This window comes from Aerococcus sp. UBA6277, from assembly GCF_002440555.1.
In the GTDB taxonomy this organism is placed as follows: Bacteria; Bacillota; Bacilli; order Lactobacillales; family Aerococcaceae; genus Aerococcus.
In genome coordinates, this window is record NZ_DJUR01000017.1 from 1 (window position 1) to 57,647 (window position 57,647).

Annotated in this window: 54 protein-coding genes and 1 pseudogene; 16 read left to right on the plus strand and 39 right to left on the minus strand. The window is 39.9% G+C overall.

Annotation, left to right across the window (positions count from 1 at the left end):
- The first annotated feature begins 75 nt into the window (after positions 1-75).
- Positions 76-498 carry an IS200/IS605 family transposase gene (gene tnpA / locus B2V22_RS02810; RefSeq protein WP_111857575.1) on the plus strand — a complete coding sequence of 141 codons (423 nt, stop codon included), beginning with the start codon at positions 76-78 and terminating at the stop codon, positions 496-498.
- A 17-nt stretch (positions 499-515) separates the two neighbouring features.
- Here the strand turns inward: tnpA and B2V22_RS02815 are convergent, their stop codons facing one another.
- The 3 genes from B2V22_RS02815 to B2V22_RS02825 form a co-directional block, all read right to left on the minus strand.
- Positions 516-797, minus strand: coding sequence for a hypothetical protein (locus B2V22_RS02815; RefSeq protein ID WP_048727162.1), 282 nt, complete (start codon positions 795-797; stop codon positions 516-518).
- Positions 794-1,165 (minus strand): SIS domain-containing protein, encoded by a 372-nt coding sequence (locus B2V22_RS02820; RefSeq protein WP_225968923.1) that lies wholly within the window; start codon positions 1,163-1,165, stop codon positions 794-796. Before B2V22_RS02820 ends, B2V22_RS02815 begins: the two co-directional genes overlap by 4 nt.
- 578 nt (positions 1,166-1,743) lie before the next feature.
- Entirely contained in the window at positions 1,744-2,664 is a 921-nt protein-coding gene (locus tag B2V22_RS02825) for a tRNA dihydrouridine synthase (protein ID WP_069286779.1), read from the minus strand.
- Positions 2,665-3,022: 358 nt separating this feature from the next.
- On the opposite strand from B2V22_RS02825, the gene B2V22_RS02830 reads away from it, so the two are divergent.
- Positions 3,023-4,123, plus strand: a complete 1,101-nt coding sequence (locus B2V22_RS02830) for a glycerol dehydrogenase (RefSeq protein ID WP_290490410.1) — start codon at positions 3,023-3,025, stop codon at positions 4,121-4,123.
- Between the two features lie 81 nt (positions 4,124-4,204).
- Here the strand turns inward: B2V22_RS02830 and B2V22_RS02835 are convergent, their stop codons facing one another.
- Both B2V22_RS02835 and B2V22_RS02840 read right to left on the minus strand, forming a co-directional pair.
- Positions 4,205-4,945 (minus strand): alpha/beta hydrolase, encoded by a 741-nt coding sequence (locus B2V22_RS02835; protein ID WP_290490412.1) that lies wholly within the window; start codon positions 4,943-4,945, stop codon positions 4,205-4,207.
- 335 nt (positions 4,946-5,280) lie between these two features.
- Positions 5,281-5,544 carry a TetR/AcrR family transcriptional regulator gene (locus B2V22_RS02840; RefSeq protein WP_165695907.1) on the minus strand — a complete coding sequence of 88 codons (264 nt, stop codon included), beginning with the start codon at positions 5,542-5,544 and terminating at the stop codon, positions 5,281-5,283.
- Positions 5,545-5,889: 345 nt separating this feature from the next.
- Between B2V22_RS02840 and uvsE the strand changes: the two genes are divergently transcribed.
- Both uvsE and B2V22_RS02850 read left to right on the plus strand, forming a co-directional pair.
- On the plus strand, positions 5,890-7,161 hold the full coding sequence (gene uvsE / locus B2V22_RS02845) for a UV DNA damage repair endonuclease UvsE (protein WP_290490416.1): 1,272 nt from the start codon (positions 5,890-5,892) through the stop codon (positions 7,159-7,161).
- Between the two features lie 505 nt (positions 7,162-7,666).
- The gene (locus B2V22_RS02850; RefSeq protein WP_290490417.1) at positions 7,667-8,395 is read left to right on the plus strand and encodes a tryptophan-rich sensory protein; all 729 of its coding nucleotides are present in this window, start codon (positions 7,667-7,669) and stop codon (positions 8,393-8,395) included.
- Positions 8,396-9,006: 611 nt separating this feature from the next.
- Here the strand turns inward: B2V22_RS02850 and tsaD are convergent.
- The 6 genes from tsaD to B2V22_RS02880 all read right to left on the minus strand — a co-directional run bounded on the left by tsaD (position 9,007) and on the right by B2V22_RS02880 (position 13,503).
- Complete coding sequence (gene tsaD, locus B2V22_RS02855) at positions 9,007-10,017, minus strand: tRNA (adenosine(37)-N6)-threonylcarbamoyltransferase complex transferase subunit TsaD (protein WP_290490419.1); 1,011 nt, start codon at positions 10,015-10,017, stop codon at positions 9,007-9,009.
- A 34-nt stretch (positions 10,018-10,051) separates the two neighbouring features.
- Positions 10,052-10,546, minus strand: coding sequence for a ribosomal protein S18-alanine N-acetyltransferase (rimI, locus tag B2V22_RS02860; protein ID WP_290490421.1), 495 nt, complete (start codon positions 10,544-10,546; stop codon positions 10,052-10,054).
- A gap of 3 nt (positions 10,547-10,549) precedes the next feature.
- Positions 10,550-11,173, minus strand: coding sequence for a ribosomal protein S18-alanine N-acetyltransferase (rimI, locus tag B2V22_RS02865; RefSeq protein ID WP_290490422.1), 624 nt, complete (start codon positions 11,171-11,173; stop codon positions 10,550-10,552).
- The gene (gene tsaB, locus B2V22_RS02870) at positions 11,142-11,900 is read right to left on the minus strand and encodes a tRNA (adenosine(37)-N6)-threonylcarbamoyltransferase complex dimerization subunit type 1 TsaB (RefSeq protein ID WP_290490424.1); all 759 of its coding nucleotides are present in this window, start codon (positions 11,898-11,900) and stop codon (positions 11,142-11,144) included. Before tsaB ends, rimI (B2V22_RS02865) begins: the two co-directional genes overlap by 32 nt.
- A gap of 169 nt (positions 11,901-12,069) precedes the next feature.
- Entirely contained in the window at positions 12,070-12,216 is a 147-nt protein-coding gene (locus B2V22_RS02875; protein ID WP_290490425.1) for a hypothetical protein, read from the minus strand.
- 99 nt (positions 12,217-12,315) lie between these two features.
- The gene (locus B2V22_RS02880) at positions 12,316-13,503 is read right to left on the minus strand and encodes an MFS transporter (protein WP_290490426.1); all 1,188 of its coding nucleotides are present in this window, start codon (positions 13,501-13,503) and stop codon (positions 12,316-12,318) included.
- A gap of 391 nt (positions 13,504-13,894) precedes the next feature.
- Between B2V22_RS02880 and B2V22_RS02885 the strand changes: the two genes are divergently transcribed.
- Genes B2V22_RS02885 through B2V22_RS02895 form a run of 3 tightly spaced genes read left to right on the plus strand, consistent with a single transcriptional unit; the run spans position 13,895 to position 15,748 of the window.
- On the plus strand, positions 13,895-14,821 hold the full coding sequence (locus B2V22_RS02885) for a VOC family protein (RefSeq protein WP_290490428.1): 927 nt from the start codon (positions 13,895-13,897) through the stop codon (positions 14,819-14,821).
- A gap of 14 nt (positions 14,822-14,835) precedes the next feature.
- The gene (locus tag B2V22_RS02890; protein ID WP_290490430.1) at positions 14,836-15,453 is read left to right on the plus strand and encodes an alpha/beta hydrolase; all 618 of its coding nucleotides are present in this window, start codon (positions 14,836-14,838) and stop codon (positions 15,451-15,453) included.
- Positions 15,454-15,475: 22 nt separating this feature from the next.
- Positions 15,476-15,748, plus strand: a complete 273-nt coding sequence (locus B2V22_RS02895; protein ID WP_290490432.1) for a DUF896 domain-containing protein — start codon at positions 15,476-15,478, stop codon at positions 15,746-15,748.
- A gap of 180 nt (positions 15,749-15,928) precedes the next feature.
- On the opposite strand, the gene B2V22_RS02900 is transcribed toward B2V22_RS02895, so the two are convergent.
- The 7 genes from B2V22_RS02900 to ilvB form a co-directional block, all read right to left on the minus strand.
- Entirely contained in the window at positions 15,929-17,395 is a 1,467-nt protein-coding gene (locus tag B2V22_RS02900; RefSeq protein WP_290490434.1) for a glycoside hydrolase family 1 protein, read from the minus strand.
- Between the two features lie 37 nt (positions 17,396-17,432).
- Complete coding sequence (locus B2V22_RS02905; RefSeq protein WP_290490436.1) at positions 17,433-19,334, minus strand: beta-glucoside-specific PTS transporter subunit IIABC; 1,902 nt, start codon at positions 19,332-19,334, stop codon at positions 17,433-17,435.
- A 204-nt stretch (positions 19,335-19,538) separates the two neighbouring features.
- Positions 19,539-20,468 carry a PRD domain-containing protein gene (locus tag B2V22_RS02910; RefSeq protein WP_290490495.1) on the minus strand — a complete coding sequence of 310 codons (930 nt, stop codon included), beginning with the start codon at positions 20,466-20,468 and terminating at the stop codon, positions 19,539-19,541.
- 517 nt (positions 20,469-20,985) lie between these two features.
- Positions 20,986-22,245, minus strand: a complete 1,260-nt coding sequence (gene ilvA / locus B2V22_RS02915; RefSeq protein ID WP_290490437.1) for a threonine ammonia-lyase IlvA — start codon at positions 22,243-22,245, stop codon at positions 20,986-20,988.
- A 51-nt stretch (positions 22,246-22,296) separates the two neighbouring features.
- On the minus strand, positions 22,297-23,307 hold the full coding sequence (gene ilvC / locus B2V22_RS02920) for a ketol-acid reductoisomerase (RefSeq protein WP_290490439.1): 1,011 nt from the start codon (positions 23,305-23,307) through the stop codon (positions 22,297-22,299).
- Positions 23,308-23,371: 64 nt separating this feature from the next.
- Positions 23,372-23,626: an ACT domain-containing protein gene (locus B2V22_RS02925; RefSeq protein WP_026465137.1), complete on the minus strand. Its 255-nt coding sequence runs from the start codon at positions 23,624-23,626 to the stop codon at positions 23,372-23,374.
- Complete coding sequence (gene ilvB / locus B2V22_RS02930) at positions 23,623-25,323, minus strand: biosynthetic-type acetolactate synthase large subunit (protein WP_290490443.1); 1,701 nt, start codon at positions 25,321-25,323, stop codon at positions 23,623-23,625. The genes B2V22_RS02925 and ilvB overlap by 4 nt, the downstream gene beginning before the upstream one ends.
- A gap of 385 nt (positions 25,324-25,708) precedes the next feature.
- On the opposite strand from ilvB, the gene B2V22_RS02935 reads away from it, so the two are divergent.
- Positions 25,709-26,506 (plus strand): ABC transporter ATP-binding protein, encoded by a 798-nt coding sequence (locus tag B2V22_RS02935; protein ID WP_290490445.1) that lies wholly within the window; start codon positions 25,709-25,711, stop codon positions 26,504-26,506.
- Positions 26,507-26,852: 346 nt separating this feature from the next.
- Here the strand turns inward: B2V22_RS02935 and B2V22_RS02940 are convergent, their stop codons facing one another.
- The 9 genes from B2V22_RS02940 to B2V22_RS02980 all read right to left on the minus strand — a co-directional run bounded on the left by B2V22_RS02940 (position 26,853) and on the right by B2V22_RS02980 (position 36,914).
- Positions 26,853-27,887 carry a serine hydrolase gene (locus B2V22_RS02940; protein ID WP_290490446.1) on the minus strand — a complete coding sequence of 345 codons (1,035 nt, stop codon included), beginning with the start codon at positions 27,885-27,887 and terminating at the stop codon, positions 26,853-26,855.
- 336 nt (positions 27,888-28,223) lie between these two features.
- Positions 28,224-29,684: a proline--tRNA ligase gene (proS, locus tag B2V22_RS02945; RefSeq protein ID WP_290490447.1), complete on the minus strand. Its 1,461-nt coding sequence runs from the start codon at positions 29,682-29,684 to the stop codon at positions 28,224-28,226.
- Positions 29,685-30,034: 350 nt separating this feature from the next.
- Entirely contained in the window at positions 30,035-30,544 is a 510-nt protein-coding gene (locus B2V22_RS02950) for an acyl-CoA thioesterase (RefSeq protein ID WP_290490449.1), read from the minus strand.
- A 15-nt stretch (positions 30,545-30,559) separates the two neighbouring features.
- Positions 30,560-31,156 carry an ECF transporter S component gene (locus tag B2V22_RS02955; RefSeq protein WP_290490451.1) on the minus strand — a complete coding sequence of 199 codons (597 nt, stop codon included), beginning with the start codon at positions 31,154-31,156 and terminating at the stop codon, positions 30,560-30,562.
- Positions 31,157-31,245: 89 nt separating this feature from the next.
- On the minus strand, positions 31,246-31,881 hold the full coding sequence (locus B2V22_RS02960; RefSeq protein ID WP_290490452.1) for an NUDIX hydrolase: 636 nt from the start codon (positions 31,879-31,881) through the stop codon (positions 31,246-31,248).
- Between the two features lie 45 nt (positions 31,882-31,926).
- Complete coding sequence (gene fsa / locus B2V22_RS02965) at positions 31,927-32,580, minus strand: fructose-6-phosphate aldolase (RefSeq protein ID WP_290490454.1); 654 nt, start codon at positions 32,578-32,580, stop codon at positions 31,927-31,929.
- A gap of 64 nt (positions 32,581-32,644) precedes the next feature.
- Entirely contained in the window at positions 32,645-34,639 is a 1,995-nt protein-coding gene (gene tkt / locus B2V22_RS02970) for a transketolase (protein ID WP_290490456.1), read from the minus strand.
- Positions 34,640-34,766: 127 nt separating this feature from the next.
- Positions 34,767-35,573, minus strand: a complete 807-nt coding sequence (locus B2V22_RS02975) for a Cof-type HAD-IIB family hydrolase (protein ID WP_290490458.1) — start codon at positions 35,571-35,573, stop codon at positions 34,767-34,769.
- Positions 35,574-36,914, minus strand: coding sequence for an alpha-amylase family glycosyl hydrolase (locus B2V22_RS02980; protein WP_290490460.1), 1,341 nt, complete (start codon positions 36,912-36,914; stop codon positions 35,574-35,576). It lies immediately after the preceding gene.
- A gap of 299 nt (positions 36,915-37,213) precedes the next feature.
- On the opposite strand from B2V22_RS02980, the gene B2V22_RS02985 reads away from it, so the two are divergent.
- From B2V22_RS02985 to B2V22_RS03005, 5 genes and pseudogenes are all read left to right on the plus strand, one after another.
- Positions 37,214-38,686, plus strand: a complete 1,473-nt coding sequence (locus B2V22_RS02985; RefSeq protein WP_290490462.1) for an NCS2 family permease — start codon at positions 37,214-37,216, stop codon at positions 38,684-38,686.
- Positions 38,687-38,967: 281 nt separating this feature from the next.
- Positions 38,968-40,092 (plus strand): L-lactate oxidase, encoded by a 1,125-nt coding sequence (lctO, locus tag B2V22_RS02990; protein ID WP_290490464.1) that lies wholly within the window; start codon positions 38,968-38,970, stop codon positions 40,090-40,092.
- A gap of 207 nt (positions 40,093-40,299) precedes the next feature.
- On the plus strand, positions 40,300-40,446 hold the full coding sequence (locus B2V22_RS02995) for a hypothetical protein (RefSeq protein WP_290490465.1): 147 nt from the start codon (positions 40,300-40,302) through the stop codon (positions 40,444-40,446).
- Between the two features lie 27 nt (positions 40,447-40,473).
- Positions 40,474-41,121, plus strand: coding sequence for a DsbA family oxidoreductase (locus B2V22_RS03000; RefSeq protein ID WP_290490467.1), 648 nt, complete (start codon positions 40,474-40,476; stop codon positions 41,119-41,121).
- Positions 41,122-41,243: 122 nt separating this feature from the next.
- Positions 41,244-42,257, plus strand: a pseudogene (locus tag B2V22_RS03005) (IS1595 family transposase).
- 60 nt (positions 42,258-42,317) lie between these two features.
- On the opposite strand, the gene B2V22_RS03010 reads toward B2V22_RS03005, so the two are convergent.
- Together B2V22_RS03010 and B2V22_RS03015 are read right to left on the minus strand one after the other, a co-directional pair.
- On the minus strand, positions 42,318-42,977 hold the full coding sequence (locus B2V22_RS03010) for a Type 1 glutamine amidotransferase-like domain-containing protein (RefSeq protein WP_290490469.1): 660 nt from the start codon (positions 42,975-42,977) through the stop codon (positions 42,318-42,320).
- 121 nt (positions 42,978-43,098) lie between these two features.
- Positions 43,099-43,872, minus strand: coding sequence for a hypothetical protein (locus tag B2V22_RS03015; protein WP_290490497.1), 774 nt, complete (start codon positions 43,870-43,872; stop codon positions 43,099-43,101).
- A gap of 212 nt (positions 43,873-44,084) precedes the next feature.
- Here B2V22_RS03015 and B2V22_RS03020 point away from each other — a divergent pair, with 212 nt between their 5' ends.
- Complete coding sequence (locus tag B2V22_RS03020) at positions 44,085-44,978, plus strand: putative RNA methyltransferase (RefSeq protein WP_290490471.1); 894 nt, start codon at positions 44,085-44,087, stop codon at positions 44,976-44,978.
- A gap of 45 nt (positions 44,979-45,023) precedes the next feature.
- Here B2V22_RS03020 and B2V22_RS03025 read toward each other — a convergent pair whose 3' ends face one another.
- From B2V22_RS03025 to B2V22_RS03070, 10 genes are all read right to left on the minus strand, one after another.
- Positions 45,024-45,383, minus strand: coding sequence for a hypothetical protein (locus B2V22_RS03025; protein WP_290490472.1), 360 nt, complete (start codon positions 45,381-45,383; stop codon positions 45,024-45,026).
- Between the two features lie 47 nt (positions 45,384-45,430).
- A complete protein-coding gene (locus tag B2V22_RS03030) occupies positions 45,431-46,213 on the minus strand; it encodes an SDR family NAD(P)-dependent oxidoreductase (RefSeq protein WP_290490474.1) in 783 nt (260 codons plus the stop codon).
- Positions 46,214-46,342: 129 nt separating this feature from the next.
- Positions 46,343-47,227, minus strand: a complete 885-nt coding sequence (locus B2V22_RS03035; protein ID WP_290490476.1) for a VOC family protein — start codon at positions 47,225-47,227, stop codon at positions 46,343-46,345.
- A 94-nt stretch (positions 47,228-47,321) separates the two neighbouring features.
- The gene (locus B2V22_RS03040) at positions 47,322-47,987 is read right to left on the minus strand and encodes a MetQ/NlpA family ABC transporter substrate-binding protein (RefSeq protein ID WP_290490499.1); all 666 of its coding nucleotides are present in this window, start codon (positions 47,985-47,987) and stop codon (positions 47,322-47,324) included.
- Positions 47,988-48,019: 32 nt separating this feature from the next.
- Positions 48,020-48,175, minus strand: a complete 156-nt coding sequence (locus tag B2V22_RS03045) for a hypothetical protein (protein WP_290490477.1) — start codon at positions 48,173-48,175, stop codon at positions 48,020-48,022.
- A 29-nt stretch (positions 48,176-48,204) separates the two neighbouring features.
- On the minus strand, positions 48,205-49,383 hold the full coding sequence (locus B2V22_RS03050) for an aminotransferase class I/II-fold pyridoxal phosphate-dependent enzyme (RefSeq protein WP_290490479.1): 1,179 nt from the start codon (positions 49,381-49,383) through the stop codon (positions 48,205-48,207).
- Positions 49,384-49,598: 215 nt separating this feature from the next.
- The gene (locus tag B2V22_RS03055; RefSeq protein WP_290490481.1) at positions 49,599-50,738 is read right to left on the minus strand and encodes a mannitol-1-phosphate 5-dehydrogenase; all 1,140 of its coding nucleotides are present in this window, start codon (positions 50,736-50,738) and stop codon (positions 49,599-49,601) included.
- The gene (locus B2V22_RS03060; protein ID WP_290490483.1) at positions 50,739-51,182 is read right to left on the minus strand and encodes a PTS sugar transporter subunit IIA; all 444 of its coding nucleotides are present in this window, start codon (positions 51,180-51,182) and stop codon (positions 50,739-50,741) included.
- A 121-nt stretch (positions 51,183-51,303) separates the two neighbouring features.
- Positions 51,304-53,376 (minus strand): BglG family transcription antiterminator, encoded by a 2,073-nt coding sequence (locus tag B2V22_RS03065; RefSeq protein ID WP_290490485.1) that lies wholly within the window; start codon positions 53,374-53,376, stop codon positions 51,304-51,306.
- Between the two features lie 35 nt (positions 53,377-53,411).
- Positions 53,412-55,223: a PTS mannitol transporter subunit IICB gene (locus B2V22_RS03070; protein WP_290490486.1), complete on the minus strand. Its 1,812-nt coding sequence runs from the start codon at positions 55,221-55,223 to the stop codon at positions 53,412-53,414.
- A 194-nt stretch (positions 55,224-55,417) separates the two neighbouring features.
- Here B2V22_RS03070 and B2V22_RS03075 point away from each other — a divergent pair, with 194 nt between their 5' ends.
- Positions 55,418-56,125 (plus strand): glucosamine-6-phosphate deaminase, encoded by a 708-nt coding sequence (locus tag B2V22_RS03075; RefSeq protein ID WP_290490488.1) that lies wholly within the window; start codon positions 55,418-55,420, stop codon positions 56,123-56,125.
- A 354-nt stretch (positions 56,126-56,479) separates the two neighbouring features.
- The gene (locus tag B2V22_RS03080; RefSeq protein WP_290490490.1) at positions 56,480-57,370 is read left to right on the plus strand and encodes an SDR family oxidoreductase; all 891 of its coding nucleotides are present in this window, start codon (positions 56,480-56,482) and stop codon (positions 57,368-57,370) included.
- Positions 57,371-57,647: the final 277 nt, after the last annotated feature.

Sequence of the window (57,647 nt, forward strand, 5' to 3'; positions counted from 1 at the left end):
TATATTATACCATACGTATGACACTTGTTTATAGCGATAACAATTGCTATAATGTAGTTAAAGAGGTTTTTACATATGATAGTGAAAACAAGGACAAATGTTTATGATTTTAATTTCCATTTGGTTTGGGTAACAAAGTATCGTAAAGAAATATTTACAACCATTGAAAAACAAAACGCCATGCAAGATATATTGACGCATATTTGTGATGAACACGATATTGTCATCCAATCGCTCCAAGTTATGCCTGACCATATCCATATGTTGATTTCGTTCAACCCTAAACATGCCGCAAGTAGTATCGTCAAAACACTTAAAGGGAAATCTGCCCGTCTATGGTTCAAAGCATATCCAGAAACAAAAGCAATGTTATGGGGTGGCCATTTATGGACACCTAGTTATTTCATGTCAACAGTAGGCAGTATGTCTAAAGAAACTGTTAAAAAGTATATAGAAAATCAATTAACGGAATACAATGACGGTCGCCCTAGAACTTGATTCATCCATGTAATGAATTACACGGTTTTCTCAAGGGGTGACTTTAAATAAAATTGTCCTAGACTATCTTGTGTTTGGTCAATTTGATCCCACTTAGATTTGATTAAAAAGCCCGCAAAAGGCAGGATACATGCAGACATTAGTGAAATCACTGTAGAGACATTCGTGGTCAAGTTTTCTAGTAAACCCAGTCCTTGCGCGTTGCCTTGGAAAGTTAATAGGGCAACATATAAGATGGGTGCAATAACCAGTAATATAATCACAAAATGTACCATTCGACTTAAATTTTTTCTGGTCATAGGTCACGCTCCTCATTTTCTTTCTGTAATCGTTCTTGTTTTCGCACATATTCAAAATAGGCGATTGCTAATAAGTTGGTGGCTTGGTGGATAGGTAACATAGATGCAAAGGCTTCATCCTTATAATCAAAGCGTGTTGTTTTAAAATAAATTGTATAATCGGCTAAGCTAGCTAATAAACTGGTATGCATTTCACTCACCGCAATCAGGATGGCCCCTTTACTCTTAAAGATTTTCAATTCTCGTTCAATCAATGCCACATTGCCGCTAAAAGACGCCACAATCAGCACATCTCCAGGTTTAATAGATGCACTCGCAATTTTTAGCTCCAAAGGTGCTGAAATATCGATAGAAAATTTATTGTTCAATTTTATTGAGACAAGTTTTCTAACCCGCACCCTGTTCCGAAATTAGGAAATCGGCCCAAGAATAATCAAAAAAAGACAGAGGCCTTAGGTAAATAGGCTTTCTGTCAGCTTAGATGTGTTTCTTTATTTTGCAAGAAGTTATGGCAATAATACGCCCGAATAGATCTAGACCCGAATTATAATGGCGACGAGTAAGATAAGCCCTTCTCCGGCTAGTTTCCGAAAAATTTCTGGTTCTCGAAGTCTTGCGAAGACTTCTGAATATCTAATGGCTAAAGGTAGTTTGGAGGCTAGGAAGAGGAAGAGCATGAAAATGATCATAGCGTAATCCCCCATTAAAATCAGTGTTGCGGTGGTTAGAAATAGGAATAATGCGATGAGGTTAATAAGCCAACCCAATATCCGTATAGTCATCTTCATACCGTCTTATCGAATCAAGTTAAGGACCTGATACTTTTCTTCTATAAATATCTGCTATCATAACTGCTTCCGTGTTCACCCTTATAATATCAAAAATTTTAGAAACCACCTAAAAAAGACCACGTGAAAGTGGCCTTTTTATCATATTCGCAATTATATTATGCATCCGCTAGGTATTTTTCTTCAAATTCATCTAGCAATGCGCGTGCTTCTTCCGTTGATTCAGTTTCCATTAGGCCAATCCGTAAGTCGTTGGCACCACGGAATGAGCGGATGTAGATTTTAAAGAAACGACGTAATGGTTTATATGGACGACCGTCTTTGGCAGCATTTTCGTCGAACAAATCCAAGTGGTATCTGAATAAATCCAACAATTCTTTTGGCGAGTGGTCACGTGCTTCTTCTTCAAAGGCAAATGGATTATGGAAAATCCCACGACCAATCATGACGCCGTCAACACCGTATTTATCCACTAATTCTTGACCGACTTGACGGTTTGGAATATCACCATTAATGGTTAATAAGGTTTGTGGTGCGATTTCGTCGCGTAGTTTTTTGATTTCTGGAATCAATTCCCAGTGAGCGTCTACTTTAGACATTTCCGTCTTGGTCCGTAAATGAATCGATAAATTGGCAATATCTTGCTTTAACAACAGACTAAGCCATTCTTTATATTCTTCCGTGTCTTGGTGGCCAAGTCTTGTTTTCACTGAAACGGGTAGGCCACCTTCTTTAGCTGCTTGAATTAATTCAACCGCTACATCTGGACGGAGGATTAACCCTGATCCTCGACCGTGTTTAAACACGTTAGGTGCTGGGCATCCCATGTTAATATCTAAACCAGCATAGCCCATTTCATTCATCCCTTTAGCCATTGCCGCAAAATGATCAGGGTTGTCTCCCCAGATATGCGCTACGATAGGCTTTTCATCTTCTGTAAATAGTAATCGTGAATTTAATGAATCGCGACCTTTTGGATGTACATATGATTCTGAATTGGTAAATTCAGTAAAATAAACATCTGGTTTAGCTGCTTTTTGAACTACATGACGAAAAACAGTATCTGTCACATCTTCCATTGGCGCTAAAATAAAAAATGGTCGTGGCAATTCTTGCCAAAAGTTTTTCTTTTCTTCCACAATAAATTCCTTTCTCTTTTTCTTATATATTGAATACAAAATAAAAAAGCTATTCGCTTTTTTACTTACTCTAGAATTTTTGCTTACAGCGTTACATTATCTCAAATCTGAACCACAATTGGAAGCAAAATATCTTATATCATCATTATATTTTATTCTCTCGAAACTTACCCTAAATTAGTATCATCTCCTTTTTATTTGTGATATAATTCACATGTAAATAGGATTAACAGTTTTCTTGCTTTTTATATATGTGGTTTCTATTGTGAATTTTGTGACATAAACTAGGAGGTTTATTATGGTTAGGGTATTTGCAAGTCCGGCACATTATGTTCAAGGTAAAAATATTTTAACAAGTCAAGTAGCTGTAGACTACATTCAAAAGTTAGGTGATAAGGCCTTACTGCTAGCAGATGATGTTGTTTGGGAAATTGTTGGGGAAACCCTAACTGACTCATTGACGGCAGCTGGCATGACCATTATCCGTGAGCCTTTCCAAGGTGAAGCTTCTACTGCAGAGATTGATCGCGTAACGAAAATTGGTCAAGACAATGATGTAAATCTTGTTTTAGCACTAGGTGGTGGGAAAGCTATTGATGCAGGGAAAGCCATTGCAGATGACCTACAGTCACCAGTAGCTATTTTACCAACCGTTGCTTCTACAGATGCACCAACTTCTGCGCTATCTGTTATTTACTCTGAGGAAGGCGCCTTTGAGAAATACCGATTCTACAAGAAGAATCCCGATCTAGTCCTATTAGATAGTCAAATTATTGCGCAAGCACCAGCTCGTTTCTTCGCTTCAGGAATCGCTGATGCACTGGCAACTGCAGTTGAAATGCGACCAACGATGACCGGTAACCACGATACCATGGCCGGTGGGAAAACAACTTTAGCTGCTCAAGCGATTGGAGACAAGAGCAAGGAAGTCTTGTTCGCTGACGGAGTTAAAGCTTTTAAATCCGTTGAAAAACATGTAGTCACACCAGCAGTTGAGAATGTTATTGAAGCCAATACGCTTCTTAGTGGACTGGGCTTTGAATCTGGTGGTCTTGCAGCTGCCCACGCTATCCATAATGGTTTCACAGCTTTAGAAGGTGACATTCATCACCTAACCCACGGTGAAAAAGTTGCTTATGGTACGCTAACACAACTCTTTATGGAAAATCGTCCAACTGAAGAGATTGATGCTTACATCGACCTGTATCAAGCTTTAAACTTACCTACTACCCTAAAAGAATTACACTTGGATCCTGAAGACCGTGACGCCTTGATTCGCGTGGGTAAACAGGCCACAATTGAAGGGGAAACAATTCACAACATGCCATATATCGTCACAGCTGAAGACGTTGCAGATGCCTTGATTGCTGTAGATGCATACGTAACCGGCCGCAAATAAGCATAAAAATGACCAATTCCAAAATTGAAAGCGACTGAGATATACTCAGTCGTTTTTTTACATGTAACTTAAAAAGATGATTTAATGCCATAAGAAGTCCATGTATAGGTGGTTTTGTGCTGCCCATGTAGCTTCTGAGTGGTCCCCCCCTGCTGCTAAATGCATATAAGTTTCACCACCACGATCTAAGAATGCTTGCTCAAGATAACCAGCCTGCTCTAAGCGATCTTGATTCACTTCTTGGTCACCAAAGGACAAGTATAATCGAGTGTCTTGGTCGATAGATTGGCGTCCCAATTCAGCCACTAATTCATCAAAACAAAAACCAAAAGCTGGTGATAATGCGGCAACTTTAGAAAAAGTCTCATTATGAACAACTCCACCATAATAAGCCATTAAGCCACCCATAGAGGAACCAGCAATTGCTGTTCCCATGCGCCCCGCAATAGTTGGATAGTTATCATCAATAAATGGTTTTAGGTCATTAACTAGCCAATCCATAAAATGATCGCCATAACCATCAATTTGACCAAAATGCGCAGTATCTACTGAATAGGGACAATATTCACGGAGACGCTCACCGTCTTCATGGCTGCACTCAATCCCTACAACAATCAGCTCTTTATTGTAGGTACCCAGAAAATCCAATAAATCCCAAGACCTTCCATAAGTCGCCATCTCGTCAAAGAATAAGTTATGCCCATCAAACATGTAAAGAACAGGATAGCGTTCTTTACTTTCTGATAGACGATCTGGTAAATACAAGTGGATTTGTTTATCCACATCCTTAAATGGAAAATAAAAAGCAAATTGTTCAAACATAGCCGCACATCTCCTTATTGATACTTGCTTTAATATACCGTGTAGAAATAGATGAATGACTTCACTAAAATTCATTAAATGATATTTCTCCGCATCCGGGAAAATATAAGACGCAATCGTTATAAAATAGTCACTAGCAATTGAGTTAGGATCGACTTCTTCGGTAAATTGGCTACTAAATGATTGGAAAAGATTCCTACCAGGACCTCTATATTTATCTATCAATAACTTATAAAGTGCTTCTTTAGTTTCTTTATCAGCATTAAGTCTATATCTTTTAACATGCTATAAATATCAATTGGATTCGTTTCCTGTAAATACAAGGTCATCTCCATTTAAGTTTCTTCCATAGTCAATTGTTCATTCGCAACAAAGTTAATAAGTTCTTTCTCTACCTCGTTAGCAACTGATTCTAATACCGCTACATAAAGTGTTTGTTTATTCTTAAAATGATGATATAGATCTTGTTGAGTTGTTCCACCCTCTTCAGCAATCATGCGTGTGGAGGTCTTCTCATACCCAATTGACATAAAGTTTTCGTGTGCAACTGCTGTAATTCTTTGCCTGGTTGTCGGATTTTTTTCTGATAATGAAGCCATTCCTTTTAAATATTCCATTTCATTATAAGGCAAAAATACTTAAACAGGTATTGTTAATTACTTTTATTAGCTTTATACTAAACGAAACTTATCAATTGATAAGTTTATGATTTTTAAAAAGCGAGCGATATGAAAAAATTCATAACCATATCGAAGCATTTCACCCGAAAGCTCGTCTACAACTTGTGGCATCAGCTACTATTTGCCAAAGTATTGAAACGGTTATTCAAGAAGATTGCTACAATTGTTTCCCTAAGCGCCAGTACACTAGCAAATTAAAAAGAGCACAATTAATTCAACAAGCTCACCAAACTATCAGGACATCATGAGAAAGAAGGTCATATGATGAATTCAACAATAAAGGTTGGTTACGCCTGCTTGAACCTAGACTTAGATCGAGGGTTTAAAACTTGTCGTTTTGCTAATTTAACTAATGAAAAATGGATTGAGTTAATTAGCTGGAATTTAGAAACACTTAAGCAAATGTTGATTTACACTGCAGACCACAACATTCAAATGTTACGGTTATCAAGTGATTTAATTCCTTTTGCAACTAAGGCTAAAGATGATGTTAATTTAGACTGGCAGGTATATTTTCAAGATGAATTCGATGCACTAAAGAAGCTCATAAAGAATTTAGACATCCGCATATCCTTTCACCCTGGTCAATATACTGTGCTAAATTCACCAAAGGAGGATGTAGTAGAACGCGCAATTGCTGATTTGGATTATCATGCCGATTTGTTGGCGTTATTGGGCGGTGATCAAAGTAATAAAATGGTGATTCATATTGGTGGTGTGTATGGCGATAAAGACGCCGCAATTCAACGGTTTATTCAAGTAGCTAATAGCCTTTCTAGTAAGATTCGTCGTCATTTAATCATCGAAAATGATGAGCGCTTATTTAATATTGAAGATGTCTTGTATATTAGTCAACTCACTCACTTACCTGTTGTATTTGATAACCTACATTTCAATATATTAAAACCCGAAAATAGCCGTAGCATGAAAACCTATATTGATTTAGCCGGTCAAACTTGGACTACTAATGATGGTAGACAGGCTATACACTATAGCCAACAAGCGCTAGGTAAAAAACCGGGTGCGCATACTAAAACGACCGCACTTAACCCTTTTATCCATTTCATTCAAAATGAATTAAGTGGCCCTATAGATATCATGTTAGAAGTAAAAGATAAAAATCGGTCTGCAGAAAAAATCCAATTATATCTTGACCAAGATATTGGGGCTGCCGAAAAGTTATGGGAGCGTTATAAATATGACGTGATGGCAAAGTCTTTAAATATTTATCATGCCATTAGAAACCTTTTAAAAGATAAAGAGCACACTGATTTTGAAGCCTTTATCCAATATCTTGAAACTGCTGAAAACTTACCAGAAGATATCGGTAATGAAATAAATGCTGGACAACATATTTGGGGATACTTTAAAAACCAAGCCACCGATTCTGAGCGTGGTAAGTTTAAACGCAATCAAGAAAGACTACAAAACCAAGAAATATCGATTACACAATTCCGTCGATACTTGAAACAATTACTGAAAAAGTACCCAAATCCATATTTAACTGACAGTATTTACTTCAAGCCATTCAAATAGCCACTTGTGATAGGAAGATGATAATAAAAATGACAAAACATGTAATCGTAGTTGGGGCAGATATAGACGATATATCCGCTAGCCGATTAGGACATGCAAGCCATTAAGTAGATATCCACGAGAAAAATGATTAACCAGTTGGTAAGATGCCCCAATCCAAAAAGGATGATGATATCTTCAGACGTTTCAGAAATTATAATTGAAGGAAAACACGCTACACACCGGAAGATTTTAAAAGTAAATTTAATGTATACCATGGAGCGACTTTTGGCTTAGGATCTTCTTTGGGGCAAAGTAATCACTTTAGGCTATCTTTAAAGAAAAAAAAAGGGCAACAATTTATACTTTGCTGGGTCAAGCAGCCCTCCAGGTGCCGGTGTAGCGATTATACTCTCCTCATAAAAAATTACTGCCGATGAAGTCATGTTGGATGATGGTATAAAACCCTCCTCATCATCAATTGTTGAAACAATACTACTGCAATTAAATGGAAAGGAAGATATTCATGAAAAAATATACCCAATGGCCCGTAATTTATCTCATCGCATTTGCTGTAATGATCTTTCTGAATTACTGGTCTGCCACTAATGTTGGGATTGTCGCAAACCAAGACCCTGCACTTATTCAACCTGCCGGCTACGCTTTCTCCATTTGGGGAATCATCTACATACTCACTTTTATTTGGATGATTCGCTTATTCTTTAATCGTCAAAAAGCGCAACAAGTAGTAGATAGATTAAGTTTTCTGCCTGTTATCAATTTCTTACTGAACGGTTTTTGGATTATTGCATTTACCCAAGAATGGTTGCTTGTTTCTACAATCATTATTGCTTTATTACTCATCAACTTAGTCAGCATATATACAAGATTATCGGATATAAATAACCGACACTGGCTTGATCGTTTACCATTCTCTATTTACTTTGCTTGGGTAACTGTTGCAACAATTGTCAATATAATCACCTGGTTTATCGGTGCTGATATTGATTCTTTCATTGGACTTTCCGAGTTATCTTGGACCAATATCATGCTAGTGGTAGCTAGTCTATTAATGGGTTACATCGCCTTTAGATATAAAGACATTGCCTTTCCATTAGTATTCACTTGGAGTTATGTAGCGATTTTAATAGAAAATCAGTTTAACGACATTTCTTTAGCGGTTATCCTTATCATCTGTATCATTGCACAGTTGGCTAGTGCTAGTTTATTGATGAAACAGCACTTAAGCAAATAATCACCTAAATTAAAAAGCTCCCTAAGTGCACGCTTAGAGAGCTGAGACAAAAAGTATTCGCGGTTAGCAGATGGACCTGGCTAACCTTTTTTGTGCATCCCAACAACAAACGACACACCTAGTATAAACCGGATGCAAGTAAAGCTAGGCATGGTTAAATTGTAATTGCTAGCTAGGGTGATTTACAAGTGAAGTGTTTCACATTTGTAATATAAGCCCTTTTTATCGCCTTCCCTACAAGGTTTTTACAAAAAAAAGCACATTTCTGTGCCTTTCATTTAATCATCTTAGAAAAAATATAGTCGCTTCCTAAAGACTAAAGGCCCAGTATAAAAAGACTAATCCTGTTATTACAGCAATAATCAAAAGAAAGATAATAATGTCAACGAAAGTATCCCTAGGATTATCACGAATCCGATCTGGTTGTCCTTTAAACCGCTCTTTTCGTCGTTGCCTAGCAGAAAGTTGTTCTAGGCGATTTCGGTCTCCATGTTTATCTTGCGCATTCATTTTTCTTCTATTAAACATTGCCCCACCGCTTTCTCTTTCTCACTCGATTATAAATTGCCTTCTATTATAAAGAAAACTTACCTTACTTCAAAATATTCTACCTATGATAAGCTCATACCTGGTTTAGCATCCAAAGCTAAAGAAGCAAATTGCTGTGTTTGATATAAAGTCTCCGCTGCAGCACCTATCATCGCCGCATTGTCACCGCAAAGGCTTAATGGCGGGAACTGTAAGGTGACTGGACGATCTAATCCTTCAACTGCTGCGGTTAATTGGCTACGTAAACCTTTGTTGGCTGCTACACCGCCTGCAACTAGTAAATGGTTGATTTCTGGGTATTGGTTTAAGGCAGAAATTGTCCGACCCACTAATTGATCAAGCGCTGCTGCTTGGAATGAAGCTGCTACATTGTTCATATCAAGCGTTTCATTCTTTTGTTTGGCATTATGCATATGGTTGATTACAGCAGACTTTAAGCCTGAAAAAGAAAAATCTAATGTATTTTCTCCCTTCATAGCTCGCGGATATTGATAAACATCTTCTCCTTCATGAGCCATCTGGTCAATGATTTTCCCACCTGGATAAGGCACTCCGATGACACGGCCGATTTTATCGTAAGCTTCTCCTACAGCATCATCACGCGTATCACCAATTGTTTCAAAATCATTTTCTCCGCGCATAATAACTAGTTCAGTATGACCACCGGATACAACTAATGCCAACAATGGATAATCCATTGGTGAAATCAGTTGATTGGCGTATATATGACCAGCCATATGATTAACCCCGATTAAAGGTTTTTGATGAGCAAATGCTAAAGCTTTTGCTGCCGTAACCCCAATTAATAATGAACCGACTAGGCCGGGTCCTTGGGTTACTGCGACAGCGTCCACATCTTCCCAGGTCGCGTTACCTTCAGTCATAGCTAGGTCGATGATTTGAGTAATTTGTTCTACATGATGACGGCTAGCGATTTCAGGCACGACACCGCCAAACCGCATATGACTTTTAATTTGACTTGCGACAACATTGGACCGCATGTCTGTCCCGTTTCGGACGATAGCTGCGGATGTTTCATCACAAGAAGATTCGATTGCTAATATTGTTGCCATAGCGAGATGGCTCCTTTCACTTAGTTGTTGTCATTTAATTATTGTTATCTAGAATTCGTTGGTAAATAATGGCGTCGTCTAAGTCTACAGTATAATAATCCGGACGACTAGCAATTTGTTTGAAGGCCAATTTTTCATATAGTTGTCGGGCCGCGTGATTGCGGCTACGGACTTCAAGGGTAACGATTTTACCCTCGTTTTTGGCAAAATAAGTCAGCGCTTCTTCAATCAAATGTTGGCTGAGCCCTTGGCGACGATAGGCCGGCAAGATGGCGATATTGAAGAGTTCAACGTCGTCAAAAATCAATTGAAAATGCGCTACTCCAACAACCGCTAAGTTTGCTGGATCGCGCATAATAAAGAAGTGATGGTATGGATTAGCCAGGCTAGTCGCAATGGCTTCTGCGGTCCAAGACAAGTCACCTTGGAAGGCTTGGTGCAAGCCAGCGTGTATTTCGGTGGCCATTTTGCCTAAATCTTTAGGGTCTTGGTCTTTGGCCCAATGGTGGTCTAGGTGGTCGATTTGCACGGGCTACACTCCTTCGACGACTTCGATTTGCTCGACGTTAGTTAGGGGCGCTAACCGCATTTCGTAGGCGTCTTCGTCATTATCAGAGTAATAATTCTCTTTGGTGTCACTTTCGTAGAAGCCGAAACGTTGGTAGAACCGTTGCGCACCGTGGTTTGAGGCTCTGACTTCAAGAGACATGGCGTTGCGGTCGAGCTGTTTGGCACAGTCAATGGCCCGGTCCAGTAAGGCGGTCCCAATCCCGATTGACTGGTAGTCTGGGTTGACGACGAAGTTTGAGATATGAACGTCGGTTCGGTCTCGTCTACAGCCGATAAAGCCCACTAATTCTTCGCCTAAAAAGGCTTGGATGTAGTAGGTGTTTGGATTTTGGGTCATGTCATACAAGAAGTCGCGGGCTGTCCAAGACATGACTTGGTGATAGGCCCGGTATTCGACGTCAACCATCTGGTGGATCACGGTGGTATCTTGCATAACAAAGAAAATGGATTGACCATCTGGTAAGGCGATTGACTGTTTGTCTAATGTTAAATCGGATACTAATGAATGTTTCATTGTAAACAACACCTGTCGATTAAATTTTTTGAAATAATCCTTAATTAGTTCTCTCCACGTACGTGCCTTCATCTGCCTTAGCCTCCTCAGGATTTTGAGCGACCCAATTTTCTTCAGCTTCTGATAATTTTGCGTAATCCGGAATAAATGTATCAACGTCCACTTGTTTCAGTGGTAACGCGCCTAAATGTCCTGCATGAATTAAACCAAATTCATTTGGGAAAATGATTGCTCGGTCACCAAATTGGGCTTCAATGTCTTGGCGAAAGGCATCGATATCTGGGCTGACAAAATTCAGCGGTAAGGTTTGTAAGTCCGGATTGTCTTTTAAGTAGGCCTCAACCTGTTCTAAAAACTGGGTAAATTGGCCGTGCGATGTTGTGAATAATGGCGTGAAACGGTTGCCATCTCTAAGGTAAACAGTCGCAAAAGCCGTCTTTCTTCTGGCATCGATAAATGGGACGATTAAAGCTGGACCACTTGTTGCTTGCACGTTGCCCGCTAACGCCATCAAGGTTGGTAAGGTAAACAAAGGAATGTTTAGTGTGTTGGCCATGGTTTTGGCTGCTGTTACCCCAATCCGCAATCCTGTATAAGAGCCCGGTCCCCCTGTAACAACAATGCCTTCAAGGTTACTTGGTTGCCAACCGATTAATTTGAACATACTGTCAATTAAAGGGAGCAACTGGGTTGAATGCTTAATTTTGGTATTGGTGGTCGTTTCTGTCACAACCTGATCCCCATCACGTAGGGCGACACTAAGAGCTTGAGTTGATGTATCAATTGCTAAAGTTTTCATAAAACCACCTTTTTAAAATTTGGAGGTACGAGAAAAGCGGTCTCTCTCGCACCCTGTTTTTCCTATAGTATATCAAATTCTACCTTTTAAATGTAAAAACAATTGACGTTCTTATGGTTTTTACCCTATTTGACCGTCAATTGCTTTCATTTTTATTTGAATTTAAAGATTAACCATTGTCGATTGTATGACCTAGGTCTTTTTGCATTTCGTGGTAGTCTTCTTTTGAGATGTTAAACACTAATAAGTAAGCAATAAACACCAAACCAAATCCAAATAATGGGAATAGGATTGACATGTTGTAGATTGCACTCACATTTGATGCGGTCCAAGTTGCCGCATTATTCAACTCTAATGAAGGTGCTGCGAATGCAATTAATAATGGTACGGCTGCAGATGAGAATGCTGTGCCAATTTAACGACAGAAGATATATGAAGAATATAACGATCCGTCTGAACGGAAGCCTTGTTTCCATTCGTTGTAGTCAATTGCATCTGAAATCATTGCCCATGATAGTAATTGGAAACCGAATGTAAACATATTCGCGACTGCCATCAAACCAATCCAAACGTAAACATTTTCCACTGGGAATAATAACATTGTTCCATAGGTTACCAAGCTACCAATTAAAGGTACAATGATGACTTGGCGTTTACCAAATTTACGTACTAGTGGTGTAATCATGAATACCCCAATCGCTAAAGGTGCAATTTCAATAAGGGTAAACCACGAGAATAATGATCCATCGTTGTATTTAACTTGTAAGGTCATTTGGTGTAATTGTGATGCTGAGTAGATGAAAATTGTTTGTGCTGTACCGGCAATAATTTGGGCGATTAAGGCACGGTTTGAGAATAATGTTTTGAAAGTTTTGAAGATTGACGGTTGGTTTTTGATTTGTTCCATATCTGGCTGTACACGTTCTTCTACATTTGAATATAACAAGAAGAATGAAATTAAAGCGACAACCCCTAAACCTAACATTACTGGAAACATTAACTGTCCTTGAAATTGTGATACAACTTGACCGTCAACTACTTTATCTTGATATACGATTAACGGAATAATCGCTACTGGTAACTTGGCAACCCCAGCACCAATTGAACGCGCTGTAGAAAGTTTTGTACGACCTTCAGATGCGTCAGTGACTACTGAGTTTAAAGTGCCGTAAGGGATGTTTACTAAAGTATAAGCAAAGTCCCAAGCCACATAAGAAATGGCACAGACAGCCAACTGCACCCCATAGCCCATTGATGAGGTATCAAAGTACATAAAGGCTGAAATGATCGCTAGTAATGGACCCCCAACAAAAATGAATGGTTTATACCGGTTACCTTTAAAAGGTTTAATCCGGTCAGAGAAATAGCCAACCAATGGATCATTCACAGCATCAAATACACGTGTCAGAATCATTAAAGCAGCAAAGTGTGTTGCTTCAATTCCAATGTAAGATACATAGAAAATTGTAAGGTAGTAAGTTACAACAGAATAACTTAGATTACAGCCAAAGTCTCCAAAGAAGTAACCAATAATGTCACGGAAGCCAAATGGGCGCTTATCAGTCGCATCCATTGTCGCCGAGTTTTCGTACGAGTTGCTCATGTTATTCCTCCTGTGTTTACGAAATTTACCTTCTGCACATTGTTACAACGCTATTTTACCAAATAAATTTGATGATTTTATTAAATAATGCAATTTTACATAATCTTCACAAGAAACTCATATATATAATAAAGTATACGGCTTAGAAGTTTTTTTGGTTTGAATAAACGCTTATAAAACTCAAAGAAAAACTTATTGATAGGCAATACAACCTTATTATTTGCCTATGTTCTTGAATTTATCATATAAATAGCATATCGGTTGCTTGATTCGAATTCGAAATGATGATATACTCGATTTATAAATTGGTTCGAATTAGAAATAAAGATTTAAAATGATGCTTGATTTTTCCATTGCTAACACAAAACCCTATTTTTAAGGAGGTTTTCCCGTGACTGAAATCATTGAAAAATTGCACCATATCACTGCTATTGTTGGGGCCCCTAACCAAGTGTTGACATTTTACCGCGACATCCTGGGTCTTCGTTTGGTCAAGAAAACCCTAAATTACGATGACCCTTTCACTTACCACCTATATTTCGGTAACAATGAAGCTGACGCCGGGACCATCATTACCTTCTTCCCTTGGGAAAATAACCGCCTTGGTCAATTGGGTGACGGTCAAGTGGCGACCACTTCTTTTGCGATTCCAACTGGCAGTTTAGATTTCTGGGCTAACCGCTTGGAAGCCAAAGGCATTCAATTTGCCCGCGGTAGCCGTTTTAACAATGAGACAATTCTCGTCAAAGATTTCCATCATTTGAATATTGAGCTGGTTGAAAAGAACTGGGGCAAGGCTAATACTTACGCAGTCGACGACATTACGCCTGAGACAGCTATTCAAGGCTTTGCTGGAGCGGTTTTATACAGTCATCGGCCTGATCATACGGTTGAATTGTTCGACCAAGTTTTCGGTTGGCACAAGCTGGGCGAGGACGACCAACATATCCGTCTACAAGCACCTGGCGAACGGAATGAATGGCTAGATATTCGAAAAACTGCTGATTCTTTTGGTACAATGGCTATCGGTACAGTTCACCACATCGCCTTTGAAGTGGCGGACGAAGAGGCCTTAACCTATTGGCTAGAAGTAGCCCAACAACGTGGTTACCATACTAGCGATATCAAGAACCGTGACTATTTCAAATCCTTATACTTCCGCGAGCGTGGTGGAATTTTGATTGAATTAGCGACTGCTGGCCCTGGATTTACTTGGAACGAGACGGTTGAAGAACTTGGCAGCCAATTATTCTACCCAGCCAAACATGAAGCGATTATCGACCAAATTAAAGCCAAATTGACACCCCTAGATTTCTAAAAAGGAGTTCATACATGAGTTACGAATATATTTATCAAGCAGGAGAAAACCAAGCTGAAGCCAATACCCTACTACTTTTACACGGTACAGGTGGAACTGAGCGCGACCTACTAGACATTGCCCAATTTATCGATCCCAAGGCCAATATCCTATCATTACGCGGTAACGAACCTGAAGGAGCCATGAATCGTTTCTTCAAACGCCACGGTGAAGGCAACTTAGACATCGAAAACTTGAAATACCATGCCAAAGACCTGTATAATTTCATTGGAGCCTTGGCTGCGGAAAAAGGGTTCGACCCAGCTAAAGTAGTGCCAATTGGTTACTCAAATGGCGCAAATATTGCTGGCGGTGTTTTATACCTGTATGACAATCCTTTTAAGGGCGCGATTTTACTCCACCCTATGGCACCATTTAGAGATGAAACGATGCCAAACTTGACCCACACACCTGTCTTTATTGGTGCTGGTACTAACGACCCAATCTGTGCACCAAGCGAAAGTGAAGAACTTAAAACCAGCCTAGAATCAGCTGGTAGCCCTGTTACCCTTCATTGGGAAAACTATGGTCATTCCTTATCTATGCCTGAATTACAAGCAGCGAAGGGATGGTATGCTACCGCTGTTGGCTAATACAAAAAAGGAATGATAATCAATGGATTCAGATCAATTATTAAAACGCATTAACGAGCTAGCTGCTAAGAAAAAAGCTAGCACGATTACTGAAGAAGAACTAGTGGAACAAAAAGAGTTGCGCCAAGTTTACTTGAAACAATTCCGTTCAGCCTTCAATGACATTATCTTAAACACTAAGGTAATCGACCCTGAGGGTACTGACGTGACCCCACAAGCCGTTCGCGACGCCAAGAAAAAACAAGAAGCTGAACAATCTAAAAAAGATGCAGACTCAACGGACGCTGACAAATAAATTCGACATAAGAAAAAAGGGTATCACCAACAACACGGTGATACCCTTTTTTCATATAAATCCGGCTTCAAAAGTCAAACTCTTCCGAAACTTCCCAAAATGCGCCAATTACTTGATAGTAATAGTTCGGCTTTCGGTCCAGTGCGTCGAGTCTAAATGACTTTTGTCGCACCTCATAAATTATTCTAAAATATTAGCACCATTTGATTGAATGACGTCACGGTACCAGAAGAATGAGTCTTTACGTGAACGATCGAAGGTACCGTTTCCTAGATCGTCTGCGTCTACATAGACGAAACCGTAACGTTTAGACATTTCCGATGTTGATGCGGATACTAAGTCTGTACAACCCCAAGGTGTGTAACCTATTAAGTCCACGCCATCTTCAATAGCTTCGTGCATTTGTTGGATGTGTGATTTTAGGTAGTTGATCCGGTAGTCATCATGGATTGAACCATCAGACTCGACTTTGTCGAATGCACCTAAACCATTTTCCACGATAAACAAGGGTACTTGGTAACGGTCGTATAATTTGTTTAAGGTAATGCGTAGCCCAACTGGATCAATTTGCCAACCCCAGTCAGATGCTTCTAGATAAGGGTTTTCTTCTGAAATAGAGAAGTTACCCGCAGTTGAACCTGCGCTTTCATCCGGATTGTGACGAGCGATTGATGACATGTAGTAAGAGAATGACATGAAATCAACTGGATGAGCTGCTAAGATATCTTCGTCACCCTCTGCCATTTCCACGTGAATATTGTTTTCTTTGAAGAATCGTTTGGTATAGGCTGGATATTTACCGCGTACTTGAACATCTGAGAAAAATAAGTTTTCGTGGTCCTTATGAATCGATTCCATCACGTCTAATGGGTTCGGCGTTGCTGGATAAGCTTCCATACGCGCTAACATCATCCCCACTTTTAAATCTGCCTTCAATTCATGGGCGAATTTAGTTACTAATGATGACGCCACAAATTGATGGTGAGCTGCTTGGTACATATCTGATAAGTCTTGCTTACCATCTTCAAATAGTAAGGCACCACCCACATAACCTGAAATCCCCATAATGTTGATTTCATTGAAAGTTAACCAGTATTTTACTTTATTTTGGTAACGTTCTAAGACTGTTTGGCCGTATTTGACGAACAAGTCAATCACTTCACGGTTCTTCCAACCACCATAATTTAAGGCAATACCGATTGGTGTTTCATAGTGAGATAAAGTCACTAATGGTTCAATACCGTATTTCAAGCATTCATCAAAAACAGCATCGTAGAAAGCTAAACCTTCTTCATTTGGCTCTTTGTCATCACCATTCGGGAAGATACGAGACCATGCAATAGATAAACGGAAAGTTTTAAAGCCCATTTCAGCATATAAGGCAATATCTTCCTTGTAGCGGTGGTAGAAGTCAGTTCCCCAACGTTTAGGGTATAAACCTTCTTGGTCTTGTAAGGCGAATTCTACACGCTCACGGTTCATGGGTGCAGCGAAATCCGACATATTCTTTCGGTCCTCAGGCGCTACCGCTACCGCCGTGTCAGAGGTCGCTGGTCCGCGTCCGCCTTCATTCCATGCACCCTCAAATTGATTGGCTGCAGTTGCCCCGCCCCATAAAAATCCTTGTGGAAATGCCTTGTCTGTCATGTAATCCCTCTTTCTTTAAACCTTTAGTTATCTATATTTATGCAAATACTTCAATTAATTCATCAGTAAAACCTACAGTGCCTGCTTGAGTTGTCGCCACATTGGTGTAAGCCGGTGTATTAGTGATAATAACAGGTGAAGTCACTTGGTAGCCAGCCGCTTTAATCGCTTCAATATCAAAGGATACTAACGGATCGCCCGCCTTCACGTGGTCACCTTGGGCAACATGTGCTTCATAGAATTTACCTTCTAATTCAACTGTATCCATACCGATATGGATTAAAATTTCCACCCCATCATCTGTGATAAAGCCGATTGCATGTTTCGTTGGGAAAAGGATTTGTACTAATCCATCTGCCGGCGCTGTGACTAAGCCTTCACTTGGTTCAATCGCAATCCCTTGACCCATTGCCCCAGTCGCAAACACTTGATCATCTAACGAACTTAAAGGCACGATGTTCCCTTGTAATGGGCTGTTTAAGATTTGGTCTTTTGCGTCAGATACACTTGCAGATACTAGAACTGGTTGGTCATCAGTCGCTGTTACTTTAGTTGCGTTAGTAGTGTCGTCATCTCCGTATAAAGTAGGTACTTTAACAAACATTTGTACTGCAAAGGCAATGACAATTGCTAAAACTGTACCAATTGCTAAGTGGATTACTGAGTGGAAGGAACCAGTCGCTGGGTCAATGTAAGCTGGATATAAGAAGATACCCATACCACCCATTGCGTAACCAGTAACATTAAAGATTGATAAGTAAACGCCGACAATACCTGAAACAATACAGGAAATAATAAATGGTGTGCGCATTGGTAAAGTGTACCCATAGATTGCTGGTTCAGTAACCCCAAAGATTGCTGAGATTAATGTAGGTAGTACACCCTTTTTAACTTTGTCTTCTTTCGTTTTTAAGTAGATAGCTGCTAAGACACCAACTTGAGTGAAACATGGTAATACTGCAGCTGTTAAGATAACAGATGAGCCGTTTTGCGCCATATCCAAAATTGCAATTGGTACAAGACCCCAGTGTAATCCAAACATGACCATTACTTGCCATGCTGCCCCTAAAATGAATCCATAGATAATTGGACTAAAGTCATACACTGCTTGGAAAGCAATACCGATCCAATCAGAAGCTGTATTCGCGATAGGTCCTACTAATAGGAAAGTTAATGGAATAGTTACTAATAAGGTAACCATTGGTACTGCGAATAATTTCAAAACATCTGGTGTGACTTTCTTCATGAATTTCTCAATCTTAGAAGCAACGTAGATTGCTAATAAGATTGGTAATACGGTGTTGTAGTAGCCACCCGCTGGTAAGGTGAAGTTCAACCCAAAGATATTAGTTGCTTCAGTTAAGGATTCAGCTAAACCTGGATAAACTAAAGCACCTGCAATGGCTACGGCAGTATAAGTATTCATTCTAAATTTCTTAGAAGCAGAAACCGCTAATACCATTGGTAGGTATTGGAACAAGCCGTCTCCAATGGTATTCATCAAAAGATAGATACCTGATGTTTGATCCACACCAGTAGCTGCTAATAAGGCTGTTACCCCTTTTAAGATACCGGCAGCTGCTAAAGTGCCTAAGAATGGTTGGAATAAACCAGAAACGATATCGATAAATTGATCGAATAAGTTCCCTTTTTCACTGTCATCATCAGCGTCTACTTCGCCACCATCAGCAAAGTTTCCTACTTTTAATACTTCTTCATATACTTCGGGTACATGGTTACCGATAACGACTTGGTATTGTCCACCAGCTTGTATCACTGTTACCACACCATCACGTTTCTTCAAATATTCTGTGTCTGCCTTACTTTCATCTTTTAAATAGAAACGCAAACGCGTCACACAATGTCTTACTTCCTTAACATTTTCTTTGCCGCCGACTTTGTCAACAATATCTTCTGCTAATTGGGTGTATTTCGCCATTTTCTCTACTCCTCTTCTTTTATAAATCTGACTGACTAACGATATAAAAAAGACCCACAAATCTATTCCTGAAATACCTTAGGATGGGCGTATGTGTAGGGAGGTACACACACGCCTATCCTAAGCTACTAATAAAATAGAAAATGCAGGTCTTGCCGGCCGAACCGTAACGAATCCAGTATTTTTCCGTAACTAGATATTATTTTATTTTTTTTTACTAGCTGAGTGACTCACAAGATTACCAATATGTAGGATTAAATATAATAATTCCATGTCATTGACTTGCCAGCCCTTGGCTTCGAATAGGTATTCCTTAATTTTATCGGCTGCTTCTTTCTCCTTAGGATAGGAAATGAAGGCCAATTCAACCATTCGGTCATTTTTAACCGGTTGATCATTTTCTTGCTCTTGTCCCTGTCGTATTAAGTAGTAACGAATATGGGTAACAAATCGTTGAAAATATACAGAATTTTCATCGATATCAATATTCGTAGCAAACTGAACGATTCGAATAATATCATTGGTCAACGCCATCTGCTCATAAGCAGATTGGTTAGCCGTTCGGTCCAGTTGTGCATTGACAAAATGTAGGGTGATCGATGCAACTTCTGTTTGCGGAAAATCCGGTGACAAATGTTGTCGGACCAGATCCACCGCTTCTTCAGCAATTGCATACTCTTTAGGATAAATTCTCTTTATTTCCCATTGCATGGGGTTCATCAAGTTAGGATCTTGTTTTTGCTGATGAATCGCAAACAAGATATGATCGGTAAGTGTGAGGAAGAGATTGGGATTAAAGGCTACATCCATTTTTTCTTTAAATAAGGATACGATTTTATAAATCCAATAAATTTCTTCTTCGCTAGCATTTGTCATCACCATCAAAATGTGTTCGAGATCAACGTCTCCTTCTGGATAATAACGTTTTTCAATGTTGTTGCCATCGATTGAATCGCCAACCTTGGCTTGGAAGCCTAACCCTTTTCCAATTAAAATCATTTCACGTCCGTCATCATCACTTGAAAACACGACATTATTATTAATTCTCTTTACGATTTTAAAACAAGTTTCCCCACACCCTCTCTCGATGTATTGATGGGAACAAGTCCTTATATATAAAAAAGACCAGCGCATAAAAGTATAGCTATTAGTCCCATGACTAATGTGCGATAACTTTGATGCCTGGTCTTGCCGGCCGAGCCGTAACGAATCCAGTATACAGAGTACTTGTTCTTTATCTAATTGCAATAATACCTCGAATTGAAAGCGTTGTCAACATATTTAGAAAACGTTTTCTGAATATTTTTAAAAAGCGATAAATTAAGTTGACACGAGCAGTATAGAAGATTACTTACATTTTTATGTCTAGATAACGTGCAAGTTCATTGGATGTATATATTTTTTCATTTGTCTGCGTTAGATGCTCTGAGTCTGATCTTCTTCTGTCACATCTTAATAATAAAAAACACCCTCATCGCTTTGAGGGTGAAAAAGGAAAAAACAAAAATGAAAGGATGATGCAATCTATTAGAGGTCTAGATTGCCTCAAAAACATTATAGCATGGTTCAAGTAAAAATGAAAGCCTTTTTATGAAACGTTTTCAACGTTGTTATTATAGGATTTCCCTATCATTTGTGACCCAGTGAGGCATTAGACTAAGAATTCATATAATGTCGGATTTTCAGATACCGAAATATAATTAGCATCAAAATTCTTCAACCGTTCTAATAAACCGGGTAGGGTTTCGTAATCACCCACTAGGATCCCAACGAGTGCTGGTCCGTTTGACCGGGAAATTTTCTTGGTATATTCAAACTTGGCGATATCATCGTCCGGTCCCAATACGTCCGTTACAAATTCTCTTAATGCACCTGGTCGTTGCGGGAAATTCACTACAAAATACTGTTTAGTTCCTGAATAAATCAATGCTTTCTCCTCAATTTCGGCCATGCGGTTGATGTCGTTATTACCACCAGAAATGATGCAGACGACTGTTTTGCCAACAAGGTCTTCGGCCATATTATCTAGAGCAGATACGGTCAAGGCGCCTGAAGGTTCGGCTACAATGGCTTGCTTAGTGTACAAGTCAATAATTGTCTCCGCAATCTTACCTTCTTCGACTGTTTCAATGCGGTCAATATTGTCTTTCGCGTATTGGAAGGTGATGTCCCCTACTTTACCAACTGCTGTACCATCCGCGAATTTGTTGACTTTCTCAAGTGCTGTCGGCTGACCTTGGTCAAGGGCCAGTTTCATGGATGCTGCACCGGCTGGTTCAACGCCAACAATTTCAGTTTCGGGCATGGCTTCACGGACATAGGCAGAAACACCAGAGATCAACCCACCCCCACCGATAGGCACTAAGACATAGTCTGCAGTTTCCCCGTCGGCAGTTAGGCTGTGGTGGATTTCAACAGCTAATGACCCTTGGCCAGCGATGACATTTTCATCATCGTAAGGTTCAATAAAGGTCATCTGATTTTCTGCACCATATTCGTGCGCAGCTTGGCTACACTCATCGAAGGTATCCCCTTCAATCACAATATTCACGTAGTCCCCACCAAAATATCTGACTTGATCGATTTTTTGGGCGGGTGTCGTATTCGGCATATAAATCGTCGCCATTACTTGTTTTTCATTACAAGCAAAGGCTACCCCTTGAGCATGGTTGCCGGCTGAGGCACAGATAACACCTTTAGCTAGATCATCTTCACTGAGTTCACTAATTGAATAGTAGGCTCCTCTTAATTTAAATGAACGGACAACTTGTAAGTCTTCACGTTTCAAATAAATATTGGCCTTATACTTCTCAGATAGATATTGATCATATTGTAAAGGTGTCTGCTTGACGACCGACTGTAATTTTTTGTAGGCACTCAGTACCTTCTCCTTATTGACGCTTTTGACCATGTAGTACCCCTCTCTCATCTTGACCTTTTTGTGATTGACTTACCTCCACTTTTAGTTGTTTGTGTCTACCGCATTTTCTTTAACGAACGGCATCATTTCGCGTAAGCGACCACCAACTTCTTCAATTTGGTGCCCTTGCTCTTTTTCACGCATTGCGTAGAAGTCTTTAAAGCCGTTATCGTAATCATATGTGAAACGTTTAGCGAATGAACCGTCTTGGATATCCGCTAATACATCCTTCATACGTTCTTTCACGTCTGGTGTAATTAAACGTGGTCCTGATACATAGTCCCCATATTCAGCAGTATTTGAACAAGATTTACGCATGTGGTCCATACCACCTTCATATAATAGGTCTACAATCAATTTCAATTCATGCATTACTTCAAAGTAAGCAATTTCTGGTTGGTAGCCAGCTTCAACTAAGGTTTCGAAACCTGCTTGAATTAAATGGGTGGTCCCACCCATTAATACAGTTTGTTCACCGAATAGGTCAGATTCAGTTTCTTCACGGAAGTCTGTTTCGATGATCCCAACACGAGTTGCCCCGATACCATCAGCCCAGGACATAGCTAAGTCGCGCGCATTACCTGTTGCATCTTGATAAACCGCAAATAATGATGGCACCGCTGAACCTTTGGTAAATTCACGACGTACCAAGTGTCCAGGACCCTTAGGTGCAACCATGAACACATCAATTGAAGGATCTGGTTGGATGTTTTTGAAGTGGATGTTGAAACCATGGGCGAAAGCTAAAGCATTTCCAGCCTCTAAGTTCGGCGCAATTTCATTGGCATAAGTATCTTTTTGAATTTCATCCGGTAATAAAATCATGATGATGTCAGCTTTTTTCGTCGCTTCTGCAACTGAATAAACATCAAATCCATCGTTACGCGCACGATTTGCAGAGCTACCTTCACGGATACCGATAATGACATTTTGGCCGTTATCCCGTAAGTTTTGCGCATGCGCATGTCCTTGTGAACCGTAGCCGACTACAGCGATTTGTTTGCCTGATAATGCATTACTGGTCATATCTTTTTCGTAGTATACTTTTGCCATATTTTTTGCCTCCATATATGTTCTGTCGAGTGTTCTTGTGTCAATTCTTTGAAAAATAGCTATCCTAACCAAGTTCAGATGGGTCTAGCTGTGTTGCACTCACCACATCCACTTGCTTCAATAATTGTCTGGTCAAAAGAGTCGCCGCTTCCAAATCTTGGAAATTAATCCCAATCGTAATATAGGAAATCGCCGGATCGTCCGTCCCTGCTAGGGTTAAAGTATCAATGTTATAACGCGGTTTAAGGACAACTTGTGTCACCCGGTTTAAAACACCAGGTCTATTCACTACTTTTAATCGGATAAATTGAAAGATCATGACAAGCCCTCCATTTCATTATTTGCCTTGCCAGATGGCACCATCGGGGTAACCCGTTCGTACTTATCAATCAAGACTTCTAATACATAAGCCCCGTCATAAGCCAACATCTCATCTACCGCCGCCTGCATATCCGCTGGGTCCGTTACCTTAGCCGCCTTCACGCCTAAAGCTTCCGACAGCTTCACGAAGTCTGGCAAGCTCGACCCAAATTCAGAATGTGAATAACGGTCTGAATAGAAAGCATGTTGCCACTGATGCACCATCCCAAGCACCGTATTATTTAAAATAATAAATTTCGGTTGAATGCCATAATGTTGGATGATATTCAATTCTTGGTTGGTCATTTGGAAACCACCGTCACCGATGATCCCTACAACAGGATGCTTCTCATCCGCCGCAAATGCCGCGCCAATTGTTGCCGGCACCCCGTATCCCATAGTCCCTAGTCCACCTGACGTTAAGTTTTGGCCAGGGAATTGGTAAGGATAATACTGGGCAGCCCACATTTGGTGTTGGCCAACGTCGGTCACGATATAGGCCTGACCGTTCGTCGCCTTTCCTAAGTAATCCAGTACCGCTTGTGGTCGAATCGCGTCTATCATCTCAGGCACCCGAGTAGGATGTAAGGCTTGGTTATCCGCTTGGTGAGCCAACCAGTCCGTCTTATCAGACCAGCCCTCAATAGCCTCTTGTAAAAGGGCCTCCAAAGCCGATTTAGCATCTGCCAGTAAGGCAATATCTGGTTCCATAATCTTGCCAATCTCCGCTAGATCAATATCCACATGGATAATCTTGGCATCCGGCGCAAAATTGTCAGGATTAGAAGCCACCCGGTCGTCGAAACGGCTACCAATATTCAAGAGACAATCTGTCTCCATCAAGGCCATATTGGCTGCATACGTTCCGTGCATCCCCGCTAGCCCTAAGTTTAGGGGGTCATCACTAGCAAGTAAGCCAATCCCTAGTAGGGTATGGGTTACCGGGATATTATACCGGTGAGCAAAGTCGCGTAGTTCTTGGTGGGCTTCAGATTTCACCACACCGTTCCCTACTAACAACAAAGGTTTTTCCGCTGCAAGTAAAGCTTCCTTAATCGCAGCTACAGCCTCCAAGTCTCCCTCATGATCCATGTTGTAGCCTGGTAAGTCGAACCGATCATCAATATCTTCTAAAGCTACTTCCTGCACCCCGATATCTTTAGGGATATCTACTAGGACAGGTCCTTTACGACCGGAATTTGCTAAGTAGAAAGCTTCTTTGATGATGCGCGGAATATCTTTAGCATCTTCAACTTGATAGGCATATTTCGTGATTGGCGTCATTAAAGAGACAACGTCGGTTTCCTGAAAGGCATCTTTCCCGATACCAGATGTCGTAACCTGGCCCGAAATGACGACTAGAGGCACCGAATCCATCTGCGCTGTCGCCACCGCAGTGACAATATTTGTCGCTCCCGGTCCACTAGTTGTCACCGCTACACCCACTTGGCCAGCCACGCGGGCGTAACCATCTGCCATGTGACCAGCACCTTGTTCATGACGAGCTAAGACGTGATTGACATTCTGGCGGAAAAATTCATCGTATATATGTAAAGCTGCACCACCAGGATAGCCAAAAATAATCTCTGCACCTTGATCACGCAAGGCATTGACGAGCAATTCCGTTCCTATACTGGTCTTCTTCGTTCTCTCCACATGAGCACCCCATTTCTTTAAAATTTCATTTCCTTGGTATTGAAAGCAATAAAAAAGGCATCCCACAAACAGTATGTGGGATGCCAAGTCCCACTCAACATCGAATAGGACTCAAATTAACAGTAGTTAATTCCAGTCCTACGTCACGATAATGACTACAATATTAAAATTCGCTTCTTTGAACGATTTCATAATGAGTGAAACTCCTCTCGTCTTTTTGAATGATTCAATAACGAAAGTATACTGAGAACTCTTTAACTTGTCAATGGGTATTTTTAATTATTTTCTCATTTATATATCTGTAATTCGCCATATTGACTTTCTTACTTGGTATGATAAGTTTAATTTAATAGAATATTCGACTACATTCAGAAAGGACACGCCCGTGACATCAACCACAAGAAAAACCATCATCGAACTCGACAATATCTGCTTCAACCGCCAAGATAAGGCCATATTAAAAAACATCCAATGGACCATCAACCAGGGGCAACACTGGGCCTTACTTGGTTTGAATGGGTCTGGTAAGTCGTCCATCATCAACATTCTAACCGGCTACAATTTTCCTTCTAGCGGTCAGGTGAAGGTTCTTGACCAGTTATTTGGCGTATCCTCAATCCCTGACCTACAAAAACGAATCGGCATCGTTTCTGCTTGGATCAACCAAGAAATCCCAAGCCACTTATCTGTATTAGATACCATTATTTCGGGTAAATTTGCCAGTCTAGGCCTTTATCAAAAAGTGACGGATTCTTTAATCCAGGAAGCTGAAGACCTCTTAGACACCTTTAATTTTACAGCATTCAAAAATCGAAGAATGGCGACCCTATCTCAAGGTGAACGACAAACCGTTTTGATCTTACGGGCCTTAATGACCCAACCTGAGTTATTAATCTTAGATGAACCTACTAGTGGACTAGATTTATTTTCCCGTGAAAATCTTCTAGCCATGCTGGACAAATTGGCCAAAGAAAAACCAGAAGTCACCCAATTGATGGTGACCCACCATACCGAGGAAATCATTCCACTTTATCAAAAAATTTGTTTATTAAAAGATGGGGAAATCTTTGCCAAAGGTGATCGCCCCTTGATGCTAGACCCAGATAGACTGCATGATTTCTACGGCCAACCAGTACTTTTACGTCCCTTTAAAAAAGGTCGCATTTTGGTAATACCAAAATAATTTATACAAGAACTATCAACCCCTCGGTCTGGCTTTTTCGATTATTGATTTTAAGAAAATTTGCTAGGAAAGCTTTTGCCTCGGCTTTACCTTACTTTCAATATTTTCCATTCACAAGTAAAATAATTTTTTCAAAGAGGCTGATGGCTAAAATCATCAGTCTTTTTTGACGTATTAAAACTACCATGCAGTATTGCACGATATCTTTAAACGACATTTATGGTACCCAAAAAGCCGCGATAGTTCATCACGGCTTTGATAGGTATATAATTATTTGAGCTTTTGACGAAATGAATATCACCCAAATATTGACAATAGGTTTCGAAACGTATGTGAATTCTAAGTCCTATTCATAGTTTGCGCGGTAGTATTGGTTAACACGCAAATTTAAGTTTTCCAAGAAGCCTGTACCATCTGTTAGGCCGTCTGTTAAAGCAACTAGGCTATATTGGGCTTCGTCGTTTTCATAGTAGATACCACCGTCATTTAAGGCAGTACCGTAGTTACCATATTTATTCGCCATCAGCTCACTGTTGACGTATGTTGTAAACAAGCGGTCTGGTGAAGTATTCAATAGGTAATCAACAATCGGTTGGTAGGTATCGTCAGTAGCCAACAAGTTGTAGTAAGCAGACAATAATTCAGCGGATATGATGTTATTGTCATAGAAGCCGTCATCAATTGTGACGTCTACACTATTCGCGACATTTGTTTTGAAGGCATTTGATCCATAAACTTCGTTGTAGTAGCTAATCAACATATTGGTTGCCGTATTATCTGAATGCATTAATGAATCGGCCATCAATTCTTCAATTGTATAGGCTGCTTGACCCGTGCCATTACCTACTGCGGCAGTAATGGTACCGTCACCCTCTTCATAGTCTTCGTATGTATAGGTAACCTCTGTATTCCAATCAACAGATCCTTCTTCAATCGCATCTACATACATTACCGCTAGCGGTAACTTAATCGTAGATGCGGCAGTTTGGAAGGTACTTTCGTTGATTGTGTAGCTTTCGCCAGTTTTAAAGTTGGTATATTGTAGCGAAACTTGGCTTTCATCTACCCCAAACTCTGCCATTGTTGCTTCAATCACTTCACCTATTGAGACGTATTGACTAATATCGATTAGTTCAATACCTGACGCTTGCATTAAATCCAGATTATATACTTCTTCATTACTTAAGGTTAGAGGGGTATTACTTAAAGATTCGCTCGCAGTAGATTCGTCTACTGTGGCTGTTAATGAATCGCTTGATGCATCCCCTTCACCCTCATCATTATATTTAAATATAGCAATTAATACCGCTATTAAAGCCACCCCTAGAACGAAGAAGGGCACTAGCGGTTTAATACTAGATTTTTTTCTTCTTTTCGACATGCATTACTCCTTATTCATTTTTAATATCCTATGGTCGTCATTCCATGCATTTGCATTTTAACAATAAAATATGATTATATTGTGACAAATTGTCACTTAATATGAATGAATGATGTTTTATATTTTAAGAGTATGTTAATTCTATATCTCATCACAAAAAAACAGAGTTGTGATTTCATATCACAACCCTATTCTCTTTAACATTGCTCACATTATCGGGTTTAAAAAGTCAGAATTTCCCGACGTTTCCAAAAATACGCCAATTACTTGCAGTAATTGTTCGGCTTTTGGTCCAACGCGGTTATTCTTAGCGACTTTTTTCACACCTACCTATCATTAATAAGCGCGTGCGTACCATACTGTGTATTTAGCCGGTTTACCTGAATATAGGTCGACTGTTTTCTCAACTGGTGGGTTGAATGGGATATTACGTGAAGTAAATCCTGTTGCTTCTTTGATGGCTGCTTCTGATTCGTCAGTACCATCCCAACCAGCTAAGATCCATCCTGGACGTTCGCCGTTTTCTTCGCAAGCTTCAAGGTGAGCGGTTAATTGATCCATTGTATCAATATCAAAGTGCTCATTTTCAGCGCGGAAGGCTACGGCTTTATCGTAAAGACGTTGGTGCATGTCATCAAAGCGTGTGTTGATTTCAGTTACTAAGTCTCCGTCTAATGAGAAGGCTTCTTTACCATTAACATCACGCATTTTAATCATGACTTGGTTGTTTTCCATATCACGTGGACCAAATTCAATCCGTAATGGTACACCGTGTACTTCAGACTCATTGAATTTATAACCTGGTGAGTTGTTTGAATCATCAAGGTTTACGCGTAAGCCAGCTGCTGATAAAGTGGCTTTAATTTCTTGTAATTTCTCAAGTACTTGTGGATTTTTCTTGATATTGCCAACAGGGATTAGGGATACTTGTGTACCGGCAACGCGTGGCGGTAAGACTAACCCTTGTTCGTCACCGTGGATCATGATCATGGCACCGATTAAACGAGTTGATGAACCCCAAGATGTTGTGTGTACGTATGTATGTTGGTTATCTTCATTCAAGAATTTAATATCAAAAGCTTCCGCAAAGTTTTGACCTAAGTAGTGAGAAGTCCCTGCTTGGATGGCTTTTGTATCTTTTGTCATCGCTTCGATTGAGAAAGTATCAACCGCACCCGCAAAGCGCTCTGATGGTGTTTTTTGCCCTTCGTAAACTGGCATCGCAAATACTTCTTTTACCAATTGTGTATAGTAGTGCAACATTTTCATGGTACGTTCGCGTGCTTCTTCTTCATTCGCATGCGCTGTATGACCTTCTTGCCATAAGAATTCTGACGTACGGATGAATGGTAATGTCCGTTTTTCCCAGCGGAATACGTTAGCCCATTGGTTTAATTCCATTGGTAGGTCACGGTATGAGTTGATCCAGTCAGACATAGCGTTTCCGAATAAAGTTTCAGAAGTTGGACGTAATGCCAATGGCTCTTCTAATTTTTCCTCACCTGCTTCAGTTACCCATGGCAATTCAGGGGCGAAACCTTCTACGTGGTCAGCCTCTTTCTCGAAGAAGTGTTTTGGAATTAACATTGGGAAGTAGGCGTTACGAATACTTTCCTTCTTCAACATTTCATTGAAGGCATCTTTATATGATTCCCATAATAAAAAGCCATCTGGTTTAAAAATCATTGTCCCACGGGCAGGACCGTAATCCATCAAATCACCCTGTTGAATTGCTTGTAAATACCATTTTGAAAAATCTGTTTGTTGTAAATTTTCTGTTGCTTCTTGCTTCGCCATTTTCATGCTCCTTTTAAAAATATTCCTGTAACCAAAAAGAGCATCCCATCCATAAAGGACGAAATGCTCGCGGTGCCACCTTTTTTAGCCAGGAAATCCATCGTCCCCAGCTCTCTCAAATGCGTTAACGGCGCCACCGCGCCTCTTTCAAGGCGACTTTTATCTGTAGTAGGTTCATGTAGTCAGTGGGGATATGCTTACACCTGGTCACATCTCGCTTACTCCTTAACAACACTACTAGTCTACAAATCGTTTATTTATTCGTATAGCTTACAGCCTATATTTTGCTTGATTGCCCGCTAAAAGTCAATATCTCAAGTCCTTTTCCATTGAAAAAAGGCGCCCATTCCTTAATCTAGCAACTCAACTGTTAGCTGATTGATCAATTCTTTAGTGGCTTGACGATTGTCAGCGTGTGCCGTTTTCCGGGTTTCATAACCATTACATAGATAGATTTCCTCATCTGTATGCGGCACAACTGCTGGTAAGTGATAGTCGTTATCTACATAATCTTTCAAAACTACGTAGGTTAAAAAGGCAGTCGCAGCTAAATACCGCTCGCCTGTGCGATTTTCGCCAATCACCTTAGCAAAAATCTCCATTGACCGTTTACCTGCACCCGTTACATAAGTTTCAACGTGGGCAATATCCCCTTCTGGTAAGGGTGCTAAGAAATTAATATTATCCATGTTGGCAGTCATAGTACCAAAATCTGTCAGTCGACCCGCCGAAACAGACGCCACGTTATCCATAATATATAACAATTGACCCCCGTACATGTTTTTGTAGAAATTGGTTTGATTAGGCATAATTCGATGTGATTGTACTGCCTTTGTTCGTTTGCAAGTTACTTGTGTCATAAATCTGACCTCCATTTAATCATTCATTCCGGACCTTTTAAGTGATTTACTTAAGGGTAACGATAGAATAGGCGTTAAAATCCCTGAAGTGACAGCTTCTAATAAACCATTACTACCAATAGTAACTAAAAAAGTAGCAATTAAAGCAGATGTTGGGATATTTAGCGCATTCGCATAAGCTTCTGCTGAAAATAGGTAAATCGCACCTAAAACAGTAACTGTATTCACAATAGAGCCGATAACACCTGTAATGATAAATTTTGTTCTATCTTTTACCTTACCATCAAGATAGACAGCTAACCAACCTGAAATCAAACCAACTAACATCCTCGGAATAACGGATACCAAAGGGTTCAAGAATACCACTGACATGATATCTGGCACAATCGCCGCCTTAATCATCCGTAGAATACCCCAAGAAGCACCGAGGATAAGTCCTGTTTGTGGCCCAAATAAACTAGCCCCGATAATCACTGTTAAGTGAATAATAGTTGCCTGGACTGGTCCAATCGGGATATAGCCTATTCCAGGAACAAAAGTTTGAATAATTAAAATCGCCAACATCAAACTAATCACAGTTAATCTGGCGGTCCGTTCTTTTTGATGATCCATAATAAACCTCGATATCTAAATTTATAATATATGTGGCGTTATCATACCATGAATTCACGCCACAATAAAAGGCTAACATTAAGCTAGCCCTACTTGTCATCCTGATTAAATGAAAGATGCTTACCCTTCAGTATGTCCACGAAACGAGCAGTTAATTTAGCAGTCATTCCCCATAAATATTCTCCTTGAATATTGTAAAAATGAATTCCCCGTTGTTCAGATCGGCCAAAATTATATTGTTTCCCACCTGGAATTAGGTCAAAGGGGAAATCATCCGCCACTTGTCGGTGGTGGGCCACATTATGGACGTCAGGTACCATGGTCTTCAACTCACTCAAAGGGATGGTAAAAACATGGTCCACTTCATACTTATTGAGGGTTAAATCATCCAAACTTTCAATGGCTAATTCACCCACATAACAACCAATAATCCGTTTGCCCATGACAATATAATCCATTTCACCAACCACGTTGATCTTATCAGGGCTTAACCCTAACTCCTCCGTCGTTTCACGGACAGCGGCTTGCTCAAACCCTTCGCCCGCCTCTACCCGACCACCAGGAAAAGCGGCATCCCCCGCTTGGGAAATGCCGTTTGCCCTGTGTTCGAATAAAATATGCCATTCCCCATCCAATTTTGCTAGGGGAATTAAGACAGCATAAGCCTTCTCAGCGTCGAGAGGGCGAGGTTTGTAGGTTTCAAAGATACGTCTAACCTCATCCATCACAATCGCCCTTCCTTCAACTGATGCTTATCTTTTGATAATAAATTATTTGTCGCGGTTTTGGTAAGCTTCCCAGTCAGCTGTAAAGCCATCGATACCTTTGTCAGTTAAGACGTGACCCCATAATTTAGGGAATAGGCTACCTGGGATAGTACCAATGTGAGCGCCTGCTAAAGCAGAACCTTCAAAGTGGGCAATATGACGGATAGATGCAGCAATAATTTCAGCTTCGTAACCGTAGATATCCAATACTTCACGTAATTCAGCAATTAATTTCAAGCCATCCTGACCTAAGTCATCGATACGACCGATAAATGGCGAAATGTAAGTAGCACCAGCTTTAGCCGCCATTAAACCTTGAGAAACTGAGAAGATCAAAGTAACGTTTGTTTTGATACCTTCTTTAGAAAGTGTGTTAACAGCTTTCAAACCAGCTTCAGTCATAGGGATTTTAACTACAACGTTGTCAGCCCATTTAGCGATTGCATGTGCTTCTTCAACCATTTCTTCGTAAGTTAAACCAGTAACCTCAGCAGAAACCGGACCATCAATTGTACCAGCAATGTCTTTGATTACTTCTTCAAAATCGCGTCCTTCTTTAGCCACTAGAGATGGGTTAGTTGTTACACCGTCAACTAAACCCAAGTCATTAATTCGTTTAATTTCGTCAATATTTGCAGTATCTAAGAAAAATTTCATTTTTCATATGCCTCCTGTTAGCTAATTCATGACTGATATATTTACAAAGGTGGTAGCTGACGAATTAGTCAGCTAAACCTTTATAAGTATTGGCAACATTTTCAGGTGTAAAGCCGTATTCTTCTTGGATTAAAGCACCTTTACCTGAAGCACCAAAGCGGTCAATACCAACGATTGCACCGTTTAAACCTGTATATTTCGCCCAACCGAATGAAGAACCCATTTCAACTGCTACACGTTTAGTGATTGCTTTTGGCAATACAGACTCTTTGTAAGCTTCGTCTTGTGCATCGAAGATTTCTTGAGACGGCATAGAAACAACAGATACGTTGATGCCTTCTTCAGCTAATTGCGCTTGTGCTTCAATCGCTAAGCTCACTTCAGAACCAGTCGCGATTAAGATACCTTCTTGTTCGCCGGCAGCTGGTGAAATCACGTAAGCACCTTTACGAACGCCTTCTTCAGCGTTTTCTTTAGTCCCTTCAATAACCGGTAAGTCTTGACGAGTTAAAACTAACATGGTTGGTGTTTCTTCTGATTCTAAAGCTAATTTCCAAGCCACACCTACTTCGTTTCCATCTGCAGGACGAACAACATTTACATTGTGCATTGCACGGAATGAAGCTAATTGTTCAACTGGTTCATGGGTAGGTCCATCTTCACCAACACCAATTGAGTCATGCGTAAATACATAAGTCACTGGTAATTTAGAGATTGCCGCTAAACGAACTGCTGGACGTAAGTAGTCAGAGAAAACGAAGAATGTACCTGCGTATGTTTTAGAACCGCCGTGTAAAGCAATACCGTTCATAGCTGCACCCATTGCAAATTCACGCACACCATACCAAATGTTACGGCCTTGGTATGAACCTGCTTGGAATTCTTCGTCTGCATCATTCATAGTGTTGTTAGATGAAGATAAGTCAGCTGACCCTCCCCAGAATTCTGGTAATGCTTTACCAATTTCTTGGATAGCTGCTTGAGAAGTTTTACGGCTAGCTGCTGCTTGACCAACTTCGTATACAGGAATGTTTGCATCCCAACCTTCAGGTAACTTACCAGCATAAGCACGCTCGTATTGGGCTGCTAATTCTGGATAAGCTGCTTTATAGTCAGCGAATAATTGGTTCCAAGCTTCTTCTTCAGATTGACCACGAGATTCGACAACTTCATTGAAACGGTCGTAAACTTCTTGAGGAATATCGAATGCATCATAGTCCCAACCAAATTTTTTCTTAGCGAAAGTAGAACCTTCAGCACCTAATGGCGCACCGTGAACACCAGAAGTACCTTGTTTTTCAGCCCCGAAACCAATAATTGTTTTGATTTCAATCAATGTTGGTTGATCAGTGTTGGCTTTAGCTTGTTCAATTGCTGTGTTAATAGCAACTAAGTCATTACCATCTTTTACTAAAATGTGTTCCCAACCGTAAGCTTTGAAACGGTCACCAACATTTTCAGTGAAGGCCTTAGAAGTAGGACCATCTAATGAAATGTCATTTGAATCGTATAAAGCAATTAATTTATTCAATTTTAAATGACCAGCTAGAGATGCCGCTTCTTGCGTAACACCTTCCATTAAGTCACCGTCACCAACTAGGGTGTAAGTAAAATGATCCACAACATTAAAATCATCTTTGTTGTAAATAGCCGCGTCATGCGCTTCAGCCATAGCCATACCAACTGCGTTAGCAAAACCTTGACCTAATGGACCTGTTGTTGCTTCTACACCGTCAGTTTCGTGTACCTCTGGATGTCCAGGGGTTTTCGATCCGAATTGACGGAAGTTTTTCGTATCTTCCAAAGATACATCAAATCCTGATAAGTGAAGTAAGCTATAAAGCATTGCAGAACCATGCCCAGCAGATAATACAAATCGGTCGCGGTTAGTCCATTTACTGTGTTGTGGGTTTTGACGTAGGTGTTTAGACCATAGGGCATATGCCATTGGTGCAGCACCTAAAGGTAAACCTGGGTGTCCAGAATTCGCCTTATCCACCATATCTGTGCTTAAAGCACGAATAGCGTTTGTTGCTAAAATATCCGTGTTGTCAAACATTCATTTCACTCCTTAAAATCTGTTCAATTTCTCATTTAAAGTTGACAGCTTGTCATAGCTACAGTATAACAAAGTTTCTAATAAATCACTATTCTTAGGGATTAGAACTTATCGTTCATTCAGAATTTTATTGAGCATCGAAAACTAATTTTTCTAATGCTTTTGCAATCCCTTCATCATCATTGGATGCTGTTACGTATTGGGCATTGTCTTTTAATTCGTCAATTGCGTTACCCATAGCAACCCCACAACCAGCCCATTTAATCATGGATAAATCATTCGCTTGATCACCAAAGGCCATTGTTTCACTTTGATCAATACCTAAGCTTTCTGCTAACTTAGCTAAAGCTTCTCCCTTGTCAACGCCTTTTGGCATGATTTCTAAGAAGAATGGCTCAGATTTCATGATCGAGTATTTTTCGAACAATTCAGGGTCCAACGTTGCGATAAAGGCGTCTAATTTCCCAGGTTCAGCCGTAATCATGACTTTGGGTGCCGTAATTTCTCCATCATAGAAATCGACCGTTCTGATTGCCATTTCATTTAAAGTAGATTCAACCTCTACATATTGATCTTTTGGTTTATCTTGAACAAGCACATATTGATCATCGTGGGCATGCACATCTAAATCATGTTCCTTAGCCAAGTCAACCCATCTTTGTAATTCCGCGTTAGTTAACTCATGGGCATAGACAGTATCATCAGTCGCCACTTCTTTCACCAAGGCGCCATTAAAGCAAGATACGTATGGCACGATTTCTCGGCCCACTAAGTTACCATTCAATAATACCCCTTTGTATGGACGGCCTGAAGAAATCACCACGTGAATCCCTGCTTCATGCAATTTATGCAAGGCTTCTTTGGTTGCTTGTGTGACCTCTTTCTTTGAGTTGACTAAAGTCCCATCAATATCAAACGCGATTAATTTATACATCTATACATTTCCTCCGTCTTCTTTAAAGTACTCCGGCAGTCGCATATCACCTTCATAAGAAATAATGACTGGCTTCTCACCCAAGGTTACACGGCCATTGACGACCCGGTAACTTTCTTTAGTAATTTCATTCTTATATTCGCCGTTGGGTATACCTAATTCAATTGCAGCGGTTTGCCCATCTTCTTTTAACTTGAATACCCCAAACAAATGTTGGTTATAATAATGGTAAGAAAGGACTACAGTCGCTTCCCCTGCTGGCATAATCGTGTAGTAACCACTCTTACAAACTTCTCGTTTCTTAATTTGTGACATACGATTGATCAATGGGGTTAAATCTTGATTAATAGCCCAGTTAATCGTTTCACCGCTTTGGACGTTAAATTGTTCTTTTGCTCCATACTCTTGTCCCATAAATACGCTGGCTATCCCCTTTTGGAAAAAGGAAAAAGCTGTCCAATTTTCTAGTTCACTACCTGGTTTAACACATTCTGCAAAGCGTGGGAATTCCTCAAATTCTAAAGAACGCATACTTACGTATGTATTTGGCATCATCAACTCTTGGTAATTTAAGGTACCAACAAAGTTTTCCAAGGACATATTTCCATGATAAAAACGATTTTTGTAGAATGAACCTGGAATTTGATCAACCACGTCAAAGTTAGGATATAATTCCCCTTCTGTCCAATAAATCATATTCATTTGTTGTAACTTCGTTAGGATAGGTAAAGGCATGGTCGCAGCTACCCAATAGAAATATGGATGAACATCTTCCACTTCAGCGCGTGCTGATGCCCAAAATTCAGGACGAACCAGTTGGGCATGGTTGGCCGCAAACCCATCCACAAATTTCGCCCAATATTTCAAGTTTTCAATCAAGTAATCCCATAATTTAGGATTGGTATAGTCCAAGTCATAAGATGTATCGTAGATGTTTAAACGCGAAATCATATCACCTTTTTCATTGCGCAGGAAGTATTCAGGATGTTCATTGACCAACTCTGAATCTTTCGCCAAATGGAATAATTGAAGGTTTAACATGACCTGCATGCCCATCTCATGGATGGTATCGACTAATTCTTGGAAATCATCAAGGCTACCATATTGCGGTGACACTTCAGAAATATTCTTCACTATTAGGGGATTCCCTTGTAGATTATCTGAAGCCTTCAAATCAGTTGTCGGGAAGATAGACTCCAGTAGAATAATGTCTACACCTAAATCTTTTAACCGTTGTAGTTCCGGAATAATCGATTTAAATGTCCCTTCTTCTGTAAAATTGCGAACAAATAACTTATACAGCGTTTTGTGACGCAACGTTAAATTCGTTACCTTAGCCATGGACGACCTCCTATAGTTAAATGAGACTCTTTTTTTCTTACCTTCATTTTAGCACACGTAACTCAGATTCCTCACCATAATAATTCTTTCTATCATTAAAAACGGTTTTTACCAGTATAGAAAATTCAAATCACCCACTTTCTACCATGGAAATAGCTATCAACTATAAGATAATGCTCATTTTTGCGAACAATAGAAAAATTAATTATACAAATATTCGTGTTTAGTATTGATTTTTTCAAATGAGGCTTTATAATGATAGAAGTAGTTAATTAAATTCATTAAAAGGAGCAAGAAAAGTGAAAAAATTAGAGGAATTTTTCCAATTGAAGGAAAATGGGTCAAACTTCTCAACTGAATTGATTGCCGGTTTATCAACCTTCTTCGCGATGAGTTACATCATTTTTGTTAACCCTGCGATCCTATCTCAAACAGGTATGCCTTACCAAGGTGTCTTCTTAGCAACCATTATTTCATCAGCTTTAGCGACATTGTTTATCGGATTATTTGCTAACGTACCTTACGCATTGGCACCAGGTATGGGATTAAATGCTTTCTTTACTTATACAGTAGTTTTCTCGCTAGGCTTTACTTGGCAAGAAGCATTGGCAATGGTATTTATCTGTGGTTTATTCAACATCTTCATCACAGTCACTAAATTCCGTCAATTAATTATTAAAGCAATTCCTGAATCTTTACAACACGCAATCGGTGCGGGTGTTGGTTTGTTCGTTGCTTATATTGGTGTTAAAAATGCTGGTTTCATCAACTTTACAACTGAAGCAGCAAACATCACAGCTGTTAACGGCCAACCATTTGATGCCTCTCAATCTGTTTTTGAAGGTGGCTTAGCTACAATCAACTCAACCGGTTCAACACTTCCAGCGATTTCAACTTTTACAGATCAAACCTCATTATTAGCTTTATTCGGTTTAATCTTGACCATTATTTTATTATTGAAAAATGTAAAAGGTGCAATATTAATCGGAATCGTTGCTGTTTCAGCTGTCTACGTTATCTTAAACCCCGCTGCTTTAGCCACTGTTAACTTCGACCAATCTGGTTTAGGCGCAGCCTTCCAAGACCTAGGTGTAACTTTCGGAGCTGCTTTTGGTCAAGAAGGCTTACTTTCACTTTTCTCTGATCCATCTCGTTATCCATTAGTGATCATGACAATCTTTGCCTTCTCATTATCTGACGTATTCGATACAATCGGTACCTTCATTGGAACTGGACGAGCATCAGGTATCTTCACTAAAGAAGACATCGACAACATGGACCAATCAAGTGTGATGAATACTAAATTAGACAAAGCGCTATTCGGTGACGTTGTTGGTACCTCATTAGGTGCGGTCTTCGGTACTTCAAATACAACTGTATATGCTGAATCAACTGTTGGTATCTCATTAGGTGGTCGTACTGGTTTAACTTCAGTATTCGTTGCCATCGCCTTCTTCCTATGTGCTTTCATTTCACCATTCGTTGGTTTAGTACCAAGTGCAGCAACTGCACCGGCCTTAATCATCGTTGGTATCATGATGATGTCTGCTATTCGTGAGATTGATTGGACTAGCTTAGAGGTTGCAATTCCTGCCTTCTTCGCTTCTGTATTTATGGCTTATGCTTATTCAATCTCATATGGGATTGCAGCAGGTTTCATCACTTACTGCATCGTGAAGGTAGCACTAGGGAAAACAAAAGAAATCCACCCAATCTTATGGGCGGCTTCATTCTTGTTCTTAGCTAATTTCATCATCTTGGCTATGATCTAAATCATTAGACAAATATTATTAGCTATACCTAAAGACCAGGTTCTCTGGTCTTTTTTTTACTTTTTAGAAACATTTTTGTATACTTTTTCCATTCAACTTGATACCAAATTCCTTTGAATACTGATAAAAACGCAACAGTTCAAGGATTTTTAAGGATACTTTACATAAGTTGATTTTAAAACGATTTACAAACCATTCCCTTTTAACATAATAAGCGCTAAAATAGGAATGTTGATAGATTTGTCATGCTATATTTTATACATTTAGGAGGAGAGAATATAATGAATAACAACGACATAGAATATAATGCACCTAGTGAAGTGAAGTACATTGATGTTGTCAATACTTACGACTTAGAAGAAGAAGCAAGTAAAGTTGTACCACATGGTGGTTTTAACTATATTGCCGGTGCATCTGGTGATGAGTGGACGAAACGTGCTAATGACCGTGCCTGGAAACATAAATTACTATACCCACGTCTAGCGCAAGATGTTGAAGCGCCCGATACAAGTACTGAAATTTTAGGTCATAAAATTAAAGCCCCATTCATCATGGCGCCAATTGCAGCGCATGGTTTAGCCCACGCTACTAAAGAAGCAGGTACTGCACGTGCAGTTTCAGAGTTTGGTACAATCATGTCCATCTCAGCTTATTCTGGTGCAACATTTGAAGAAATTTCTGAAGGCTTAAATGGTGGACCTCGTTGGTTCCAAATTTACATGGCTAAAGATGACCAACAAAACCGTGACATCCTAGATGAAGCAAAAGGTGATGGTGCAACTGCTATTATCCTTACAGCTGACTCAACTGTTTCTGGTAACCGTGACCGTGATGTGAAGAATAAATTTGTTTATCCATTTGGTATGCCAATCGTTCAACGTTACTTACGTGGTACAGCAGAAGGTATGTCATTAAACAATATCTACGGTGCGTCAAAACAAAAAATCTCACCAAGAGATATTGAGGAAATTGCCGCTCATTCTGGATTACCAGTATTTGTTAAAGGTATTCAACACCCTGAAGATGCAGATATGGCAATCAAAGCAGGTGCATCAGGTATCTGGGTATCTAACCACGGTGCTCGTCAACTATATGAAGCTCCAGGTTCATTTGACACCCTTCCAGCTATTGCAGAACGTGTCAACAAACGCGTACCAATCGTCTTTGATTCAGGTGTACGTCGTGGTGAACACGTTGCCAAAGCGCTAGCTTCAGGTGCAGATGTTGTTGCTTTAGGTCGCCCAGTCTTATTTGGTTTAGCTTTAGGTGGTTGGCAAGGTGCTTACTCAGTACTTGACTACTTCCAAAAAGACTTAACACGTGTTATGCAATTAACAGGTTCACAAAATGTGGAAGACTTGAAGGGTCTAGATTTATTCGATAACCCACACGGTTATGAATACTAGATTTTAACAGTAATTTTATATATAAGATGAGGTCAAAGGAAATGTCTACATTTCCTTTGACCTTTTTGTTATCGCTAATAAAGGCGAAAATTTAAGCACCTGTCCTAGTATAAGCAATCCCCTTCACCATAGATACTAGTCTTTGCATTCCTGGATAGACATGCTTATAATACTTACTATAAGTAAATTGTAGAGAGGAGCGTTACCATGGGTATCGAAAGCCGTAAATCTACTGAGTTAGAAGACTTATTTGCCTCTATCGTTAATATTGACGGTGATGGAGATAAGGATAACAATCAAGATGAGCGAAAAAACGAATCTGAAAACGACAAATCAAGCGACGATAATAAATAAACCACTATAAGGGAGCGATTTATCTACATGGAAATTACAATTTGGTCTGACTTTGTATGTCCCTTCTGCTACATTGGGCAAGTACATTTAGAACGCGCAATGGAGAACTTTGCCCACGCTGATGAGATTACAATTGAGCACAAATCATTTGAATTAATGCCTGGTGCAAAACATGATCCAAATAAGAACTTCTACGAATCATTTGCTGATTTAAAAGGCACTACACCTGAAGAAGCGAAACAAATGAACGACCAAGTCAAACAGATGGCAGCTGCTACTGGCTTAAACTTCAATTTTGATATTATGAAAATGGCAGATACCATGCCAGCCCACCGTGTATTCCAATATGCGAAAACACAAGGCAAAGATGACGAATACTTCAAAGCATTCTATACTGCATATTTTGAACAAGGTGCTTTAATCAGCGATGAAGACACTATTATTCGCTTGTCTGAATCTATTGGTTTAGACGGCGATAAAGTCCGTGAGATTTTAGCCAGCGAAGATGAATTCAAAGCTGAAGCCACAGCTGACATCTTCCATGCCGGTGAAGTTGGCGTCCAAGGTGTACCATTCTTTGTATTTAATAATAAATACGCTGTACAAGGTGCCCAACCCGTTGAAGTATTCCAACAAGTTTTAGACCAAGTATACGCAGAAGAACAAGAAGCATAATATAACCTTATTGCCCGCAGCTTATTAGCGGTTTTTTTTGTAAAGGCTGTTTTCGTATAGATTGTTGCTCAGGGAGACATACTATATAATAGAATAATTGATTGTACGGAGGGCTTACAAAGATGTGGATAAATATGTACCGAGACTTTTCAGACCTATCAAAGTAAGAACAACTTCAATTCTTTAATGCTATAAAGAATGATTTATTTTCTGAACCAAAATCTTACAAATCACAATTAGTCAGTGAGCTTCGAGAGACACGCTTTTCTGAAGGATTAGCGTGTATTCATTGTGGAAGTATGTCTGTTAAGCAGAATGGCAAATATCGTTCACGCCGAAGGTATCTCTGTAAGGATTGTGGAAAATCCTTTAACGATATGACTGGAAGCCCATTATCAGGAACAAAGTATCCTCACAAGTGGATTAAATACTTTGAAATGATGGTTGAAGGTTACACATTGCCTAAAATTTCAGAAGCTCTTGAAATACAAATATCTACTGTTTTCTATTGGAGACACAAAATCTTAAACTCAATCCGTTCTCTTGGACATAAAACTTTAAAAGGCATCATTGAAAGTGATGAAACTTTCTTTTTGGAGCGCAATAAAGGTAAAAAGATTATTTCACATAGAACTTCCCCGCAAACGTGGTGGTGTAGCCGAAAACGTGGTATCTCTAAGGAGCAGATATGCGTAGTAGTTGCACACGATAGAAACGGATAAATCTTATCACAGATGGCTAGTAAAGGTCGAATTACACCCGTTGAATTAGACAAGGTGTTAGGAAGTCATATTGACACCTCTGCTTTGTTATGCTCAGATACAGCTACGAATTATAAGAAGTTTGCAACTATGAAAGATCTTCAACACGAAGTTATCAATGTAAGTAAAAAAGTGTATAAAAGAAAAGGAATCTATCATATTCAACACGTCAGCGGGTATAACAAACGCTTGAAGAAATGGATGGATAGATTTCAAGGTGTGTCAACTAAATATCTTGATAACTACCTTTTTTTGCATCGGTTTCTTGAACTTAATAAAAAGTTTCCGTTTCAAGAACGCGTGAAAGAAATGCTTCTCGGTTCTTGTCAAGGGATGAATTTTACCACAATTGATGATACTAGAAAAACTGCTTAAAGATGATACGAACTAAAAAGAACCGTACAATTAATGAATATGTACAGCTAAATAATGCTTTTAATTTATTTTTCTTATGATGTCATTTTCTACACTATAAACACCACAACCTTCAATAGATTCAAGATATCCGTTTAGAAGGTAAACACAAGTGTTTTCATCTATACCATAATTTATTTGGTTATTAAATTTATTGACTGCGTTTCTTAAATGAGTTTCATCATTCCATTGTGAAAAGTGTACAGCAATCAATACATCAGATATTAAACCCAATCCCCTTCTGTATTGAAATTCGTTTTGTTCGTTATCTTTAGGAGAAATAATACAGTGTTCAGGACTTATTAAAGCACCTGCCGAAAACCCAGCAATAGGGTTACCTAGTTCATAGATTTCTTTTATGGTGTAAGAAATAGCGGTCTCAACAATGTAGTCAGCATATAAATTCGTATTCCCTCCGCCAATAATGAGTCCTGAACTATTTTTTAAACAAGTTATAACCTTTTCAATAGGTGTTGAAGGAAGGGGTAAATAATAGAATTCATTTAATCCTAATTCCTCCAATGCTTGTGTATATTTGGGCATATATTGTTCCCAACCGTCCCTTTCTATAAATAAAATTGAGACGGGAGCATTTGTTGTTGATGCTTTTATTACAAACTGTTTTGTCATATTTAATGTGAATGGAGGACCGCCTCCAAAAAGAAATAAATGTTTATCCATCGTATCACCTTCGTTTTTTATAGAATACTGTAACATTCATTATATTATAGCAACAATCTTTTAGAAAACAGCCTTTGTAAAAGAAAAAGGCTAGGGCAACAGGACCCCAGCCAATAATTACTTATAATTGTGAATTTGTGTCTAATGGATATACAGGTGTTCGTTCATTGATTTGCCAATGAAGAACGATAAAGGTCGCAATCCAAACAGCTGCAATATCCAGGCCCAGACGAGCGAGTAAGTCAAAAATGCCGACATCATAACGTAGATACATCATGGCATAATTGGCTACTGCAATCCAAGCAAAAAATTGTAGGGCAAATTGGTTGGTCTTCCCAATCTGATTTTGACGTACAATAAACCGCTGTACTGCTCCAAAAGATAAGCCAATCGCAAGCCCCATAATACCGGCCCAAAGAATAGCTACTGGTAACTGCCCATCATCCGCTCCATAAATATCTAGGCCTAGATAAGCTACTAGCCTCATAATCGCAAAAACCAGTATATAGACATGTAAACCTCTCGTATAGAAAAAGGGTTTTGGTTTATACATCAACCGTTGGCGAGCCATTAACCGGTAAATCAGCTGACCTTGTATCATAAAAATCAAAATTGCTTTAATCGGATTGATTACCCAGTCCATCTCCACTAAATGTGGCAAGGGTTCAGCCCCGTAAACTAAGAAAATCAACAATTCGGAGATGACATAAAGCGTTACTTTTGCCCCTTTCGTTCCTGGCAAACGAAAGTCAACCAAATAATACGCATATGTCATGAACGTATAAATCACTAAATAAATTACGAATAAAGCTGGATAATAGAACCCCTGTTGAACCGCCAAACCATCCCCAAGGATCGCTTGAAAACTAGGATTTGGGAACCACATTTCCAGCATCACATGCAAGAGGCTCATCACACTAGCTATAAATCCACTATATAGCCATCTTTTATTTCTATTTCGCATATTCCCTCACTTCTCAAACCATTATGAAAAGCTAGCATGAACAAAAAGATAGCTAGCATTAAACATATGGATCATCATTAATAAGTCTATTCTAACATGCTATAATAAAAGTGAGAACTATGACAAATTCAAAAAGGTGACCTATGGAATCAAAACGAACACAAGCAATTCAAAAATTTAATTACTGGGCTACACGCATGACCTGCCCTATCTGCAAAAGCAATCTTTCTTTTAGCCATAATCAAGTCCGTTGCGATCACAATCACAGCTTTGATATCGCTAAACAAGGTTATATTAACCTTGCACCTAATCACCAAGAAGCACACTACAACAGCGACCTATTCACTGCTCGCCAACGAATCATGCAAGACGCAAATCTATACGCCGGTGTTTACCAACAAATCTTAGACCTATTAACTGAAAAAGGGGTAGACTTGTCGCAAGTTAGCAACCTAATTGACTTAGGCACTGGAGAAGGTAGCCACCTCCACCAACTAGCGCAAATTTGGCAGGCAAATGTGGCCGACAATCAAGATCAAATGCCACAATTCCTAGGCTTAGACTTAGCTAAAGATGGTATCCTTTCCGCTGCCAAACACTACACCAACGCCCTTTGGGTGGTTGCTGATTTAAGTAAATTACCCTTTAAAGATGGACAAGTAGAGGGTGCGCTTACCATCCTTTCACCCTCTAACTACGCTGAACTGAACCGAGCACTTTCAGACCAAGGTTGGGCCCTAAAAATTGTACCTGGCCCTAACTATTTAAAAGAATTACGGGAAATCATTCTACCAGTGGATGAACAAAAACAAGACGCTTCTGCATCCATCTCTAAATTCAAAGCAACCTTCAGTGACTTTGGTAAAAGCCACTACCAACAATATCGACCATTAAATAAAGAGCAGGTACGCGATTTAATTCAAATGACACCGTTAATGTGGCATGCGAATGAGCATCAATTGATAGAAGCTATGGCATTAACTGGTATTAGCATTGACTTACAGATTCTATTTGGACGCAAAAAGGAAAAGGTTTAACCTTTTCCTTTTTTAGTCTATTTCACTAACAATCAACCTAGATGTTTATTCTCTTGCATCCTCAAACACATAATCTGGGAAATACTTTTCTAAAATAACCGCTAAATCATAGTCATCCGGGAAAAATCTACTATAAACCTCTTGGCCTTCATCAAATTGGCCTTCAAGTCCTAAAACTTCAAAAATATCAACCACTTTAGCAACTGCCCATTGGATTGAAGTGCCTTCAACCACTTCATAAGGTTCTTCCAAATTATCCTCTTTTATAAAACGAATCAATTCTTCTTTTGGCATGTCTTCATCCAGATGATAAAGTAAGATCTGGTTTTCATAGGAATGACGCGGACTTCCATCATCCACATTATACGCTTGTTTGATAATATTGATACTATATACATTCTTCATGTATTTCAACATCCTCTTCTACAAAGCTCTTTACCCGCAAAACATATTTACATGACTGAAGCCGCACCACCATCAATATTGAGTGCCACACCTGAAATATAAGAAGCTGCATCAGATACTAAGAAAGTAATGGCATTAGCAGCTTCCACCGTTTCACCAATACGACCTAAAGGTGTATTGGCTGATTGACTTTTAGAAAATTCTTCCCAAGTTTGATCAGCAGCGTTATCTTGCCAACGTTTTTCGATTTGTTCACTACGCACTAAACCAATAGAAACAGCATTCACACGAATATTATATTGACCTAATTCTTTACTTAATTCCTTTGTTAAGCCAAGACCAGCAGCACGGCTAGTTGACGTTGGTAATGAATTAGCTGGAGGTGTTTTACCAGCTATAGCGGTTAAATTCACGATAGCACCTGAGTTTTGTTTCTTAAAATATGGCAATACTTCACGGGTAAAATTCACTACCCCAAATAATTTAATATTCAAGTCTCGCTGCCATTCAGCATTATCCACCGCATCGAAACTTTGGGCTGATGATCCACCTGCATTGTTAATTAAAATATTAATACGACCAAATTGATCGATTGTCTCAGTAACTACTCTTTTAGCATCTTCTTCGACAGTTACGTCCCCAACGACATAGTGGACTTTGCGGCCTGTAATTTCTTGAATAGCTCTTTGAGCTTCTACGAGACGATCCTCACGACGGGCAACGATTGTTACGTCAGCCCCCTCGTTTGCTAATGACTTAGCCGTCTCAAATCCGATTCCACGGCTAGCCCCTGTAATAATCGCTACCTTTCCTGATAATCCTAATTCCATAGAAAGACCCCTTTCTAAATTGTATTTCTATATATATTATAATCGAAATATCCTTAAACCAAAATAAAACCCCTTGTAATCAAAAAGACCATGCCACAATAGACATATATTTCACTGCCAAATGACTTGTTAGCCGATACCAAATTTGGCATTTTCTAAACGGGCTACATCCATTTTTTTCATTTTAAATAATACATCTAGTACACGTTTCTTTTGTTCTTCAGTGGCCGTTTCCATAATTTGCAAATAGGCTTGTGGCACTACTTGCCAAGAAATACCATGACTGTCTTTCAACCAACCCATAGACTCAGCTTTTTCATCTGCTGATAATTTTTCCCAGTAATAATCTACTTCTGATTGGGCACCAGCAACGATTAGGAAGGAGATTGCTTCAGAAAACTCTTCATCACTACCAAAACCATGGTCCATAAAGACCAATTGTTGGTCGCCAACGTTTAACTCGGCGTAATTCACTCTAGCGCGGTCGTCTTGGGCCTCGCCCTCTTGGTAATAGTTAATCTGTCCTGGTTCACCCTTCTGGAAAATCGTTGCGTAATCTTTTAAAGCTTGTTCCGCTTGGCCACAATACTGCCCAGCGAACAACAAAGACACGCGGACCTTATGGTTAGCTGGCACATCAGGTGCTAGCATAATTTGCCATGATAAACCAAATTGATCTTCTACCCAAGCATAGCGGTCGCTAAACGGATAAGAGTCCAAAGGCATCAAGTCTTTTCCACCTTTTGCCAATTCAGTGTATAAAGCGTCTACTTCTTCGGCAGTATCTAACGATATCATCAAGGAGAATGAGGGGTTCATTTTAAAATCGGTTCCTCCATTGAAAGCTGAGAATGTTTGATTTTCGATTGTAAAATCGTAAGCAACAGATTCCACGTTTGGCATCGGATAACGGATCTCTCGTGTTATCTCACTTTGGTCAAAGACACTCGTATAGAATTTGACCGCTTCTCCAGCCTGGTCATTGAAACATAATTGGATCGCAATTTGTCGCATATTTATCGCTCCTTCAACATTGGATTCTTCCAATACTTATAAGTAAAGAATAAGCTAAAAATCACTGAATGTCGAATAAAAACGGCTGTGCTTCTTACCAAGAAGCGACTACTGCACCTTTGAAGGTTTCTTCAATAAAGGTCTTCACTTCGTCTGTCTTGTAGTATTCTTCCAGTTGCGCGATGATGGGATCTTCTGCGTCTTCAGTTCGCGATACAACCCAGTTTACCCAAGTGGTATCTTCTGGATCTTCCATGGCAATGGCTAATTCTTCAGCTGATAAGCCTGCATCTAGGATGTAGTTTGAGTTGATGCCCGCTGCTGCAACATCCGGTAATTGGGCGATAAATTGAGCTGGGTCACCAGTAATAAAGTTTAAATTCAATGGATTTTCTTCAATATCATCTACAGTAGCGGCAATGCCTAATCCTTCAGGTAAGGTAATCACGCCAGCTCGCTCAAGCACTAAAAGCGCTCGACCTTCTTGAGATGGCGTGTTTGGCACAGCAATGGTGTCGCCTTCTTGCAATTCATCGACAGTGTCGTATTGTTCCGAGTAAATCCCCATTGGAATGGTGATATTTTCAAAGCCTTTGGTTAATTCATAGCCAGTATCTTCGATAACGGTTTCTAAATAAGGACCTGTTTGAATAGAGTTCAAATCTAATTCACCCTCAGCTAAGGCCGTATTTGGCGTGACGTAATCATTGAAGATGACAATTTCAATTTCTAAGCCATCTTCAGCTGCCTTTTCCTTCACCAATTCAAAAATTTCCTCGTGGGGACCAGCTGTCACCCAACCGTTAAAACGCCATCTTCTAATAACCCCGACTCTTCAGTTGCTTCTGCGTCTGTACTTGCTGATTCGCTCGCTTGGTTGCCACAAGCTCCTAGTAATAAGGTTGTCGTCCCAACTACCGTCAATAACCCTTTAGGCCATGTCTTCATAGTCATTCTCCTCTGTTTGATAAGTAGTATTAAAATTGTTTATACACGCGGGCAATCCGTCTAGCCGCTTCTTGCAAAATGGCTGTATCAGCAATTAAGCCAATTCGGATATAACCCTGTCCTGCAGTACCAAAACCATTACCCGGGGCCACCCCCACATGGCCGTCTTCAGCAATTGCGCGGGCAAAAGTTTCTGCATCCACCCCTTTTGGCGTCTGCATCCATTGGTAAATGGTCCCTTTGGATGGTGTCACTTGAATGCCTTCTTGGTCAAATTTCCGAATGACCGCGTCCCGTCTAGCTTGATAGGTGGCTTTCATTTTGTCGGTAAAGTCTTGGGCTTCGTCCGCTAATAAAGTTGCGACGGCTTCCTGGATAGCCCCGTACATGCCAACTGTCGTATGGTCCTGCAAGCTGTTCAGATAGCCGACTACTTGCGGGTTACCAACTGCGAACGCGACTCGCCAACCTGGAATATTATAAAGTTTGGAAAGGGAAAATAGTTCAAGACCAACTGCCTTAGCACCCGGGGTTTCAAGAAATGATAGGGGGGCCGCCTGGTCAAAAACATATGGAGCGTAAGCAAAGTCATGAACCACGAAAATCTTGTTGTCATTGGCTACAGCCACCGTGTCCTCAAAAAATGCTGGCGTGGCTACCGCGCCCGTTGGATTGTTGGGGTAATTCAGGTACATGACCTTAGCACGGTCGCGGTCCCCTTTGGCAATCTGGTCAAAATCAACCAGATAACTATTTTCCTCCAGTAGGTCCATAAAAATCGTATCCGCTTGTGTTAAACCAACGGCCGACATATAGTCTGGATAGGTAGGATTGGGTAGTAAAATTCCGTCCCCCTTATTGACTAAGACCTGACTCACTTTCATAATGGCCTCTTTAGACCCAAGGAATAGGGCCACTTCTGTTGTTGGATCAATGTCTACCCCAAATTGATGGTGGTAAAACTTGGCCACCGCTTCCTTTAGCAGGGCCTCCCCGCGATACGGGCCATACCGGTCATATTTCGGGTTATCAATAGCCGTCCGTAAGGCCTCCTTCAGGGCTTGTGGTGCCGGTAAATCTGGCGTCCCAACCGCTAAATCGATCACGTCGTCATAGCGACTCTTAAGATCTGAAATCGCTGCTGTTAAACTTGAGAAATACTGACTTGGCAAGGATTGAAAAATGTTTGAAGGTTGAAAATCAACCATATGCCACCGTCCTTTCTGATAAAAATTATGAGGGCTCTGCAAATGAGTTATAGCCACTTTACCTTTTAATCTCCTTCATATCAATGAGTTGAATATATCGATTTTCGTTATCTTTTGAACGGTTATAACTATCAAAAGCCACTGAAAAAAGGATCGCAATTTGACATTGCAATCCTTCCTATTTAACACGGTTATTTCGAACTAAACCACCTGGGTTATGATTTAATTTTACTAGCAATTTCAGCTACTAAGTCTGTATCTTCAAGACCAGTGACCATTTGGATAACTTGGTCAAGTGGTTGGTTGGCTAACATTTTTTGTAGTTCTTGGCTTTGTTCATCGTCTGCGTCATTGTATTCAAAGATGTATGCGACAGTTCCAAGTAAAGCGTCATAAGCTAGACCACGTTCTTTTGCCTCACGAATTGGACGGATAAAGCGTTCGTCGTAACCCAATTTACGAATTGGTGTACGGGCAACACGTGTAATAGCGTCTGAAATGTGGCTGTTTTGGAAACGGCCTACAATTTTGTTGGCATAAGCTGCGTGTACTTCTTGGTCAAAGCCCCATTTTTCAACTAATAAGGCACCAGTTTCTGCTAACACTGCTTGTAATTGTTGTAAGACAATGTCGTCTTCTAAGGCCTGGTCAATTGTTTCATATCCAAAGTGTTTACCGGTATAGGCTGTTGTGGCATGCCCGGTATTCACAGAGAATAATTTGCGTTCAATATAAGGAAGTAAATCTTCAACGTATAATACGCCCTCTAGCTTAATTTGTGCCCCTTTCACATTTGTTTGGTCAATTACCCATTCACTGAAAGGTTCAACGGATACAAACAAAGGATCTTCATGACTTTGCATTGGGACAATACGGTCAACTGCTGCATTGGGGAAACCAATATGTTGGTCAACGTAGATACGATCAGCCTCATCGAAATAAGCTGACACTTTCTCATTTAAGAAATCCGTCCCACCAATCATGTTTTCGCAGGCGATAATATCCATTTGGCGTATATCGCCATTCTTCCGACGTAATTTAATGCCGTTAGCAATTAATTCAGCAATGTAAGGTAGGATATTGGGTCCGATGGCAGTGGTCACAATATCAGCTTCAGCTACGGCTTGAGACACCGCTTCGGGATCTTTCCCGTTATTTATACCCCTAAAACCAGAAACAGTTAAGCGTTGATGTGCATCATCAGCGTATTCAATTTCGTAACTATCACGGTCGTTTAAGGCATCGATTAACGTTTCGTTGATATCGACAAAGGTAATGTCGAACCCATTCTTATGTAAGATTTCACCTATAAATCCACGACCAATATTACCAGCACCAAAATGTACAGCTTTCATTTACGCTTCAACCTCCTTCAACATATCAATAACTTCTTCAGCCGTTTTAGCATCTCCTAGACGGACAACGTTTGCCACATCTGAACAGTAGACTGCAATTTTAGACAACAGGTCTAAGTGATCATCACCGACGCCAGCAATTCCAAAAATAGCTATAGCTAATTTCTCTTCTTTACCGTCGTCAGAGAAGTTAACACCCTTTGGCACTTGCACAAAAGAAATTGCCGTATGGTTGACGTGGTTTTTACTATCGTCTGTACCATGTGGGATAGCGACAAAGTTGCCCATGTATGTAGACACAATGCCCTCACGTTCGATCATCCCCTCTACATACTCAGCATCTACCGCACCATCTTGTACCAATAATTGCCCGGCAGCGCGAATGGCTTCCTCTTTTGTAGTAAATGTATTATCCAACTGAATTAACTCTTTTTTCAATTCCATTCAATCACATCCTTCTTTTGCTTGAGCTGAACTGTAAAGTCCAGACTCGGTTCCCTTGTGCTCACCCAGTATTGAGTTCGCACCCTAGTCGGGTTCGCTCGCACCCTTTTTGACTCATCCTTTATTCAAATGTTGTGGTTTCTTCTACAAACAATGCACTCAATAATTGTAATACAATGGCCTTTGTCCCACTTTTATAGATTTCCGTGTTCAAATCATTATCAATGATAGAAGAGGATATCTTACCCAGCAATAGTTCATTTTCCCTAGATAATGGTTCTGGGGCTAATAATAACAAAATTCTTTTCAATTCAATAGTCGTCCGGTCCATACCCAATATTTCAAACGATCGGTCTAATTCATATATGGAGAAGAAGGCTTCCTTGACTTGTGGGTTGGTCGAGTGGAATAAGGCAATATTTGAATGCGGAATCCCAATAGGCGCTTCTAGATAGCGCTCAATCACTCGTTTCGTCACTTGGTCAGGATCCTCCACCACTTGGTCAGATAATCCCTGGATGATTTCTAACAAACTAGCTTCTACTGTTTCCTTAGATTGAACTTGGTGAATATCAAATTTCTCGAGAATCTTATTGGCCGCGTTGACCAATTGATAAAGTCGTTCAAACTGCATGTCCGCTGACCCATTTGCCTGTTGACTCGCATGAGTACGCTCTTTTGACTGCGATAAGTGTTTAATTTCTTGCCGAATCCCCATAATCTCATCATCCAAAAGTAAGGGCGAAATCACTTGATATGGATAATTAAAGCCTGCAAGGAAACTAGTCGATAAAATCAAATCATACTGGTCATAATTCACCTTGGACATCTGCGAAACCTTCACAATATCTACTTGCTTCACTTCCGGAATCTTATTGGAAAAACGGCTCTCCAAGATTTTGCTGGTACCGAACCCGCCGGCACTTAGGATGACAATCTTCAAGTTTCGGGAGATCGGTTGGCGCTCAATAGATGAGGCGTAATGGATAATAATATAAGCCATCTCTTCCTTAGTAAAGGTGACATCTGGAAATACCTCTTTCAATGATAGGTCCACCGCTTCATGTAAGTTAGGGTACCCTGCAATCATTTTATCTAAGATTATATCATCACTGGTAATCGCTTGGTCTAAACGTTTTAAGGCCGCATTTAAATGGGTCAATAAGTCTTCAAACAAGCGGTTGTCCTGCCTAAAATCGTAACCTGTTTTGGTCGAAATGTTTCTAGTCAACTCTGCCACTCGATAGGACAATTCCGTATCAAAGTTGTTGGAGAAGATATTTTGTGGCCGGTTGAAATTCATCCCTTCCAACTGACGCGCAAACATGTGGCGTTCATTGAAATCAATGGCCAACTTCATTTCTTTTGCAATAATCTCATACATTTGATGAGACAAGCGGATAAAATGACTCGACTGGTCTTTAGCTAGGATTTCACTATGAATACTATGCCCTTGTTGGATACGGAAAATATTCACCACAAAACTCAGGATAATCGTCTTCAATTGGTTATCTGGTAAATTGGACAACTTATGGTGAATCAATTCCGACTTAAATATCTGATGGGCAATTTCATATATCTCACCCGGGATCAACTGGATGAAAAAGCCATCCTCTGAATGGGGCAGTTGCCCTTGTTCAGTCATTTGGTTGAAATAGAGAAAGAAATCAATTTCCTTGATATTGTAATCCAATAAATTGACAATTAATTGCCGGATAACCGTCTCTTCACCCTTTACCTTCAAGCTAGCATGACTAGAACTTTCAATTTGAATATCATATTCATTCAAACTGGCTTTCACATTAGCCATATCCGTATTGAGCGTTCGTACACTGACGGAAAAATCATAGGCCATGGCTTCAACTGTGCTAATCCCTTGACCCGACAAGACCATTAAGGCAATGGCATTTTGTCGTTGGGCCTTGGATAAATCACCATAAGGATAGGCATTGAGTTGGTTTCTCAACGCCGCCTTATCCACATCACTACCAACTAAGTAATACCCTTCATTTCTTGGCTTGTCTAACCGCAAACTCAACTGTCTGAGCGACTCTTCAATATGGCTAATCTCACGATACACTGTGCGTTTGCTTATATCGAGTTCATCTTGAATGTCTTTCTGGGTCACACCTTTTGGATAATCCAGCAATAAATTCAAGATACTCTTTTCTCGCTCTGTAAAATACACTTCCATCGCTCCTTAGTCAAACTCTACATGTTTCGATATGACTAATTTACCTTATCTAACAGCTTGTTGTACTGGTTTTGCTCATATAATTTCGAAACTTCTTCAAATTGTGCTTCCGGTGCCACTTCTTTAGCAGGTTGAACCGTTTCTGCATCAACGATAATCAAGGTTTGCGGGTTATTTTGTAATTGTGCAAAAGGTACTGCTTCAGCAACAAGGTCTGAGCCCGCTTTTTTCAATTCAATTCGTAAGTTAGATGCTGCCATGACTGAAGCTGACGGTTTATCTTCATGGAAAGGTACTTGAATGAACTGTACATCTGTATGCACAACACCTCTTGTAGTGGTTGCCGTACTTTCCGGTGCTTCTGGGCTCGCCTCTTCTTCAGATGCTGCCTGCATTTCACTTAAAATTTCATCATAACGGTCACCGTCTAAGAAGTTCCCTACTGATACGTGAGCAGCTAAAGGCGCTTGCCGTTTAGCACGGTCCGTTAACTCTTCTTGTGTGATAACTAAGACGCCCGCTTTATTTTCCAATTTAGAAATGGCTGTATTGGTAATCGACATATCGTAACCTAATTTTTTCGCTTTTTTCCGTAATAGAGAAGCACCCATGGCACTTGATCCCATACCTGCGTCACATGCGAAAATAATGCCGTTGATATCTTCTGGTGATGGAATTTCACCTTCTACTGATGCTGAACCAGCGTTTGTATCTTCAGTTGATTGACCCTTTGAATCTGCTTTTGCCGCTTTAGCCGCCGCTTGGCTTTCTTCAAAGTTGTCTTGGTCTTGCTCACGGTCCATTTTAATAATTGGTGCCGCTACTAAGAATGAAACAAGTGTTGCAACTAATACCCCACCGATAACACCAATGTATGCACCTGGTGCTGTCATACCAAGGATGGCAATGATTGAACCTGGTGATGCTGGACCAGTTAAGGCTGCGTTTAATAGTTGGAAAGTTAATGTACCTGATACCCCACCAGCAATAACTGCTAAGAATAATAAAGGTTTCATCATCACATATGGGAAATAGATTTCATGAATACCACCTAAGAAGTGGATAATAATCGCACCCGGCGCTGATGATCTTGCTGACCCTTTTCCAAATACGGTAAAGGCTAGTAGAATACCTAGACCAGGTCCTGGGTTGGCTTCTAATAGGTAAAGAATTGAACGACCTGTTTCTGTGACCTGTTGTGACCCTAATGGCGTTAAAATACCATGGTTCAATGCGTTATTAAGAAATAGAATTTTGGCTGGCTCGATAAATACATTAGCCAATGGTAGTAATCGTCTTTGGATAATCCAGTCTACACCTGTTGCAAAGATTGTTGTCATCCCTGAAACGAATGGCCCAACTGCATAGAAACCAACTAATACTAATAAGAAACCGATAATCCCGATTGAAAAGTTGTTGACCAACATTTCAAAACCTGACGGGATTTTATCTTGGAATTTTTCATCACATTTCTTGATGGTCCAACCACCTAAAGGACCTAAAACCATTGCCCCAATAAACATTGGCACTGTTGCTTGACCAGTTACAATTTCTGATGCCCCTACGACCGCACCCATTGTGGCGATGGCACCTGTTACAGCCCCACGTTGACCATATACCATGGAACCACCGGTATAACCGATTAAAATTGGTAGTAAATAGTCACGCATTGGACCTACTAAGTTTGCTAATGCTTCATTTGGGATCCACCCATCTGGAATGAACAGTGCTGTAATAATCCCCCAAGCAATAAATGACCCAATATTTGGCATAACCATACTAGATAAATAAGAACCTAATTTTTGAACTGATGCCTTTAAACCTGAATCTTTTGTTTTCTCCGACATAAGCGTTCTCCTCCTTTGTTTAATTCATCTATAATCTTATCCGCAATCGGAAGCGGTTACAATATTTTCAGTATGTAAGTTTGGCACACTTAAGCATGACACTTTTTCTTTGTTCCGGTTTCGATTTTTCTATGATAGACTGACAGTAAAGATTATGTATTGATCAAAAAAATCACTTTTTAGGAGGATTATGTATGGATATTAAGATTTTTGATACCGCAAAAGAAGCATCTAAAGAGGTTTTCCATGAATTTGAGCAGGCATTAGCCAACGGTGCAACAACTTTTGGTTTTGCAACGGGTTCAACACCAGAATACTTATATGAATATCTAACATCTTCTGACTTAGACTTTAGTAACGCAACTGCTGTAAACCTAGATGAGTATTTTGGCTTACCTGCTGATCATCCACAAAGTTACGCCACTTTTATGAACAAACATCTTTTCAGTAAAAAACCCTTCAAAGAAACTTTTATCCCCAACGGTTTAGCAACAGATGTTGAGGCAGAAATTGCTCGCTACAATGCACTACTAGATGAACATCCAATTGACTTACAAATCCTAGGTATTGGACAAAATGCGCATATTGGTTTCAACGAGCCAGGTTCTTCTCGCCATACGAAAACGCAATTAGTAGACTTAGCAGAAAGTACTATTCAAGCAAACGCTCGTTTCTTCGATTCTATAGAAGATGTACCAACCAAAGCTTTCTCTATGGGCTTAGCGTCTATCCTGCAATCTAAACGTATCTTACTACTCGCTTTTGGTGAATCTAAAGCACAAGCAGTTAAGGATATGGTTGAAGGTCCTGTGACTGAAGAGGTACCTGCAAGTCTGTTACAAGAACATCCTAATGTGGCCGTTTACCTAGATAGTGCTGCTGCAAGCCTCTTAAATAAATAATCATCGAGTTACTTGTAAATAAACCAATAGCCCATGACACCGACGCCAAGTCTTGTCATGGGTTATTTAATTATACCTTCCTTATTACTACAATTCTTCCTTTAGTCAGTGTATACAACTTTCAACCATTTTGCCTTTCATTGATTCAATGACTTATTCATACTTAAACTATACCCTGTGTCTTTTATTTATTGCATCTTCCTTTTACAAAACTTTTGTATGTACATTGAAGATTAATAGAGGGTATCGTATAAGGCCTTGTAAGATAATGGTAAATATTTGCAAATCTAATATAGCGTTGTTATAGTGATTAATATAACTAATATAGAATAAGTCACGTAGGAGGAATTTCGTATGTCTAACTTAAAAAATCCAAAGGAACTATATCATAAAGACGGATTCCCTAAACAAGACCAAGAGGGACCGGCTCTGCAAAATAAAATGAAACCTGTACCTGACTGTGGTGAAAACACTTATAAAGGTTCAGGGAAACTAAACGGTCGTAATGCGCTAATTACAGGAGGAGATTCAGGTATTGGTCGAGCGGTAGCTATCGCTTTCGCAAGGGAAGGTGCCAATGTGGCCATCCATTTCTTACCAGGTGAAGAATCAGACGCTGAGGAAGTCAAAGAGTTGATTGAAAAAGAAGGTCGTAAAGCACTCTTATTACCATACGATTTTAAGGAAGAGGGAAATGGCGCTAAAATTGTGTCAGAAACTGTTAAGGCCTTTGGTGCACTAGATATTTTAGTTTTAAATGCGGCGCAACAAATTGCTCATGAGAAGCTTGAAGATCTACCAATGCAACAAGTAAGAGACACCTTCCAAGTAAATATTATCAGTATGTATGAATCAGTGAAAGAAGCTGAAAAATACCTAGAGCCTGGCAGTACAATCGTTACAACTTCTTCCGTGAATTCATTTAATCCTTCTGTTTCTTTCTTTGATTACGCCGTTACTAACGGTGCAATATCAACTTTCACTGCCCTATTATCTGGATACTTTGCACCAAAAGGCATTCGGGTCAATGGTGTAGCACCTGGTCCAGTATGGACACCTTTACAATTAGATGGTGGACAACTAGAAGGTGGACTCGAAAGTTTTGGGCAAGATACTCAACTAGAACGTTCTGGTCAGCCTGCTGAACTTGCACCGACTTATGTTTTTCTTGCTTCAAATGATTCTTCTTATATCAGTGGAGAAATTATTAAAGTTACAGGTGGTAGCACCATCTCTACTGAATAATCAATGTGCATCATTAAGTGATTATAACAAATAAAAGCGTTAATAAGAGGTCAAGCTTAGCTTTAGGGATAAGCTTGAATCTCTTATTATTTATATAATCGACTAAATCACTGCTAGCCTCAATTAGGTTACTAAACTGAAAGTAACCCACCAATCACACGGTAAAATACTGAGCAATATAGTCATTATTCCCTTTCTAAAAACGAGCTTCTCCTCATCTTTTGGCTCTACAATATATAGGACTGATGACTTCAGAAAAAGTCATTGGTTCTATATT

Bases quoted from the DNA above. Each gene is read 5' to 3' on its own strand.
- tkt (WP_290490456.1), bottom strand. From the start codon at position 34,639: ATGTTTGACAACACGGATATTTTAGCAACAAACGCTATTCGTGCTTTA.
- B2V22_RS03035 (WP_290490476.1), bottom strand. From the start codon at position 47,227: ATGCGACAAATTGCGATCCAATTATGTTTCAATGACCAGGCTGGAGAA.
- B2V22_RS02840 (WP_165695907.1), bottom strand. From the start codon at position 5,544: ATGGCTTCATTATCAGAAAAAAATCCGACAACCAGGCAAAGAATTACA.
- proS (WP_290490447.1), bottom strand. From the start codon at position 29,684: ATGGCGAAGCAAGAAGCAACAGAAAATTTACAACAAACAGATTTTTCA.
- rimI (WP_290490422.1), bottom strand. From the start codon at position 11,173: ATGAAGGCACGTACGTGGAGAGAACTAATTAAGGATTATTTCAAAAAA.
- B2V22_RS02880 (WP_290490426.1), bottom strand. From the start codon at position 13,503: ATGAGCAACTCGTACGAAAACTCGGCGACAATGGATGCGACTGATAAG.
- tnpA (WP_111857575.1), top strand. From the start codon at position 76: ATGATAGTGAAAACAAGGACAAATGTTTATGATTTTAATTTCCATTTG.
- B2V22_RS03070 (WP_290490486.1), bottom strand. From the start codon at position 55,223: ATGTCGGAGAAAACAAAAGATTCAGGTTTAAAGGCATCAGTTCAAAAA.
- B2V22_RS03025 (WP_290490472.1), bottom strand. From the start codon at position 45,383: ATGAAGAATGTATATAGTATCAATATTATCAAACAAGCGTATAATGTG.
- ilvC (WP_290490439.1), bottom strand. From the start codon at position 23,307: ATGGCAAAAGTATACTACGAAAAAGATATGACCAGTAATGCATTATCA.
- B2V22_RS03050 (WP_290490479.1), bottom strand. From the start codon at position 49,383: ATGGTTGATTTTCAACCTTCAAACATTTTTCAATCCTTGCCAAGTCAG.
- B2V22_RS03060 (WP_290490483.1), bottom strand. From the start codon at position 51,182: ATGGAATTGAAAAAAGAGTTAATTCAGTTGGATAATACATTTACTACA.
- B2V22_RS03015 (WP_290490497.1), bottom strand. From the start codon at position 43,872: ATGCTGGAAATGTGGTTCCCAAATCCTAGTTTTCAAGCGATCCTTGGG.
- B2V22_RS03075 (WP_290490488.1), top strand. From the start codon at position 55,418: ATGGATATTAAGATTTTTGATACCGCAAAAGAAGCATCTAAAGAGGTT.
- lctO (WP_290490464.1), top strand. From the start codon at position 38,968: ATGAATAACAACGACATAGAATATAATGCACCTAGTGAAGTGAAGTAC.
- B2V22_RS02890 (WP_290490430.1), top strand. From the start codon at position 14,836: ATGAGTTACGAATATATTTATCAAGCAGGAGAAAACCAAGCTGAAGCC.
- B2V22_RS02815 (WP_048727162.1), bottom strand. From the start codon at position 797: ATGACCAGAAAAAATTTAAGTCGAATGGTACATTTTGTGATTATATTA.
- tsaB (WP_290490424.1), bottom strand. From the start codon at position 11,900: ATGAAAACTTTAGCAATTGATACATCAACTCAAGCTCTTAGTGTCGCC.
- B2V22_RS02835 (WP_290490412.1), bottom strand. From the start codon at position 4,945: ATGTTTGAACAATTTGCTTTTTATTTTCCATTTAAGGATGTGGATAAA.
- B2V22_RS02980 (WP_290490460.1), bottom strand. From the start codon at position 36,914: ATGGCTAAGGTAACGAATTTAACGTTGCGTCACAAAACGCTGTATAAG.
- fsa (WP_290490454.1), bottom strand. From the start codon at position 32,580: ATGAAATTTTTCTTAGATACTGCAAATATTGACGAAATTAAACGAATT.
- B2V22_RS03020 (WP_290490471.1), top strand. From the start codon at position 44,085: ATGGAATCAAAACGAACACAAGCAATTCAAAAATTTAATTACTGGGCT.
- B2V22_RS03010 (WP_290490469.1), bottom strand. From the start codon at position 42,977: ATGGATAAACATTTATTTCTTTTTGGAGGCGGTCCTCCATTCACATTA.
- B2V22_RS02830 (WP_290490410.1), top strand. From the start codon at position 3,023: ATGGTTAGGGTATTTGCAAGTCCGGCACATTATGTTCAAGGTAAAAAT.
- B2V22_RS02955 (WP_290490451.1), bottom strand. From the start codon at position 31,156: ATGGATCATCAAAAAGAACGGACCGCCAGATTAACTGTGATTAGTTTG.
- B2V22_RS02925 (WP_026465137.1), bottom strand. From the start codon at position 23,626: ATGATCTTTCAATTTATCCGATTAAAAGTAGTGAATAGACCTGGTGTT.
- tsaD (WP_290490419.1), bottom strand. From the start codon at position 10,017: ATGGCAACAATATTAGCAATCGAATCTTCTTGTGATGAAACATCCGCA.
- B2V22_RS03045 (WP_290490477.1), bottom strand. From the start codon at position 48,175: ATGAAGACATGGCCTAAAGGGTTATTGACGGTAGTTGGGACGACAACC.
- B2V22_RS03000 (WP_290490467.1), top strand. From the start codon at position 40,474: ATGGAAATTACAATTTGGTCTGACTTTGTATGTCCCTTCTGCTACATT.
- B2V22_RS02975 (WP_290490458.1), bottom strand. From the start codon at position 35,573: ATGTATAAATTAATCGCGTTTGATATTGATGGGACTTTAGTCAACTCA.
- B2V22_RS02900 (WP_290490434.1), bottom strand. From the start codon at position 17,395: ATGACAGACAAGGCATTTCCACAAGGATTTTTATGGGGCGGGGCAACT.
- B2V22_RS02825 (WP_069286779.1), bottom strand. From the start codon at position 2,664: ATGGAAGATGTGACAGATACTGTTTTTCGTCATGTAGTTCAAAAAGCA.
- B2V22_RS03065 (WP_290490485.1), bottom strand. From the start codon at position 53,376: ATGGAAGTGTATTTTACAGAGCGAGAAAAGAGTATCTTGAATTTATTG.
- B2V22_RS03030 (WP_290490474.1), bottom strand. From the start codon at position 46,213: ATGGAATTAGGATTATCAGGAAAGGTAGCGATTATTACAGGGGCTAGC.
- B2V22_RS02850 (WP_290490417.1), top strand. From the start codon at position 7,667: ATGAAAAAATATACCCAATGGCCCGTAATTTATCTCATCGCATTTGCT.
- B2V22_RS02960 (WP_290490452.1), bottom strand. From the start codon at position 31,881: ATGGATGAGGTTAGACGTATCTTTGAAACCTACAAACCTCGCCCTCTC.
- B2V22_RS03080 (WP_290490490.1), top strand. From the start codon at position 56,480: ATGTCTAACTTAAAAAATCCAAAGGAACTATATCATAAAGACGGATTC.
- B2V22_RS02910 (WP_290490495.1), bottom strand. From the start codon at position 20,468: ATGCGCTGGTCTTTTTTATATATAAGGACTTGTTCCCATCAATACATC.
- B2V22_RS02950 (WP_290490449.1), bottom strand. From the start codon at position 30,544: ATGACACAAGTAACTTGCAAACGAACAAAGGCAGTACAATCACATCGA.
- ilvA (WP_290490437.1), bottom strand. From the start codon at position 22,245: ATGGTCAAAAGCGTCAATAAGGAGAAGGTACTGAGTGCCTACAAAAAA.
- B2V22_RS02895 (WP_290490432.1), top strand. From the start codon at position 15,476: ATGGATTCAGATCAATTATTAAAACGCATTAACGAGCTAGCTGCTAAG.
- B2V22_RS02995 (WP_290490465.1), top strand. From the start codon at position 40,300: ATGGGTATCGAAAGCCGTAAATCTACTGAGTTAGAAGACTTATTTGCC.
- B2V22_RS02940 (WP_290490446.1), bottom strand. From the start codon at position 27,887: ATGTCGAAAAGAAGAAAAAAATCTAGTATTAAACCGCTAGTGCCCTTC.
- B2V22_RS03055 (WP_290490481.1), bottom strand. From the start codon at position 50,738: ATGAAAGCTGTACATTTTGGTGCTGGTAATATTGGTCGTGGATTTATA.
- B2V22_RS02905 (WP_290490436.1), bottom strand. From the start codon at position 19,334: ATGGCGAAATACACCCAATTAGCAGAAGATATTGTTGACAAAGTCGGC.
- uvsE (WP_290490416.1), top strand. From the start codon at position 5,890: ATGAATTCAACAATAAAGGTTGGTTACGCCTGCTTGAACCTAGACTTA.